The following is a 57671-nucleotide window of genomic DNA, read 5'->3' as shown; positions in this document are numbered from 1 at the left end:
TCGCCGTGGCCGACCTGCTGGTCGCCGCACCCAGCGACGCGACACACGGGCGGTACTACTACCTCCAGGTCGAGGAGTGGTCACGGGCCGACGCTGAGATCATCGGTTTCCGCCGCGAAGACTGGCGGACCGACGACGGCGGCCTGATCCGCTCGCAACAGCGCCTCCCTGGCCAGCCAGCGGCATCGTTCGACATGGCGCGCATCGGGGTGCCCGGCACGTTCGCCGGGGTGACCCCCAAGCGCGACACCGGCGACCCCGCCGAGATGGAGTCGTTCATCGAGCGGCACGGGCGCCCGTCAGGTAACCCGACCGAGCTGGCGAAGATCATCGACAACGACAACGGCGGCCAGCCGCTGGCCGACCCATGCCCGCCATCGTGCGGCCTCACCATCCGGCCCATCGTGTTCTTCGACGCGGTCACCGGCCTGTACCGCGAGACGTACCTCGACCTGCCCGCACGGACGGCGCTGCTGCGGCTCGTGGCCGTCCAACCCGGCATCACGTTCCTCGGTGAAGTCACCGACCGCGCCGGACGCAAGGCCATCGGCGTGGCCGTCACCGAAGGCGGCATCCGGTTCTGCCTGCTGTTCGACCGCAAGACCGGCTTCCTGCTGGCCTCGGAACGAGGCGTCCCGGGCTACGTGCTGGACGACTACACCCTCTACCTGACGCTCGACCGCCGCGACAGCCAGACCCCGACCAGCGGCATAACGGTTTAGCCCACACCCGAGCCGGGCCGGTACCGCCCATCCCAGAACGTCCCTGGAGGAAGACGATGACCACTCACGTCACGCCCATGACATCGCCCTCGGCGGCACCGGCCCGACCCGCGACCACTTTTGCCCGGCCCCTTCTCGACCTCATCGGCAAGATCATCCACCGGCGTACGGGTACGCCACCGCAGTACGGCCCGCCTGTCCAACCGCCGCTCGACCGCGATCCGGCGACCGTCGACAGCATCGACCAGTACGCACCCGGCGCACCGGTCTGGGCGTACATCGGCGGTACCTGGCTAAGTGCTGGCGTCGCCGACACCAGCGGCAGTTCCGCTCTGGTGATCTACCCAGCGCCCGGTTCGGCCGATGTCATGGTCGAGACGGTGCACATCAGCCACCTCCAGCTGCGCGACCGGCCAGTACGGGAAGGCGACCGGAGCGCATCGCCAGCTGCCTCCGGGGACCTTCCGACCGCCGTCCAAGCCCGGGTGACCCTCAGCCTGCACTACCCCGACGAGCTCGGACTGTGCACCGCATGCGCGGAGCGGACCCAGTTCCGGTGGGCACCCTGCCCCGACGCGAAGCAAGCCACGGCAGTGCTCGGCCTCGACCCGGCAACGCAGGTCGGAGCGCCGTGATGGCAGCCGTCCTGCAGCTGCCCACAGCGGCCCGACGCCGGATCTACCAGACGCTGGTGAGTCAGCCCGGCAGGCACTGGACCGTCCGCACGCTGACCGAGGCACTTGCCGCGCACGCCACGGTCAAGGAGACGTCCGTGCGCGACACGGTCAACTTCCTGCTGAGCCTGCGCATCGTCGCGCTCGTCCCGTACCACCGGACCATGACCGTCAGCCTGACCAGCCCCGGCGAGCGCGCCCTGATCGTCGCGCTGCGCCGCGCCCATTCGCAGACGGGGGCATGACGATGCGCATCGGCTACAGCATGTGGGGCTTCCTCGGCCCCGGCGTGATCGACACCTCCGACAACTCGCGGGCGTACCGCCGGGCGCTGCTCGACAGGTTCACGGCCGAGGGCCACCAGATCGTGCTTCTCCAGCGCAACCGAGACCTGCTGGAGGCAGGACTCGACCTGACCAGCACCTACCGGTGGGAGTCGATCTACTTTCCTGACCTCGACGCGCTGATCCTCGAATGGCGCTGGCCAACAGAGCGCAACCTTCTGCACGGCTTCACCCGCGACACGGAGGTGCACAGGCAGGCCGAGCTGCTGGACTGGTACACCCGCGAGCGCGCGACCCCCACCCTGATCTGGGATCTCCACCGGCAACTGTCCGCCGATGATCCGCTGCGCGTCCTGCCGAACGTCGCGGTCGGCGAGACGACCCCGCTGGCTACCCCGGGTGCCAGATGGCTGGCGTGCCCTGTACCCGACCAGCTGCTCGATATCGCCGATACACAGCGGCTGGCTCGGAAGGTGCGCGAACTGCCGCTGGCCTATGTGGGCAACCAGCACGGCGGCGACCTCGACGAGCACTTCGAGCGGTTCTTCTCGCCCGCGGCTGAACTCGTGCAGCACCAGGTGGCCGGCAACTGGCCCAAGGCCGAGGCGTGGCCACACGTGGAGTTCGTCGGGCCGATCGCCTTCGGGGAGGTGGAGCGGATGTACTGCCGATCGCTCGCGACCGTTCTGCTCCAACCGGAGCGGCTGTGGCGCGTCGGGCACCTGTCGTCGCGGTGGTGGGAGGCGCTGCTTGCGGGCTGCATCCCGCTCGCACCGATCGAGATGCGCGGCGCCGACGTCTACCTGCCTCGCGACCTACACGTCACTGACGGCCAGGACGTCATCGACCGGCTGGCGTGGCTGCGCAGTCTGGCTGGCACCAGAGAACACGCCGATCTGCTGACGGCCTGCTTCGCCCGGCTGGAACCGTTCCGCTGCTCGCTCGTCGCGCGCCAGGCCCTCTCGATGCTGGAGGCAGTTTCATGATCACAAAGGTGATCGGTTCGTCACCTGCCGTCGCTGCTGGCACCGCGCCGACCGGGCTCGTCCATCGGCGCTGGGCGGCGTACGCGGCCAGCATCGGCAAGCGGCGCGGGACACCGACGGCCCGCACGAAGTACGGAAGACTGGCCCCGGTGGGTTCCCCGCCGTGGCACGCCGCCGACATCGTTGCCCTCGACCTGGAGGGCAGCGGCGCACAGGACCACGACGCCGAGGCGATCCTGGAAGTCGCCGCCGTCCCGCTACTTCGCGGCCAACCTGACCTCGATCGTGCGTTCACCTCGCTGATCAACCCTGGGCGGCCGATACCGCCGCGAGCGTGGCTCGCACCCGGCTTGACGGACGAGGTCCTCGCTACGGCTCCGACGTTGGACAGCATTGCGCCCACCTTGGGCGAGCTGATCGACGGAAAGTGGGTGGTGGGGCACAACGTGCTGGTCGACTGGCGGCTGCTGAGCAGGCACCTTCCCGGACTTCGCCCGGCGGGCCTGCTCGACACCCTTCGGCTTGCGCGGACCATGGCGTTTCCCGATCGCAAGCTGTTGACGCTGGTGGACAGCTTGCGGCTGCGGGAGGCGATGCATGCCGCAGCCGGAAGAAGTCAGCCTCACCGCGCGTACTGGGACAGCGTCGCAGCGGCCTATGTCCTGCCGAAGCTGATTTACCGGTTATGGCCGAAGCGCCCGCCGACCTTCGCCAGTCTCGCGCTGATGGCCGGCGTCGCGCTCCCCACCGAGCCTATGGAGCAGCCCGGCTTGTCTAGCCACCGCCTGATTTGCCAGCAGCTGAACTGATCAACACCGATGCAGATATGCCCGATCAATTCGATGAAGGAGTGCTGAGTGGTCCAGATGGTTGATGCCGACCGTGCCGCCGAGATGCGAGACGTGCTGATCGCCGAACTGCGCACCCAGGGCAAGATCACGTCCGACGCGGTAGAGGCGGCGATTCGCCAGGTTCCCCGCGAGCGGTTCATGCCCGAGGGCACGGACTTGGCCGAGGTGTACGGCTACGACAACTCGGTCGTGACCAAGCGCGACGAACACGGCCGCGCGATGTCGTCTGTGTCGGCGGCCTACATCCAGGCGGTGATGTTGGAGCAGGCCCAGCTGCGGCCAGGCATGTCGGTGCTGGAGGTCGGCAGCGGCGGACTCAACGCGGCCTACATCGCCGAGATCGTCGGGCCGCAGGGCCGGGTGGTCAGCATCGACATCGACCCGGAGGTTATCGACCGCGCCGCGACCGCCCTGGATGCGAGTGGCTACGGAAGCCGCGTACGCGTCCTGACCGTAGACGCTGAGCACGGTGTGCCGGACGAGGACGCGTTCGACGCCATCATCGTGACGGTGGGCGCGTGGGACATCGCTCCGGCGTGGCTGCGCCAGCTGCGACCGGACGGCGTGATCGTCGTGCCGCTGATCATGAACAATGTCACGCGGGTGATCGGCTTCCGCCGCGATGGCGACCGCCTGGTCAGCACCGCTACGGAGATCGCGGGCTTCGTGCCGATGCAGGGCGACGGCGGCCACGCCGATCGGGTTTTCGAGCTGCCCGACGCCAACGGCCACAAGGTCCGGCTGGCGTTCGACTCCGGCGCACCCGACGACATGCATCAGCTCGACGGAGCGCTCGCCACTGAGCGGGCCGAGGTCTGGTCAGGCGTGACCATTCCGAATGGGGTCTCGTTCGTCGACCTGCATCTGTGGTTCGCGTGGTACCTGGATGGCTTCTGCCGCTTCACCGCCGAACCCGGCACGGTCCTGGCCGGTGAGAAGCAGTGGTTCCCGTTCGGTGTCGTAAGCGGTGGTGGGTTCGCCTACCTGGTGGTGCGGCCAGCCCTTGAGGGAACCGGCGCGGAGTTCGGCGCTCGCGGCTACGGCGACGGCGGCGAGCTGGCCGCCACGGCGATGGTGGAGCAGATCCAGGCGTGGGACCGCTACGGCCGCCGGACCGAACCGACCTTCGCCTACTGGCCGAGCGGTGGCCAGACGCAGGCCCCCACCGGCACCGACGCCATGGCCAAGACCCATGGCGTCGTCACGATCTCCTGGCCCAAGGACAGCGGATCTCCCCAACGCTGAACTCGGGCCAGGTGGCAAGGAACCCCTTTCACTTCTCACGAAGGAGAGTGATGTCGATGCCGCCGACCGCGGTCCTCGACGCCCCCGAAGCCGTCCTCACCGACGAGGACTTCGACCTGGACATGCGCGTGGTCGAAGCGACCACGCCGCTGGTGGTCATGATGTGCAGCACCAGCGACGGCTGCGGCGCCACCTGCAACACCAGCGCCTGCAACACCTCGTCCTACGACCCGAACTGATCGGGTAACGCCCACTCAAGCACTACCCGCTGCCGGAGTCCGCAAGCCGGGCTCCGGCAGCCCATCCACCCCTCAACCCCTCCCGGAGGCTTCGCCGTGCCGCCCGCGCGCACCCGATTCCGGCCGGTCGGCCCGCTGCTGGTACGCACCAGCACCGACCCCGGCATCCAGCCCGATCCGACCGCGAGCCTGGCCGTTCCGATCGTTGACGCACCAGCGGCGATCGACTGGCTGGCCAAGTCCTGGGAACAACCACACATCCGTGAGGCGATCTCCACGGCCAGCCCCGACCTCGCCCTCCGCGTAGGCCAGATCCTCGCAGCTCCGGCTGACACCGACGTTGCCGCCGCCCGCAGAGCATCCCTGGCCCTCGCGTCCTACCTGCTGCGCTGGAGACGACGAACCACGCCGTTCGGCCTGTTCGCAGCGGTCACGACGGCGGCTACCGGACCAGCTGAGGCGAAGATCGGTGATAGACACCGTGCCATCGCCCGCGTCGATGCCGACTGGCTCGCCATCGCGCTCGCCAGACTCGGACAGAGCCACGATCTGCGCCGTAGACTTTCCGTCACCGCCGACAGCGCCGCCACCGTCCGCGACGGCCGGGTCATCGTGAACGCGCGCCCGGAAGCGGGATCGCGGAAACCGGGCACACCCCGGGAAACGTCGACCACTCTTACCCCGGCCGTTCGCCTCGTTCTTCAACACGCGGCCAAGCCGATCCCGTTCAGCGACCTCCTATCTCGGGTCGCCGCAGCCGGGCCGTCCATCGCACCGGCGAGGATCGAGGCGCTGCTGCACCGCCTGATCAGCAGTGGCCATCTGATCACGAGCCTCCAGCCGCCGCTGACTGCCGTGGACGGCCTGGCTCACGTCCTCCGTGTGCTCGACGCGGCCGGCGCCGACGACATCAGCGAGATAGCGCCCACGGTCAAGCAGCTGCGCGACGTCCACATGCAGCTTGCCCGTCATAACAGTGCCGACTCGCCCGCCGACGCCGCGACGATCCGTGCCTCGGTCACCGAGACCATGGCCGGCATCGCACCCGGTACCGAGCACCAGCTCGCCATCGACCTGCACCTGGACGCGCACATCAGCGTCCCGCAGCAGGTGATAGACGAAGCGGCTCGTGCCGCCGCGGTGCTGCTGCAGATCAGCACCCAGCCCTTCGGGTCGATCTCCTGGCTGGATTACCACGCCCGATTCCGCGACCGCTACGGCCCTGGCGCGCTGGTCGCGGTGCGGGACCTGGTGGCCGACTCCGGTCTCGGATACCCGGCCGGGTTTCTCGGCGCACCACGCGCCCGTCCGTCCTGGCGCGCGGTCACCGAACGCGACGTGCACCTGATGGCGCTCATCCAGCGAGCACTGCTGGACGGCACAGACGAGATCGAGCTGACCGACGCCGACATCGACGCGCTGACCACCGGTGACCACGCCACAGTCGTGCCACCCTCGCGTGTCGAGCTGGGCTTCGCCGTCTACGCCGCCAGCTGCGAAGCGCTGGCAGCTGGCGATTTCGCGCTGCAGGTGACCGGTGCTCCCCGCACGCCGACCAGCATGGCAGGCCGGTTCGCGTACCTGCTCGATCCGACCGACCAGCAACAGGTCGCCGCCTCCTTCGCGGTCGGCACGAGCGCCGAGGCAATGACCGTCCAGATGTCGTTTCCGCCCCGCCGGATCCACAACGAGAACGTGACCCGCGTCGGCCAGCTGCTTCCAGACGTCATGACGGTTTCCGAGTACGCCGACACCGACGTGATCACGGTCGACGACCTCGCCGTCACTGCCGACGCCGAGCAGCTGTACCTCGCCCACAAACCCACCGGGCGGATGGTGATCCCCCGCGTCCTGCACGCCCTGGACCTGGTGGTCCAGACGCCGCCGCTGGCCCGATTCATCGCCGAGGTCGCCGAGGCACGCAGTGCGGTCTTCGGGCCATTGGACCTCGGCGCAGCCGCCCGTAACCTGCCGTACGTCCCGCGCATCCGCTACCGCCGCACCCTGCTGACCGCCGGACGCTGGCTACTGTCGAGCACCGACATCACCCCGACCATCACCGACAGCAGCCGCTGGACAGCGGACCTACGGACCTGGAGACGGCGCTGGCGTGTACCCGCCCGAGTCGTCTTGTGCCACGGTGAGGTACGCCAACCGTTGGACCTCGACCAACCGCTGGACCGGGAGCTGCTGCGCCACCGCCTCACGCAGGTCGAACGCCTCGAACTGCGAGAAGACGCCCCCGAAGACGGATTCGGCTGGATCGGCCGCCCCGCCGAATTCCTCACCGCCCTGACCCCGGCAACACCGCCGATACGGCGTCTACCAGTCACCGCCACGCCGGGCGGCACGTCACAACCCGGCGCGGCGGACATCGTCCACGCCCGGCTGGTCGGCACCCCAGCACGTTTCGACACCCTGCTGACCGACCACCTGCCGTCCCTAGCCGCACGCCTCACACAACACGGCGTCGACGATTGGTGGGTCACCCGTCACCGCGACACGATCCGCGTCGAAGCCGACCAACATCTCTCGCTGTTCCTGCGGCTCGATCCCACAGCCGCGTACGCGACCATCGCGGCGAAGGTGGCGGAGTTCGCCGCCGGCCTGGCCGCGGGCGGCCTTCCCGCCGAGCTGACCTTCACCGCCTACCACCGGCACACCGGCCGCTACGGCGAAGGCCCGGCCATGCTCGAAGCCGAGCGGGTCTTCGCCACTGATACCGCAGCCGCCATCGCGCAGATCCGCACCGCCGAACAACTACGCATCGAACCAGCCGGGCACATCACACCCGCGATGGCCGAGGCGACGGCACAAGCCCTTGCCGCCGTCTCCATGACCCGGCTCGCCGCCGCACTCGCTGAAGACCCGGCCACCGGATGGCGAGCGCTACTCACGTGTCTGGAGAACGTGACGCAACCCGCGAGCCGCGCACTCACCGAACTGGCCCGGCGCCTGGCCGACCCGGGCGGCGAGCACCACTTCCTTCAAAGCCTGCCCGGCGGCGAAGCCATCGCCGAAAGCTGGCAGCACCGGGATATCGCTGTTGAACGGTACCGGGCCTGTCTACTGCCGCAGCGCGATCCGCTAACGGTGCTGCGCAGTCTCCTGCACGAACACCACGTCCGGGCGGTCGGTGTCGATCCAGAGTTCGAGCGTGCGACCAACCACGCCGCTCGCGCAGCGGCCATGCTCTGCCTGGCCAAGGCGGCACGGCCATGACCGACACAATCGATGCCGCCAGCATCACCGACGACGAGGCGGGAGAGCAGTCGCTGATCACCGGCGATCTGGGCATCGCGCTGCTCGCCGTCGAGCAAGCGCTCAGCACCGGAGACTGGTCTGACGCCCGCCAGCTCATCAAACGAGCCGCGAGTGGACCTGTCGACGCCGCCGCCCACAGCAGCCTCTTCTACGGAGCCCCGGCGATCCTGCTCCTACTGGACGCCGCGACCGCCGATGGGCAGGACCGCTACGGCACCGCCCGCGCGACCTTGAGCGGCCACGTCCGGCACCTCGTCCGCGAGCGGTTGGCGGCGGCCGAGCAACGCCACCGCAGCGGCCGGCACACCAGCTTCGGCGAGTACGACCTCTTCTACGGGCTCACCGGCCTCAGCGCCCTGCTCCGACGATGCATGCCCGACAGCGACGAGTACGCAGACGTGCTGACCTACGCCATACGCCTGACCCGACAGCGCACCGACGACGGGGACACGCTGCCCGGCTGGTGGGTCGACCACGACCCCGACCCGACCCTGCCCACACCAGGCGGCCATGCCAACCTCGGTATGGCCCACGGCGCCGCCGGGCTGCTGGCCTCACTCGCCCTCGCCGCGCGCCAGGGCATCCAGTTAGACGGGCTACTGGAAGCCATCGACGACCTGGCCTCCTGGTTCGACAGCTGGCGGCAGGACGGCCCACTCGGCCCCTGGTGGCCGCAATGGATCACCCGGGACGACCTGCGCACCGCACGGCCCACCATCGGACCCGGCCGACCATCCTGGTGCTACGGAACACCCGGCATCGCCCGCGCGCTCCAGCTGGCCGCCATCGCCACTGGCAACACCGCCCGTCGCGACGTGGCCGAACACGCACTCGCCGCGCACCTGTCCACCGCCCACATCCGGCTGCTGGCAGACCCTGGCCTGTGCCATGGCATCGCCGGGCTCTACCAGACGGCATACCGCGCCGCCGCAGATGCCCGCACCAGCGCCCTGGCCGACCAGCTGCACCACATCGCCGCCGTCCTCACGCACGCCGAGCCGGGACACCAAGACCACAGCTTCCTCACCGGCACAGCGGGCTACCTGCTGGCCACGCGGACGCTTACCCACAGCCCTCGAACCAGGTGGGACACATGTCTCCTTATCGCCTGACCGATCCGGCCGTCCTGACCGCCGCCGTCGAGGCCGTCCTCGCCGGAACTCCGGCAGACACCGCCGCAGCCGACGCCGCGATCAACCTCGCCGAGGTCAAAGCCGCGATCGAGACCTACCGCACAGGCGGCCAGACCGCCCTCCACCACGCATACGACCTTGCCTGGTTCAGCGCCCGCCTCACGCCCGCCGACTGGGACCAGGCCGAGGGGGCGTTCCGGGAGCAGATCGGCCCGCGACTGGACCTACTCGACGGCGGCAACGCCGCCTGGTGGTTCCTGCGCAAGCACCCGCACTGGCGAGTTCGCATCCGCACCGCCAACCGCAGCGCGGCCAAGAACACGCTCGACGAACTCGCCGCCGCCGGCACCATCACCGCCTGGGAGCCCGGCGCGATCTACGAGCCGGAACTCGCAGCCTTCGGCGGGCACACCGCCATGGACATCGTCCACGAGTTGTTCTGCGCAGACAGTCGCAGCCTCCTGGCCTACGTCGCCCAAGATCCGCTCCCGTTGGGCCGCCGGGAGCTATCGATCCTGCTCATCCGAGCCCTGCAACAGCACGCCGGTCTGGACTGGTACGAAGCCGCCGACGTGTTCGACCGCGTAGCCCGTATGCGACCGCAACCCGCCACCTCCGATCTCACACGCACCGAGCGTCTGGCGGACAAGCTGCGCCCGCTCCTGGGACTGCCCGCCGAGGCGCACAGTGCGCTGTTCGACGCGACCGGGGCGCTCGCGTCCGCGTCTTCGTGGCACGACGCCTACGCCAAAGCCGGTAACCAACTCGCCGAAGCGGCCAACACCGCCCGGCTAGGCCGCGGCTTGCGAGCGACCATCGCTCACGCCGTGATCTTCGCCTGGAACCGGCTCGATCTGACTGCCCCCGCACAGGGCGTCCTCGCCCGCGCAGCCGCCACCGCGATCCTTCCCGGGAGCTGACATGCAACCAACCCCCTTCGCCGCAGCTGCACGCCGCTTCCCGTTGCTTGGACGTCCACGACCAGACTGCCCCGCGCTGCCCCTACGGATCAAGGAGGTCATCGACCTCGCAAACGCCGCCGTGGAGAAGTTGGACCATGGCATGGACGACGCGGCACACGCGCTCAACAAGGCCGCGCTCATCGCCAGCGACGCGGGCATGGCGGACATGGCCCGCGCCCTGTGCTGGCAGCACATCAGCGCCTACCTGACGGCCGAGCGTCCTCTGACCTTCACCGAAGCGCGCTACATGCTCGAACCCGTCATCAACCTGGCACGGCTCGACATCCGATCCGAGCAAGGCCAATCCGCGGTCACCGCCCTCAAAGCCGTCCACCGAGCCGTGACCGAACGAACGGACCTCGTCATCGACGGACGCACACTGCCCACCGCGATCCTCACCGGCGAACAGGCTGAACGCCGCAGGATGGTCGAATGGGTGTGGCTCCAACTCTTAGGCGAGGGCATCCGAGCGCTGACCATGGCGAACCGCTGGGCCGACGCAGCTGACCACGCTCTGGCGTACAGGGGCGTCGGCACCCACCTGACGGAGGGACGCCAAGCCCTCATCATCGCCCAATGCGCCGTAGGTGATCCTGCCGAAGCCAACAAGATCCTTGCAAGCAGTGTCCTGACCCAACCCTGGGAACAACAGGTGGCCTCCTGCCTGCAACTTATGTGCAGCCCACCCGACGCCACGCGCGTGAAGGATCACCTCGCCACCGCGATGCGGCGCCTCGCCACCGCGCCGCCTGCGGCCAACTACGCCTCATACCGAGCCCGTCTCGGACTCACCGTCACCATCCTCGCTCACGGCATCTGGCCCGAGGCGGCCACCGGGCTACTCCATCGCACGGCCGCGCTCGCGATCAACAGCACCGACGGCTACGCGGCACGAGACGTACTCGGCTTCCGCGAACCCATCGAGGGCATCACACACGATCAGATCACCGACTTACAGAACATCAGCCGACGCGCTGGACTGGCCGTTCTGCACTTGCCCGAGGCAGTGCTCAACAGAATCAGCCGCGCAGCCGACTCGGCTGCGAAGATCATCGAAATCGGGCTCAAGTCCGCCAGACGATGAAGCCGCATTCAGTCCGACCACAGGCGGTAGCGAAGTCGGCGGTCACGGGCTGCACGCACGGTCAGGTGAGGCCCGAAGGCCGCACCTGACCGCGTGCGAGCTGCGACCACAGTCACAGCATCTTCGCGATCACGTACGCGGCGCCCGCCGCACTGATCGCCTTCTGCCAAGCCTTGGGCAGCAAACCGAGGGCGGCCAGCGCGCCGGCCAAAGCCAGCCACTTGCCCAAGTCCCCGGAAAACGCGCCGCTAGATGTCCCTGACATCGTGAAGTCACCTCCTTCCCCGGTCCGGATCGGTCACCACGATCGGCGTAAACGCTCCTCCTCCAAACGATTGTGCTGCGCTAGATTCCATGGCGCACCCTTCCAGGACCACCAATTAGGTGTAATCTCCATAGCGTGGAGCCCATCACGCAGCCGGGGACGATCGAACAGCTGGTGTCCGACGCCGCTGCGCACGGTCACGCGGTCGGCGTACGTCTAATCCGCGACTGGACCGAACAGGGCCTGCTCGACTATCCGCTACGTCGCTCAGCTGGCAAGGGACACGGCTCGCACCCAGCCCTGTACTCCGCCAACCAGCGCAATCTGTTCCTGACCTTGCTGCACCACAGGGCCAACAACAAGATCAAGAGCCTCGCTCGTATTCCGGTAGGTATCTGGATGTACTGGGGCGACGAGTTCGTGCCCACAAGCCAGGCCCGGCGGGCCATGATCACCTGGCTGGGCGACCCGCGGGCCAGCAAGCAGCAGGCCAAGCAAAGCGCCCAAGAAATCCTCCGGCAGATCGACAACCGCGACGCGAGCATCGCCGCGAAGCGCGAGCTTCTCGACGCCCTGACGGACATCGCCTACACCGCCCGGCCGGACCACTCGCGCCTGGAACGCGCGGTACGTGGCGTCTTCGATCCAACGGGAAGCAAGATTCGCAGAGCTATCGGCCATCCCGCCGCTCCGATGATGGCGGACTCGGTGATCGACCTCATTAAGGCTCGTCTGGCGGCCGTTGCTCGCCTACGGGCCGGCAAGGTAACTGATGAGGAGCTGGTGCGAGCCCGCCATCTCCACCTGGTGACCTTCGCCGGTTACGCTCTCCAGCAGCCCGGACTCGCCGCCGCAGCACCGTCAACCGTTCCCGACATGTACGAGCCCGTCACGGCCGAAGCAGCACTGAACAGGTCATGCGGCGACCTCCTCACAACCCTGGGCATGGCCGAACTGCACCCTGAACACGCCGCACGCATCGCAGCAACACCCGCCCCCCGGATCAGCTTCATATAGAGCTATTTCATCGACACTCATCATTTGCGACCACAAATGATGAGCAAGGGAAGTCGGCGCGCCGTGAAGCGGCGAGACTACGGCAATGCGTGAAGCGGCTGATGGATGCTCGTTCGGACCTTGGTCCGCATCAGGGGTACGTCGCTAGCGCCTCCTCGCGACGCACGAGCATCGGCGTAAGGTGCTTGTCGAGGAGCGCCACGTCATTCTCGGCGAGGCCCAGCAGGGGGCGGCGCATGTATGCGCTCCAGGCGTCTGGCTTGGGGAAGGCGGCGAGCTGGTTTACAAGGGGTTGGAGCTCCAGCCCGCCCGGATGCAGCACGACGCCCTCAACGGTCAAAGGGCAACCTGACGCGAAAACTCTGCCCGCGAGCGAGACAGGCTCGTCCAACACGCGTACGGCAGCCGTTGCGGTTGCCGTAGCGATGATGCGACCGCGGTCACGGGTTGGGTTCAGCATGGCACCACGTGTGGCGTACAAGTAGAGCCGATCGCCGGCAGCGAGGGCACGTACCTCTGCCCGAGGCGTGCTGGGGAACGCCATACGCTGCTCGGCCAACACCCAGCGAATGGCGTCGCGGTGGCTCAGGATCGCGAGGTACGCAGTCACGGCAGCCACGATAGCGGAGCGAAGCCCGATGTATCGATGGCAACAGGCGATAGGAGTGGGTGGCGTTGTGAGCGGCCAGACGGCGGAGCACTTGCAACGATGCCCCACCGCCTGGCACACAAGTACTCCTACGACGTGGCGAGCTTCAACGGTGGCAGTTCGTTGACGATACGGACAGTCTCCACGCTGACGGTCACGATGCGCTTTAGCAGGTCGATGATGTAGCGCGGGTCACCCGCCTCGGCCGCCCAGTCGTTCGGGTCATTGACGATGCCGCTGGCCTTGTCGGTCTTCACCTGGTACCGCTCAACGATCCACTCAACACCAGACCGCGAGCCCAGCATGTAGTCGTGAGCCTCGGAAGGGATTCCCTTGAGGGTGATGTTGCTGTTGTAGACCACGGTGGACCTATCCACAGACTTGCCCGCCTTGCCGAACGTCATCTTCTCCACGCGGTAGAAGTCTGGGTGTGCCGCGTCCGCCCCTGGCCTAACGATCTCATCAAGCGGATACGGGTCGACCTGCTCATAGCCGACATGGAGCTCCGCCAATTTGCGTCCTGCGGCGCAGAAGGTGGCAAAGTCCTCCGCCGTTGCGACCTGGGGAATCCGCGGGAGCATCTTTTTGAGGTCGGCAGCGTATTCAAATCGATATTCTGGAGAGTGAAGCAGGCCGTATGTGTAGTAGAAGATATCGTCTTTTGTAACCAGTGCTCCGTAGGTGCTGCGATAGCCTTGCAGGATCTCATCGGAGATATTATCGATGCGCTTATATGCGTCTGTGTCTCCATTGTCGAACAGATTCGCCTGTCCCGTTGACTGCTCGTAGGTGTATCGGGGAAAGAATTGGCCTCCGCTACCTGCGCCTGTTACATGCAGGTCGGGAAGCGAGTCGATCATAAGAACAGAGAACGGTACGGCGGAGCCCATTCCGACGATGTAGAACCCCAAGTTGGAGTGATCTGAAGTCGGGAAGATCTTCGCCAACTGATAGATCATGTCGTTCAGTTGGCGATCAAAGTAGACGTATTGCTTGTTGAACGGTCTGTATGTGCTGACAGTTATCGCGTTTGTGTGGACGGGATAATAGACCCCGCGTGCCAGGTTCGCCTTGTCGGCACGGTTCCAGCTGATCTTTTTCGGATCAAGGTCGACGAACGAATCAACACCCGCCTTTGGGTCCACGACCTTTTCACGTCGGCAGAACTCGGCGTACTCCGCAACCTGATTGTTGTAGTGGCCGACCATTCGTCCGATGTTGACTTGCAGTGCGTCACGTGATGAGTTGTAGACCCATGCGTCTCGGTTGGTCTTGAGTCCGCCGGAATATGTTCGGAAGACACTTGCTTGGTCGTCAGCCTTCGCGCCCATGGGAGAGAAGGCTTCAAAATAAGCACTGCGCTGGTTGATCCAGTCGCCGTCGTCATTCGGCGTGATCGGCTGCCAGTCGATTGTGTCGATAGAGTTGCCTGCAACTACGGCGAGCTTCTGTTCCCGCGTGAGGTAATCGCCGATGTCGCGGTAGTAGATCTGTGCGCCGACGGACGCGCCTGGCTTTTTGACTAGGAGCAGTATCGCAACGGTGCTGCGGCTGCCCTGCCCGAAGATCTTGCCGCCTTCGCGCTTCGATAGGTCTCCGGCAGTGCGCTGGTTTCCACGCAAATTGAAGCAGTAGATGGCGTGGAACTCCTCGGCAAGACTCTTACGTAGGCCATCAGCCGTGTTGGAGTCGATGTAGCCGCCATTAGAGACGTAGCAGATTATGCCGCCCTGTTGCGATGCGGCGATCCGGTCCGAAGCCCAGCGGATGGCTCGGATGTACGAGTCGTACAGCGAGTTTCTGTTCGTCGCGGTTGAGCGCGCGGCATAAGTGCGAGCGATGGAGGCGTCCAGAGTTGGGTACCTCTGGTTCTGGTTACCGTCATTCTGGCTGGTCTGTCCAACCGAGTAGGGCGGGTTTCCGACGATGACCCGGATGTCCAGGCTCTTCTGATGCGCGACGCGCTCGTTGTTCTGCGGGAAGATGAACTCGTCCATGGGGTCACCGTCCTCGGCCATCTGGAAAGTGTCCGTCAGGACGATGCCGTTGAACGAAACGTACTCACCGCCCGCGATGCCATGGTAGGTGGCTTCGATGTTGATGGCCGCGATGTAGTACGCCAGTAGCAGGATTTCGTTAGCGTGAAGCTCTTGGGTGTACTTGTAAAGCAGGTCCTCAGATCGAATGATTCCGCTCTGAAGTAGCCGGACGATGAACGTGCCCGTACCGGTGAAAGGATCGAGTACATGTACTCCTCGATCGCTTATTGATGCGTTGAACTCGCGGCGCAGAACTTCCTCGGCGCTGCGGATGATGAAGTCGACAACCTCGACCGGGGTGTAGACAATACCCAGAGACTCGGCCGCACGTGGGAACGCAATCTTGAAGAACTTCTCGTACAACTCTGTGATGATCTTCTGCTTGCCTTCGGCGTTGTCGATGCCCTCGGCGCGCAAGCGGACGCTGTTGTAGAACCGATCCAGCGTTTCGGTCTCGCTGTCGAGGTTCTGTTCGTCGAGCGCGTCGAGCATCCCCTGCATCACCTTGGACACTGGGTTGTTCTCCGCGAAGGAGTAGCCGTCGAACAACGCCTCGAAAACCGGCCTCGTGATGAGGTGCTGGGCAAGCATGTCGATGGCGTCGTCACGTGTGATGCCATCGTTGAGGTTGGCGCGAAGGCCGTTGAGGAAGTCCTCGAACGTGTCGTTGACGTGGAGCGTGGGGTCTCCGAGCAGTGCCCTGATGCGCGTCGTGTGCCGTTCAGCGATGACCGATACGTCCTTGGCCCAGTCCTCCCAGTAGCGGCGGCTGCCGACCTTCTGAACGATGCGTGCGTAGATGGCGTCGCGCCATTCACCGATGTGCGGGAAGTCGAACCCCGGCTGGACGTACTGCTGCCGGTTGCGCTGTTCGCCGGGTTCGCCCTCGAAACCTCCGACGCCGATGACCTGGAGCTTGTCCGGCCGCGCCTTGTTCAGCTCGATCTGGTTGACCATCGCGTTGAAGCGCTCATCATGCGCTCGCAGCGCCTGGAGCACCTGCCAGACGACCTTGTATTTCTGGTTGTCGGCGAGGGCTTGCTCAGGCGTCATCTCGGCTGGGATGCCGATGGGCAGGATCACGTAGCCGTACTGCTTGCCCGGCGCCTTGCGCATCACCCGGCCGACGGACTGCACGACGTCGACGACAGAGTTCCGTGGGTTCAGGAACATCACCGCGTCGAGCGCTGGTACATCTACGCCTTCGGACAGGCATCGAGCGTTCGACAGCACCCGGCAGGAGTCTGCCTCGGCTGGCGCCTTCAACCAGTCGAGCTTCTGACTGCGACGCAGAACGTTGAAGGTGCCGTCTACGTGATCTGCCTGGCAGCGCAGCAGCGGCTCGTTCGAGGTCTCATCGTCGTCCAGGGCGAGCGACGTGATGTGCTGGTCGACGATGCTCGTGAACAGCTTGGCGAACTTCTTCGAGTCCTCGATCGATCGCGCGAAGGCAACCGCACGGGTCATGGGGCGGGGGTCCGTACCGAAACCGGACTCGGCCTGGCCGCGCTTGGCGAGGCCGTTCCAACAGCCCACGATCTTCGCGGCGTCATCCAGGCGAAGCTCGCTGTCCTCGTCGGCAAGCTGCTGCTGGAAGGTAGCGCTGACGGCCCGCTCGTCAACGGCGAGTACTAGCACCTTGTAGTCAGCCAGCAGGCCCTTGTCGACAGCCTCGCCGAATCCGAGCCTGTGGAACTCCGGCCCGAACATGGCCTCGTCGTCCATCGACGCCAACTCGGCAGAGCCCTCGTCAGCCTTCGACTTGCTGCCGTCGTCGTAGATGCGCGGGGTCGCTGTCATGTACAGGCGCTTCGCGCCCTTGACGAACTCCTGCTTGTGCACCTTGACGAAGTTCGACTCGTCTTCATCGACGAGCGTCACGCCCGTAGTTCGGTGTGCCTCGTCGCAGACGATCAAGTCGAACTCGGGCAGTCCGGCCCTCTGGGCCGCAGCCACGGCGGGCAGCGACTGATAGGTGGAAAAGATGACCGTGATCTTGCCGCCGTGCTGACCCTCGTTCACCTGAGCGTGCAGCTTCTGAGGGTCCGTAGTGGCAGGGAAGATGAGGTCGTAAGGCGAGATGTCCTCGCTTTCGGTACGCCGTCCCGCACGTACGTCAGAGCACACCGCGAAGGGACGAAGCGGTACCTCTGCCTCGGAGGTCCACTCCTTCAGCGTCTGCGAGAGCAGCGAAATCGAGGGCACGAGCAGCAGCACCATGCCGCCCGGTGCGACCTGGTCCTCGACGATGCGGAGTGAGGTCATGGTCTTGCCGGTGCCGCAGGCCATGATGAGCTTGCCGCGGTCGTGTGCCTGGAAGCCCTCGCGGACCTTCTCCAAGGCCGTCGTCTGGTGAGGGCGCAGAACCTTCTTCGCCCGGAGTGTCATCACCTCGGGCTGCTTCAGGCTGAACTGCGACCAGTCGATGCTCGACTCGTCGAGGTCCTGCACGCGAAGGCGGGTAACCGGGATGTGCTGGTCGGCGAGAGCGTCCTCGGCGTGAGTGCTCCACTTGTCAGTCGTGGAGACGATCATGCGTCCGGTGAACGGGGCCTTGCCCGACGCGGTGAAGAACGAGTCGATGTCGTTCTTCTGAAGCGTGTGGGAGGCGTCATAGAACTTGCACTGGATCGCGGTCAGAGCGCCGGTCTCCCGCTCCTCGGCAACGAGGTCGATCCCCGTGTCGGGCTTGCCGGCGCGGCCAGGCCAGTCTGCCCACAACCAGACGTTGCTGAAGCGGTCAGACCAGGCGGTGTCCATGCGGAGATATGCGGCGATCAGGCGCTCGAACTTGTCGCCTTTGTCGCGCTCGTCGGTCGACGTGACCTGAAGCTCGTGCAGGATGTCGTGGATACTCGTCGCCACGTGTGCCAGCTCCCCGCTCTCAACACCAATACGGCAAGAGAGTCAGCCTAGGGTAGTGCGGCGCTCACTTGGAAGCCGGACATTCGGTAGGAGGTCATCGACTTACGGGCGTCGCGGCACAGCGCTATGCCTCAGTCGGTCGAGGTCCGGCACTCGCCTTGTAAGCGGCCTTCGCCGCTTTGACGATCGTGAGGGCGGCGCCCGGCTTGGCGTGCTTGACGTTCAGCGGTGGCTCAAGGCTGTCGATCAATATCTGCTCGTGCTGCTCCGGGTCTTCGCCGCGGAACCAGGTGAGACGCAGGTTGGCGTGCATCCACGTTGTGAGACGCTGCTCATCGTCCGGCACGAGGACCACGTGGCCATCAGCCCACGTGGTCCTGTAGCCCTCGGTCGGCATCAACAAACCGGCGAGGGTACGACGCAGAGTCGACCTGCGGGATCGAGCCAGGTGCTCCCTGATGACCCTGGTACGGAGCCCACCACCCTTTCTCTCCGCGATACCGAGGTAAAGGAGGCGGACGGCAGGGTCATTGCCGTTCGTGGGGCCGGGAAGGTTGGTGAAGACCGTGGGCGCTGCCCACCATGCATACATGCCGACGGCACTCGGCACGTGGCTTGCCGCATCTGCGAGGATCAACGGTGCGGCGTTCAGGGCGGCAGTGACGGACCGGAGGGTATCCGGTTCCAACGGCGAGTTCATGCGGGCCATCTTCTCGTCAACGTGTGACACGACCCTATTCAACTACCGGCCTGTCAAGACCAACCTGCACCCCAACTCGGCGCTCTCCTCGCCGCTGGCGACTCCGGCCCCCTTCTGCCGGCCTGGCGAAGAAGTTGCGACGGGTTCTGCTTGAACCCGTCGCACCTACCGTGTGAACGTCGTCGGCGGCGGCAATGAGCCTTATAACCGCCGTAGACGCCGCCATACTGATCGGCAGTATTGGATGAGGGGGTGCCGCCCGCCTGGCGTGTCGATTCGTGCATCGGCAAGCAGTTGACGGTCGTGCTCGCGGTTGGCCTCGATCTCTGGTTCGGAGTACCGCCTAGCCCATCGGATGGACCCACTGTCGATGAAGTAGTGGGACCGGCACGGAAGCGTCCAGTTTCCAATTGACGGTCGCAGCGACACGGTACCGTCGAACGTCAGCACCCACTGCGCTCGCGATAGAGGCGTTATGACTTCGTGGCCGCACCCGCAGCAGCACAGGTGAGCTGCAGTGGAGTAGGCGCCAGAAACATAGAGCACCCCCGGTCTGAGAGTCGTCGGGAAGGTCGCGACGAACTCCGCGACCATGTTCGACACCCTGCTCACCCGGCCTCCACATTCCGAATCTCTCCTGTGAACACCTTGTACAGCGTCTCGACGGCGGCGGTGTGATCGGCGTAGTAGCCGAGATACTTCTTCCAGGCGATGACGGCCAGAATGGCGTTGAGCGCGTTGAGATCAGCCGTTTGGATATTCCGGTCATAGTCGTCTACACCGCCGCGAGCGACCGCTGGCGGTCGCGTCGGGCGAACATGGTCTTCCGGAAAGTGCGTCGTCACACGCAGCAGACCCGAGAGGTGTCCGTCGGTTTCCTCGATCCCCATTCCGACGTCGATGAATGGAACTCCTCGTCCGGACAGCCATGCCATGAGAGCAGGCAGGGACTCTGCGTCCGCTGCGGCGAGGAAAACAAACGTAGCCCCATCGAGGAGTGAGAAGTTCTCCTCGTCAAGATCCACAGGATGGGCAGTGATGCCGGTGTGCATGTGCGAGTACAGCGCAGCGAAGTACTCCGCCTTGTTCGGTCTGCGACGCAGCTCCTCGATGTCCGCGGCGCCGGGTGCACGGAAGGCGTTGTGGTTGTCGAGGAAGTCACCATCGAACAAGTCGATGGCATCGACCCACGTCTTCGCAACCTGATCGAGAATGTAACTGCCTGTGCCGCCGAGGCCGACAATCGCGATCTTGTGGCCCTGGAACTTGCTGTTGAGCTCAGCAAGACCAGCGCGAGACGAAGCGGTGTCCCGGTACACGAAGGGCAGGCCATCCTCAACCTCGTCCCATCCCGCTCCGGGGGTCGCGGTAACTGTGGGATCGATTGCTTGTGCGGGATGGGACAGGATTCGCGCGTACGAGGTGACCTTCGCGTATTGGTCTGCGTACCCGTTTGGCGGCTTGCTGGAGAGCATGTAGTCCGCCGCGAGGTTCTTGGTGATCGGGCGGACTTGCGCCGACGCCGCTGGAAGCACCCTGCCGTGTTCGTCGCACGGCTGCTCGCCGACGAACCAGATCCGGTGGTCACCGCTGTCATCGTTGATCCGATCGCCGCTGACCGTAATCGGGTACGCCAGGCACCCGTACGCCACCGCGCCGGAGGGTGTGACGTACGGGACCTTACGAACGATCAGATGTCCGCCCTGGATGGCGAGGTCGTAGCCGTCATCCAGGAGGCGGCTCGTGGACGGGTCACGAACGAGAGGTGCGGTAGACATCGAAAACCATGCCATCCTTGACGTGTACGCCGTGGCCGGCCGTCAGCGAGCCGCCGCCGTGACCGTCCGGGCCACGGGAGTACTCGATCGTCGCCGTGTCGCCGTCACCCAGCGGCTGATTGGGATACGCAAGGTCGTACGCCTGCTCGTAGGAAATTTCCTTCTCCGCCCACTCGTACGAGCGGGTATTCACGATGATCGTTACGGGCTTCTTCCCGTGGTCGTCCTGGCTCATGCCGTATCCCCAAGTCAGTCGGGCTCGAATGCGGGAGAGGTTTGTTGCACAAACTGCCCCGACATCCGAAGATTGCGTGAGTGACGCTACTTGAGAAGACTCGATGGTGTCAACGACACGATCGAGTGACGTGCTGGCCGTTTGTGACGCAAACCCATGTTTGTGTGATTGACACTCGGGGGCGTGGACCGGCAGAATTCGGCACATGGACGGCGGCGATGTCAAGGAGTTCTACGAAGATTTTGGACGGCGCGTCCGCGTGGCTCGGGAGAAGGCGGGCGTGACCCAGGGTCAGTTGGCGGCACGCATCGGCCTGACCCGGTCTTCGATTGCGAACCTGGAGGCTGGCCGCCAGAAGGTTTTACTGCACGCGATGTATGGGATTTGCGATGCACTCGACCTCGACCCGGCTGACCTCATGCCGGAGCGACGGAAATCGAAGGATGTCGACCTTGTGAAGCTCAACGAGCAAGCTAGTAGCTTTCCCGCAGATGATCGCGCCTTCGTGCTTAACGTCGTAGGTGCCGTCCGCAGGTCGGTGAGTGCCCGATGAGCCGCCTCGAAGCTGAAAACGCCGCCAGCCAGTTGCTAAACAAGTACGGCATCGACCGGTTGCCGGTCCCCGTCGAGGAAATCGCTATGTGGGAGGGTGCGCAGGTCGTCCGGCAACGCTTCGAAGGCGAACAGTCCGGCTTCATGTACCGAGAAGGTCGCGAGCGCATCATCGGCATCAACACCAGTTCGGGTCGCAGACGGCAACGATTTACCATCGCCCACGAGATCGGTCACATGACTCTCCACCTGCAGGACCCTCTCGTGGTGGACCGGGAGGTTAACTGGCGAGATGAGAACTCTAGCCTTGCCGTCGACCCCAAGGAGATTGACGCGAACGCCTTCGCTGCGGCGCTGTTGATGCCCCAAGACCTAGTCGTCCGCGAGGTTAGGTTGGCCGCTCAGCGTTCCGACCTATCAGGCCGCGACCGAATCATCTCTTACCTGGCCCAGATATTCGACGTCAGCACCTCGGCCATGAGCTACAGGTTGATCAACCTCGGTATCTACTCCTGACGCCGCCTCAACTATCCGGCGGGCAGCGCCCGGCAAGACAAGGCTGAACACAACGCAGAGGCCGGTTAGTCCACAACAAAAGACTGGCCTGCCAGTGCCGGGTGACACGGGCAGGCCCATACGTTTGATGTAGTGAATCGTCTACTACGGCAGTCACGTTTGACGGCTGAGCTGCTGTAACTCGCGTCGGCGGTAGTGACTGGTCCGTGCGAGGGCTTGGTGTCGGCGTCGCCAGTAGGACCAGCGCAGCAGGTGGGCGATGTCGGGTGGCGTGTGGTGCAGCGCGTTGATCAGGCGCCGAGTCTCGGCGACGGTCAGGGCGACCATCTCGGTCGTGGTGGTGCTGGCCAGGGCCAGGGTGGTGAGGGTCAGGACCGCCAAGGCCAGCATCGCCAAGATCGTGAACCGGTGCCATGAGGTCCAGTTGCGGCATTGGTACTGGTCCAGACCGACCTGCCCCTTCGCGATCTGGAACGTTTCCTCCACCGTCCACCTGCTGCCCGCGACCCGGACCAGGGTCCCCAGCGGCGCCGGTCGCGGGGTCCAGCAGCGGTAGAACGCGAGGTCGCCGTCGCTGTTGCGGCGGATGAGCAGGCTGTGCAGGCCGGGTCCGTCGTCGTGGATACCGACCCAGGCCCAGTCGTAGAAGCGCTCACCTTTGGAGCCGGGTCCGCAACTGCGCCGCTGCCACGCCAGCTCCGACAGCCACGACTCGGTCACGTCGACACGCTCCTTGACCACCGTGGTGACCTGGGCGTAGTGGTTGCGGGCCACGGCCAGGACGTAGCCGATGCCCAGTTCACGCAGCCGTTGCCGCAGTGCCGGGTCGCGGCCGTAGGCCTCATCGGCGGTGACGAAACCGACCCGCACGCCCGCGGCGACCGCCGCGTCGATCATCTGCACGGCCAGGGCCGGCTTGGTCGCGAACTCCAGGCTTGGCGGGATGCCGGCCTGCCTGCAGCGGTCGGCGTCGACGGTCCACGACTTCGGCACATAAAGCCTGCGGTCGACCAGCGCCCGGCCACGTGGCGAGGCATAGGCAAGGAACACCGCTACCTGGCTGTTTTCGATCCGCCCGGCGGTTCCGCAGTATTGGCGCTGCACCCCGACCGAGCAAACGCCCTTCTTCAAGAAGCCGGTCTCGTCGACCACCAGGACCGCGTCCGGGTGCGCCAACCCGTCGACGACCAGGCTGCGCAGATCAGCGGCCACAACCTCGGCGTCCCACACCGCCTCACGCAGCAGCCGCTGCATCCGCGAAGGACGCGCATGTCCGGCCGCCTCGGCCAGCTGCCAGCAGTTCTTCCTGTCCAGCGCCGTCAACAGCGCCCGTACGAAGTCCCTGGCCACCAGCCGCGGCTCGACCCGCGTGAACCGGCCCGCGATCCGGGCCATCACCTCGTCGAACACCCGTGATGCGGCAGGCCCTACGCTGTGCGCAGCGGCCACCGTCTTGCTTATTGACTTGTCCACAACATTCGATGATCAGGCGGTGGCCGCCCTCACGCATCCGGGCAGCTCAGAGCACGAACCGGCACTGCCGTACTACGACTCCCGCCTGCGGACGGCGGCAACAGTCACGGCAGGCCCCTGAGCGGTGTGAATGCGGTTCGGGTTGTGCCACATCGGGTCCACTGGTTCGAGTTCGCCCGATATCTTCGATACGGGCGAACTCGAACGATTACATGCAGGGCCGTGTCGTCGCTGCCACCGGAGGTCCCGCGTACCTGTACCTCGCCGTTGTACACCACGACCCTGGACGCAACCGTGGTGCGGGCGGGACGACCGGTGTCGCCGTCGGGGCTGTCTGGCAGGATGCGTCTGGTCCGTTCGTGGTCGAGTTGGAGTGGCATCGGTGAAGGCAGACGCGCTCAGTCCTCGTCAGTTGTTCGACGGCAAGATGCACTACGAGATCCCGCCCTTCCAGCGGCCATATGTCTGGAACGAAGAAGATCAGTGGGCGCCTCTGTGGGCCGACATCGTTCGCGTTGCCGAGAGTCATGTGATCGCCGATGGCGCTGAGCCGGCCGTGCCGCACCACTTCCTCGGGGCAGTCGTCTACGAGTCGAAGCCTCCAGTCGTCGGGGATGTCACTCGACACATGGTGATTGACGGGCAGCAGCGCATGACCACGGTCCAGCTCGTGATCGATGCGGTCCAGGCGGTAATCGCCGAGCGTGGGCACGACCTACTTGCAGAGGATCTCGAAGAGCTCATTCTCAACCGTTCGACAGCCTTTCGGGGCAAGCCTGAGCGTTTCAAGCTGTGGCCATCCAAGCATGATCGGGCTGCATTCGCTCAGGCGATGGATCCGGCGCTCGATTGGGTGGGGGAGCACCGAATCATCTCTGCGCACGAGTACTTCTCAAATGAGGCTCGCGCTTGGCTCACCGGGACACCCGACGATGACGGTAACACCCCACCGGGAACTGAGCAGGCACGTGCGGCGGCGCTCTCGTCGACGTTGCGGGACGGGCTCTATATCGTCGCGATCAACCTGACGGGCCACGACGACTCTCAACTGATCTTCGAGACGCTTAACGATCGCGGGACACCGCTTCTCAAGGCTGATCTGATCAAGAATTGGGTTTTCCAACAGGGTGCGAAGGCTGGCGCCGACGTCGAGGAATGGTCAGAGACGCACTGGGTCGACTTCGACGATGACTGGTGGCGCGCCGAGATTGTCCAGGGGCGTCACCAGCGCTCCCGTATCGACATCTTCGTGCAGTACTGGCTCACCATGCGATTGAGCGAAGAGGTGAAGACCGAGCAGGTCTTCCGCGTCTTCACTGAGCACGCGGCGCCATACATGTCCAATCGGGCAGGCGCGAGCCAGCTCCTGAGCGAGTTCCGTAGGGACGCGGATACCTATCGCGCCTTAGCGAATCTCCCGGAGGACACGGCCCAGGGGTCGTTCTACTCCCGCGTCATCGAGACGATGGGACTCGCCGCGACCAGCCCGCTGCTGCTGTGGCTGCTTTCGGACAATCACAAGGTGCCGGAAAAGCAGGTGGAGACCGCCCTCGGGGCATTGGAGAGCTGGGTCATGCGCCGCACGCTGCTGCGGATGACCATGAAGGACGTCAACAAGACCATGGTCTCCATCCTCAAGCTTCTCGATCGAACTCCGATCGACTCGGCTGGCGATGCTGTCCGGGACTTCCTCGCTGCTCAACGTGCAGACGCGCGCCTATGGCCTACGGACGACATGATGAAGGCGGAGCTTCCCTCGCTCAAGCTTTATGGACACATCCGTCAAACTCGTCTCCGCGTCGTGTTGGAGGCGATCGAAAGAAATCTCCGGACCGAATTCCACGAGAACGTCACGCTTCCGGCCAAGCTTGAGATCGAACATGTCATGCCGCAGTCATGGCGAACCCACTGGAACCCAGAGCCACGGCTCACGCCCGAGCAGGCGGCTGACCGTGACCGACGCATCCAGACGCTTGGCAACCTCACCCTGGTCGCAAAGAGCCTCAACGGTGCCCTGTCGAATCGGCCGTGGACTGACCCAGAGGCGGCCGGGATGACTCCCGGCGGTGAGGTTGGCCTGGGCAAGCGTAGTCTACTTGAGAAATACAGCCTGCTGGTGCTGTCCAGGCAGCTGATCAGGGACCATCCCGACGCTTGGACCGATGATGATATCGAAGCACGGGCAGCCAACCTGACTGATCACATCTGCGAAGTATGGGCCGGTCCACCCGCCGACGTAGTGCGACAGGAAACGATCGGGCAACCCAGCTATTCCGTACCTGCACAACAGCAGTGGAGTGAGGCCGCACCAACGAACGCGTCCCGCGACTCTGTCTGACTCTGCTCAGGTAGTTCCCGTAGGCAGATGATCACCGGATAGATCGAGCAGAACCCGGTGAGCTTCAGCGTGCACGGTATGGGCGCTGGACGGCTACCGAGCTGAGCTGAGGAGGACGGGCGATGGATGACCGAACGCGCAAACTTCTCGACGCCGCGGTGCGCGAGCAGCTTGACGCCCATGGGCGTGTTCTGTCGCCGTGGCGGGCGTACCCGTAGATCGAGCGGTTCAGCATCGGCTGGCGGATGGGCGACGGCGAGTGGCACCTGATGGTCTGGTGGCACTGGTGGGAGTCCGGCGGCATGGACGAGGCCGAAAGGACTGCCTACTTTCAGGCTGACGAGCCGCCGCACGAATGGCTGGATTGGGCCGCGCACCAGATTTGGCCGGACATGGACCTCGGCGATGCGGGCGTGCGCTACCTCGCCGAACACGGGATCGGTACACGTCCGCTGCTGTTCCGCGACGTGGACGGAACGCTCCTGCCGTTCGCCGGCGCCGCGCGGCAGGTGGGCGACGAAGCCAACCCGTTGCTTGCCGGGCTCGACCCCGAATACGGCCGCCGCCTGGCCGTGTTGCCGTGTGACCTGGTTTGGGCCACGACCTGGATGGCCGAAGCGAACGAAGTGCTCGCGCCCCGGCTCGGCCTGCCTCGTCTGCCCATCGTCGACTGGCCGGACGATCATGACGACGGTCGGCTGCCCTGGAAGACACGCCACCTTGTCGAGTGGGCCGCGGGGCGCCGGTTTGTGTGGGTCGATGATGAGATCACCGACGCCGACCGGAAGTGGGTGGCAACGAACTCCAGCGTTCCGGCCCTCCTGCATCGCGTGGATCCGCGCTGCGGCCTCACTGTCGCGGACTACCGGGCAATGGGTGAAGGAAGAAGGTTCTGCAGCGTAACCCCTACAGGGTGACCAAATGGACACCGCGGACTGCGGGTGGGTACGCTCTACACAGAGTCGAAAACGGGAGTGAAAAGGGAGAAACAGCCACAACTTGATATGGGTTGGCAAGGCGGCGCCCCAGGAGGTGCTCCACCGTGAAGGTGTCGAGACCCGGAACGCCGCCGTGAACAGCCGCTAGATCAACTGGATCGACGTCGACAGCGTCGGACCTGGTTGGGTTTTGGTTTGTGTTGCCCCCGATACAAACCCTTTACCAACATGCAGGTCAGCGCTTCGAGGTGCGTATGTGTCGCTGGCCGAGTTGAACCTCCACGCCGAGCGGTGACAACTCGGGCATCGGGTCGGCTCGGTGTTCCCATGAAGGTGGTGACGGCATGGGTACTCCGATGATGGGTCGATGCGCGACGCGACAGGGTTTCGTGACTCCGGCCGCACGGACCAAATCGCGCGCAGGCTCCGCGTCGCCCTCAGTAACGGATGGCCGGCAGCGAGGGTTGGGGTGGGTCGCAAAACACGTGGCCGGAACAGTGTGAATAGCCAGTCGGAGTTGCGTGTGGGACCAGCGAGGGTGCGTCCTGCTGATGACGACGATCACTGCTGCGTTGTCACGCTCACCGTTCTGCTTCGGCTTGGCCTTGTTGGGCTTGGCCGATGGGTGTGCCTTGGTCGCTTTCGCCGACGGCCCGTTGCCGGGTCGGGTGGTCGGCTGGTTGCCCTTCGACGCGAGCAGTGTCGTGCAGTACGTGACCAGATCCTGGCCAGCCGCAGCGGCGCGCAGGGCCGCGTACTTCGGGCTGTCGATTGCCTTTGGTCTGTCCTTGTCCGCAGTGGCCAGAAAGGACCGGCACATTCCGTGTAGGTTCGGCGCGGGCGAGGGGGAGAGCGACGGACTGGGCAGCAGCGAGGCCGGCGGCGAGGCGCTAGCGCCGGGGCTGGAGCCGGAGGCGGACGTGCCGCCTGGACGGGAGGCAACCGGCGCGGTCCGGTCCGGTGTAGCTGGAAACGGGCTGGGCAGCACGCCCGAGTGCGCCGCGAAGGCGACACCGCCGACGGTGAGCGCAGCGACGACCGCCCCGACCTTGAGCGCGAGGGCACGCCCCAGTCTCCTGCGGGTCCGCGCAACATGCCGGGGGTACGCGGCGCGGAAGGCCGTCATCACCGTGGACGCCCCGGCCAACTCCTCTGGTCGCCCCGGTGCGGCCGCGAGCGCCAGCAGATCGCCGACCGGTCCATGGCCGGGGACCTGTGTCCGAGCGCCGTCGAGCATCCCTTCGCACGCATCGGGGTCGAACGCGTCGGTCGTATGGAACTCGCTCATGTCACCTCGTTGGGCGTCGGGTCTGTGCCGGGCGTCAGCCCGCCCTGCACCGGGTGGTGCGCGCGAGCACGTCGGCAAGACGGCGCAGGCCCCGGTGGGCGGCCATGCGCACCGCTCCGGGCCGCTTGCCGAGTACGTCGGCGGCCGCTTTCGTGTCCAGTCCCATCACCGCCCGCAGCAGTACCGCCTCGGCTTGGTCGGTGGGTAGCGAGGCGATGAGCGCCAGCGCGCTGTCGGTGGTCATCAGCTGCTCGGCGTCACTTTCAGTGGTTTCGCGCGCGGGCAGGTGCGCCATGGCCTCGGCCGGGACGGGCACCGACGGGCGGCGCTGGTGGTGCCGCAGGTGGTCCATGGCCCGGTGCCGGGCCACGGTGGCCGCCCAGCGTCGGAACCCGTCAGCGTCACCACGAAAGGTGTGCAGGTCGCGGACGATCTGCAGCCAGCTCTCCGAGGCGACGTCCTCGGCGTCCGGGCCGACCAGGACCCGCAGGTAACGCAGCAGCGACGGCTGAACCGCCAGGTAGATCCGATTGAACGCAGCCTCGTCTCCGCGCTGAGCCGCATTCACCGCCGCCGTGAGGTCGGCGATGTTCGGGCGCAGCTCGGCCACCGGCAACTCCCCTCGCGCGTCACTGAGCGTTTCATTGTGCTCACGATGCGCCCAGCTATGAGAACCGGCCCACTGGACGGGGCAGCCCGGCCACGCCGCCAAAAACCGGCTCATGTTCACGTCCAGCGCAATCCCCGCCCTCGGAGCTCCACTTCAGGCGGGGGCGATTGGAACCCTCAGCCTCCGCTGAGCATGACCCGCTTCGACGGACATCCTGTCCGTCAAAGCGAGGCAACCTCATGCTGATCTGGCGCTCGCCGGGCCATCGCGTGACCTAGCTGTCTTCGCGAGCCATCGCCGCCGGAATCCGCCGCGTGAACCAGGTACAGGCTGAGCGCCGTGCCCGACCGTGCCCGATCGCGCCCGATACCGCGGTCACCGAGGGCCGATCGGGGATACGGCTGGATCGGCCTGGCCGCCCCGCTAGCTGGGATTTCGCCAGGCCGACACCCTGCTTTCAGCGGCGATCGAGAATTCCTAAACCACCAGCCGGAGGGTCACCGCGATCATCAGCTACTTCTCGGACGGGGAGACTTGGCACCGGTCGGAGCTGCTAGGCCGACGGGGTTAACTCACAGCCCAGGCGCATTGGCAGGTAGCGAAGTGAGTCGGCTAACGAGCGCGTGAAGCGCCTCGATCACGATCCTGCGGTCGTATGTCAAAACGGCATCGTAGATCTGCGATTCGCCGTCGCACGTACGCGTAGGTTCGGCACGATGCGCAAGCATTGCGGCTGCGAAGTGGCTGCCCACCGCGATGAGGACGCGTTCGTCTAGCAGCGGGTCGGTATCCGGCAGCGGCACGACGTGGACTCCGGCTCCCAGAGGAGCTGGTGACTCCTGACCGAACACAGCAACGGCAACGCCGCGCTTCGCGATATGGCTGTAGGTCATCCAGGTCTGTTCATCGAAGGGCGTGGTCTTGGGGACCACGGCGAACAGCATGCGGACGGCATCGGTGTGCTGGGCCATCTCCTCCAGCAGGCCGCACAACGGCACGAGCATGTGCTGGCTCATGGGTAGCGTCCGGACGCGATCGCGTATCGCCGCGAACGGGGTGGAGGCACAGCCCGGGTATGGGGTGACGCGGGGCAGCGGGTCAGCGGACAGTTCGACCGCCGTCGGCAGCCGGCCGGGCCGTCCGAACAACCAGCCCTGGCCGAGAGTCGCGCCGATGGCGCGGGCCGCTTCCAAGTGCTCCGGGGTCTCAATGCCCTCGCAGAGCACTGCGGCTCCAGTCGCCTGAGCTTCCATTTTCACTGAGTTGATCACGAGCGTACGAGCCCACGATGGTTTGTCGCCCTGCGTGACACTCCGGTCCAGCTTGATCACGTCTGGTGCCAGCATGGAGATCATATTTAGGCTGAAGGGGTCGACGCCGACATCGTCGATCGCGATGCGGCCTCCCCGCTGCCGGAATGTGGTCACCGAACGCAGGATGGACGCAGGATTGCCGCCCCGGCGTTCGGTGATCTCCAGGACGAGGTCCAGCTCTTGCAGCGCTCGTTCATAAGTGGGCAACAGGTCGACCGGGCAAGGAGTGCCGAGCGTATCCGGGTCCACGTTCAGGAACAGCGGAGCGTGGCGCATACCTCTGTCGAGAGCCTCAGCGCAGGCCGTGACGCCGCAGATCCAGTCGAGTTCCGCGGTCACGCCGCGATGTGCGGCCTCGGCGAAGAGCGCTGCCGGGGTCTGGTACTGGCTGCCGTCGGGACCGCGCGCCAGCGCCTCGAATCCCACGGGCCGCCCGTCCCTGAGCGAGACAATGGGCTGGAAGACAGGACAAACAGCGCGGGCAGCGAGCAAGGCGTCGAAAGGGTCACGAGCCGAAGTCGCAGTCTGCATCCCGGCCCCCGAGCGATCACGCCAAGACACGCGAACATGAGTCGACTTACTGATCGTACGCGGCAGAGGTGAATAGCGACGTCAGCTGACGTATAGCAGTGCAGGGCCGCAATCGAGCCGACCGTAGCGCGGGATCCGGACCGCAACACGGCGTCTGATCTCGCATGACGCCTCCCGCGACCGCGTCGCCAATAACTCGGGACGAAGAGGCGGCAAAGGGAAGATTCCCGTCAATCGTGAGTTGACGGGAATCTTCCCTTCGCTGGGATGCCGGATCGGCGTGCATCGCGCCCCAGGTGAGCGTCGAAGGACGCAGCGTGGTAACGCGCCAGCGCATCTGACAGGGCGGATTCAGGCTGGATGTCGACCGCCGGCCGGTCAGGTCCAGCCACGGGAACCGCTCGTCAAGCCCGGTCGGTGCTGTCATCAGGATGCGGTGTACCTCGGCGAGCGTGCGGCCCATCACGGCCTGGTCGTCTGATGCGGTAGTCAGCGGGTGGCCGTCAACCCAGCGCAGCAGCGCCAGCGAGCACGGCCGCTGCCTGGCCGCGTGGCTGGCGATCGGGTCTGAGTCACGAGTTGGACGGCTGGAGCGAACAAGATGGCACCGCGGCTCGGCCTGCTGGGTTCTTCCACGGCGGCCTCACCGACGCAGACCATCGCGCCATCGCATAACGCTGGAGAAGGAAGATTCCGCAGCGTAACCCCTATGGGGTGACCAGATGGATACCGCGGACCGTGATGGGTGCGCTCTACACAGAGTCGAAAACGGGAGCGGAGGGGGAAAAGGGCCACAACTTCATAGGGGTTGGCAAGGCGGCGCCCCAAGAGCTGCTCCACCGTAAAGGTGTCGAGACCCGGAACGCCGCCGCGATCAGCCGCTAGATCAACTGGAGCGACGTCGACAGCGTCGGACCCGGTTGGGTTTTGGTTCGTGTTGCCCCTCGGACACACATTAAGTACATGATCCACTTGGGCTGGCCTCCGCTTTGATCAAGCGGGGGCCTGGTTCGTATGTGAGGCGTAGTCGGAGTTTTCGGTATAGCTCCCCCTTGTCTGCCGGGTGGGCTGCGTTAAGGATTGCCGCGACGCCCGACATGGCTTCGACCAGGGGCCGGATCTCGTCGGCGAATCCCGTCAACGAGCGGCTCCGGTCAACGCGTCGGCCAGGGCGCGGGCAGCCTCGGCGGTGATACCCAGGGCGATCGGGACCTGGCGCGCGCTTCGGCGCGAGGAACAGACGGGTATCGGGTTGTCCGGACCGGCCGACCAAGTGTTCTGCTGGTCCTCTTCTCGGCCGACCAACTTGTCCGCGAACCCTGGTGCGGACTCTTCCGAGATCCCGCACTGGATCAGGGCGTGGGTCACCACCTCGGTCACCTCACTGGGCGTAGCGGCGTCGCCGAGCATGGGCAGCAGGAGAAGCAGCCGCTGCGCCGGATCGCTCAGCCCGGGTTCGGTGTCGCAGTCCGGGGAGTACGCCGCGATCGTGGTCAGTTCCTGCCAGGACAGGCCGGGACCGGAGTGGCTGGGGCCGATGTTTCCGAGGTATCCCAAACGCCCCCAGTCCGAGTGCCGGACGATGAATTCGACGTTGTTCTCGTCCTCGTAGCTGGCGTAAATGACCAGGATCGTGTGTCCACCGCCGAACGGGATCTGGAACACGGGCCACGGCAAGGCGGCGTCGCTGAGCCGCTCGACCATGGAGTCGTAGGCCGCTGCCGTGACGCCGTAGTCCTGCGGAGCGTCATCCGGGTCGCCCATGGTCAGCAGCAGGTGGGCAAGCCAGAAGGCCGGCCCGAAAGCAAGGTCGTCGCCCTGGACCAGATCGTCGTTCGGGTACTCCGGTATGAGCAGCGGCTGATGCACGAACGAAGGATATGGGACGTTCACGGTTAGCTGGTGAGCCGCGGTGACTCGCGTCGGCGGCGGTAGTGGCTGGTCCGCGCGAGGGCATGGTGTCGGCGTCTCCAGCAGGACCAGAGCAGTAGGCGGGCGAGGTCGGTTGGTCGGTAGGTGCAGCCTGATGTGCTGCCTCTCCGGTCCGCGGTCACGACGGTTCATCACCTCAGCTGGTGGGGCGCTGGGATCGTTCGCGGGTGACGTCGGTCCAGGGGCTCCACGCGAACCATCGCGGGATGGCCGAGGTGATCCTGGGTGGCCCGGCGACGTCGATCCGGCCGTCGGCGGTGGCCTCGGCCCAGGTGCGGTAGCCCTGGAACACGTCGGCGAGGTCGGCGGTGGTCGAGGTGACGATGGCATCGCTGTCGAAGCCCGGATGCTGGTGGCAGACCGACACCTCGCCCCGGTCGAGCACCAGCCAGATCGTCTGCGGTGCCGGCGCGGTGTGCCGGAATTCCAGCACCGTACGAGCCGTCGGCAGCCCCTCCGGCCGGACCCGGCGGTGCATCCACCACATGAGCGTGGTCGGCGGCACATCGTGCGGGCGGATCTCCTCGAACAGCCATTCGATCGCCCACCGCGCCATCGCGTCGATGACCCGTTCCAGGTCCTTGCCGGCCGCTGTGAGGCGGTACTCGCTGCCACGCCCGGTCGGCGCGGGCCAGGTCTCGACGACTCCGTGCTTCTCAAGGTGCCGCAGTCGCTGGACGAGCAGCGAGCGGGAGATGCCGGGCATCGCCCGCGCGATGTCGTTGAACCGGGTGTTGCCGAGCACCATCTCCCGGAGGATCAGGGGTGTCCAGCGGTCCGCGACGACCTCCGCAGCTAGCTGGACCGGGCAGTAGTCACCGTAGTCAGGCATGGACATATCGTCGCAGCGCCCCGGCGCGGCTTGTAGTCCTGAATCTGTACCAGCCAGGTCGCGATTGTGGACTAGTGGCGGGCCTACGCCGCCACCGACGCTGGGTGCATGACGACAACGACCGAGCCGATGGCTCAGCAGACCACCGATCTCACCGAGCGGGCCGCGGCGGTCGGCGCCACACTCGCCGAACACGCCGCCCGGCACGACGCCGAGGGCAGCTTCGTGACCGAGGCGTATGACGTGCTCCGCTCCGCCGGCCTGCTCAAGGCGGGGGTGCCCGTAGAGCTCGGCGGCGACGGCGCCACCATCGCCGAGCTGACCGCGCTGCAGCGCGAGCTCGCCCAGCACTGCGGTTCGGCGGCGCTGGCCAGCTCGATGCACCAGCACGTCGTCGCGTTCACCTCGTGGCGGTATCGCCGCAATCTGCCCGGCGCCGAGGCCACCCTGCGCCGGGTGGCGGAGGAGGGCATCATGCTCGTCTCGACCGGCGGCGGCGACTACACCCACCCGCGCGGCGAGGCGGTCAGGGTCGACGGGGGCTACCGGGTCACCGGCCACAAGCGCTTCGCCAGCCAGTCGAACCATGGCACGGTGATGGCGACCATGTTCACCTGCGACGACCCCGAGCGGGGCCGGCGGGTGCTGAACGTCGCGATCCCGCTGGCGTCACCGGGCGTCACCGTCGCAGACAACTGGGACACCCTCGGCATGCGCGGCACCGCCAGCAACGACATCCTGCTCACGGACGTGTTCGTCCCGGATGAGCGGGTGCTCGCCAATCGCCCGTACGGCGTGGTCGATCCTCCCCTGCAGGTGATCTCGCAGATCGCGTTCCCGATCATCTCGGGCGTCTACCTCGGGGTGGCCGAGGCGGCGTACCGGGCCGCGCTCGCCGGTGCCGCCCAGAAGGCCGAGAACGTGCTCGTGCAGCGCCAGGTCGGTCTGATGCGGCACAAGCTGCGGGTCGCCTCGTGGGCGCTCGACGGTGCCCTGGCGGCGGTCGGTGACGATCCCAGCCCGTCCCCCGAGGTCTACCTCGCGGTGATGTCGGCCAAGAACGAGGTCGCCGAGGCGGGCGTCGCGGTCTGCGATCTCGCCATGGACGTCGCCGGCGGGTCCGCCTTCTTCAAGGGCTCGGTGATCGAACGGTGCTACCGCGACATCCGCGCGGCGAAGTTCCATCCGCTGACTGCCGAGGACGCCCTGGTCGAGACCGGCCGGCACGCGCTTGGCAGCAAGGGCCTGCTCGCCTGACGACAGCAGCCTCTCCAAGCCTGAGCAGCATGTCCGACCCGCGATTCTGGCCCATCCAGGTCGCGGCCGGCCCGGCGACTCCGCCAAGCTGTCGGAAGACTGTCCATGCCGGAGCCCATGGTTGCGGTCGCCGAGTCCGGCCGAGGATCGTGTCAAGCCGGCCGGGCCGCCTGAGGTGCCCATTTGACGCAAGGTCGGCCGGGCGGCGTCATGACCATGTTGGCTCCCGCCCGGCCTGGTGATCACGCAAGCAGCAGCTCACCAGCCATCGTGATCATTTACTTCGGGTTCATGCGGCCCCTCGGACACGGCAACGACACGGCCTTCATTCCGCTCACGCCCTGCGCGCGAGCCTCCGGGAGGGGCATCCGTGACGAAACCGCGACCCACAGAAGCTTGGGCGCCCCGTGCAGCCGAACAAGGCGAGCTGCACGGGGCGTCTTCGTTGCCGTTCAACCACGACTCGGCCGAATGCACGTGCACTCTGCTGAATCCGACGGCGGCTGACGATAGAAGCGATTCACCGGACACGTTCGGCGAGCCTCAGCTCAGTCAAGTAGCGCTTGACGACTTGGCCCCCGTAGTCGACGTCTATGAGCCGCGCGATGGAGTTCAGCAAGGCGCTCTGCTGCGCGTCCGGCAAGGCCCGGTGGCCGGAGTAGGTCAGCAGCAGATCCAGGTAGTCCGCTGTCGAGTACGGCAACTCCCACTCGTATCGGTAGAAGCTCGCAGGCCCGAACCGTTCCGACGAGGTCAGCTCCCGATCGTCTTCCGGAATGTCTTCAGCACCTTCAAGACGCAGCCCCGGTGGGGTCGACGGGTCGAAGCGCTCGTAAAGCTTCTGAATCTCGGCGAAGAACGCCTCGGTCCAGGTGCCACCGGCGATGTGGTGGGTTCCCACGGTCGCCAGCAGACCACCGAGACGCAAGGCGTCGGCAGACTTCGACACCCGCACGGCCGGATCGATCCAGTGAAACGCCGTCGCGGAGAAGACCACGTCGAACGGTTCCGCAGGCAAGGGCCACTCCTCGAACGCTGCCGTCACGACCTCCACCGAGTCGGAGCCGGCAAGGTTTCTTCGAGCCACGGCAGCCATGTCTGCGCCCAATTCGACGGCCACGATCCGGCAGCCACGTTCCGCCAACGGCACGGTCGCCTGCCCAGTGCCACAGCCGATCTCCAACACCCTTGCACCGGGCGCGACGCCGGCCGCAGCGAGATCATCGAACATCTGTGCCGGGTACCGGGGCCGTGCACGGTCATACCGTTCAGCGTCCTCGTTGAAGGTTTCTCGCAGCCTCACGTAGTCATTGCTCTCGCTCACCCCGAGAGAGTACGGGTGCCGCTCCTGTGTGACCGCTAACGCTAACGCTGACGTAGAGATATGCAGTGCTTGAGCGATTGGAACAGGGCCGCGCTTATCCGCTCGGGCGCGGGAACGCCATGCTCGCCATGATGAGGGCACCTCACTTGACGGCCGCAGGGATCTGCGAGCTTCGTGGGGTAGTCGTTGAGCTGGTCGATGCTATCGGCACCAGGCGCTCTTTACGCGTTGTGGGTGAAGAACCGGTCGCCGTCGAACAGATGCAGTTCCCGAACAGGCTCGCCCGTGAGGCTGTAGGCCTTCGCGCGTACCGGCACTATGGCCACGTCGGAGTCGATCGGGTCATCTGGCGGTTTTCGCTGTCCATTGTCGACCGTCGTTAGGCTGAGCGGCATGCCATGGTGGAGATTGCCTCTGTCGGCAGAGCCGTACCGGTACGCGCTTTTTGTCGTGCTGTCCGTTCCTCTCGCCGTGTGGGCGGTAGTGGACGGCGGCGAAGCGCAGCGCCTGGTCGCGACCGCCCTGTTGCGCCGGGAGCCGCGGCGGTCCAGGCTATCCGGGCTCGCCGCGGTGCCAATCGATCTGGTCACGCTGGCCGTGACCGGGTACTGCTGGATCGGCGTGGTGGTGAATCTCGCGTACCCGACAAGATCATTGTTCGGCATGAGCGGCGAGTACCGCGACTCGTGGGGCGGTCCGACGCTCGCCGGCGCCTGGGCGGTACACGCGCTCGCCGGCATTGTCTTCCTGCTGCTCGTGCCGTGGATCCTGCGCGCGTACGTGGCAGTGTGGCGCCGGGTGATGGGTGCCTGATGCCGGTCGGGTACCTGCTCACGGTGACACTCGTGTCGTGGGGCGTCACGTGTGCGCTGACCCGGTGGCGTCGACCCGGTCCGGTTTGCGCGATACCGGCCCTGCTCGTCAACGAGTTGCCCTTCATCGTCGGGTATGTCCTGGTCGCTTCGACGGTGCTTGCCCTCATCGAAGGTGACCTGGACTCGGTGGCCGGGGCAGTCGGTGCCGGTGTCGCGCTGCTCGCGCTCGCCGGGCTGGGGGTGATCGTGGGCCGGGCGACCCGCGCGCACGCGGCGCTGCACCTGGACGGGCGGCCGCACCGGCCGTGGGTACGGATCCTGGCCGCACCCTTCGTCCAGGGCGCAGGGAATCTGGTCCGGGTGCCCGACCGCAGCTACGGCGACGGCCCGTCCCCAACGGCACAGGCAGCCAGATCGCGCCGTACGCTGGACGTGTACCACCGGCGCGACCGGCCGTCCGGCGTGCCGGTCCTGCTGCACCTGCACGGCGGCGGCTTCCACTCCGGAGACAAACGGCGCGAGGCGCGGCCGCTGATCCGCTACCTCACGGCAACGTGCGGCATCGTCTGCGTCAGCGCGAACTACCGGCTGCAGCCGCAGGCGACCCTCGCCGAACAGGTGGCCGACGCCCACGCGGCCATCGCCTGGGTACGCGAGCACGCCGCCGAGTACGGCGGCAATCCCGAGGCGCTGTTCATCGCGGGCAGCTCGGCCGGCGCGTACCTGGCGATACGGGCGGTCGGTGAGCGCACAGACGCCATTGCGGGGCTCATCGGCCGCTACGGATACTACGGCGACCTCACGCTACGCGACGGTCCGCCGCTGCTGGTCATCCATGGCCAGAACGACCTCGTGGTACCGGCGTCGCACGCGCGCGCGTTTGCCGAACGGTCACGCGCAGCATCGCGCGCTCCAGTCCGTTACGCCGAGCTGCCCGGCGCACACCACGACTTCGACCTGTTCGAGTCAATCCGCTCAGCCGCGGTCAACCAGGCCGTCGCGGCGTTCATCGCAGATTCGACGAGGACCTCGCCGTCTCCGCCGGGCTGAACCCGTCCGGCCTCACCACGGATGAAGCGGAATAGGACTGCCTTCACGCAGATAGGACAACGCCCACCGCGCCTCCTGCCGTAGGAGTGGGGTGAGGCGCGGCTCGGCCAGGAATGCCTCGTACAAGGTCGTGCCTCGGCTGGGATCCGCGTCGGCGACACAGCGGATCGCCGCACTGCGCACCACGAGATCCTCATCGGCGAGGGCCTGCTCGACCGCCTCCTGGCTCGCCTGGCCGGTGTGCTTGGCCAGTGCCCTGACGGCGTTGACGCGGTGCAGGTAGTCCGGGTGCCGAGCCTGCTCGCAGAGGATGTGCGTAGCGCGCGGGTCGTCGATGTGGCCCAGGATCACGATTTCCGTGGTGCCGACGCGGCTCGGCAGGTGGGCGAGGAACTCCTCGGGCGCGACCGAGGCGGCGATGTGCAGGGCGGCCGACCAGCCGTCGCCCAGCTCCCGGCCGGTGGCTTTAGTGACCAGGTTCGCCCTGGCCCTGCCGTAGTAGAGGTCGAATACGCGTTTCGCCCCGGTGGGCCCGGCAGCGATCAGGGCTTCGTCGGCCCCGGGTTCCCAGTCGAGAACCTTGGCGATCACGGCATCGAGACCATCGTCCATCGGCTCATGATGCCATTGATCTTGCCGACCGCGGGCCTGCTGGCGGTGGCCAGGTTCTCGTGCATGGTGGGGAGGTCGCACACTGGCGTAGCCGACTCCAATCCTGTCCTACGTAGGCGGCGCCGTCACGTCCTTCGCGGTGTCGATGGGACTCGGTGGCATGGGGCTTGATCGGCTTCGCGGACTGTGTAGTAAGGCAGCTCGCCCCGAAGCGCGGCCGCGGGGCTGAAGTCGAACGCGTGCGGACGTGCGCCGGTCAGGCAGATCCACCTCTCCGCCGTCGTTGTGCCGTGGGTCAGCGGTGGCGGGGGACGATCTCGACGATCGTGGCCGTTCGGAGCGCTCCGGCTGCTCTGCCGCACACCGATGAACACCGACGTTGAAAAGGTGTTGTCCTGCCGGGCCCTGCCGACTCATACCGGCATGAGACCCATAGCCACGCTCGCCGCAGCTCTGCTGCTGGCCGCCGCTCCCGCCACCGCCGCCCATGCCGTGCCACCGCCGCAGGTGGCCGGCTTCGCCTACGCCGACCAGCCCGGCAACCCCCTCTATGTCGTTGCGACCGGCAACGAGTACAACTCCACCGGCGGAGCGATCCAGGTCAGCCGACCGGTCGTCGGCACGTACCGGGTGCGGTTCTACGGAATGGCGGCGCCTGGCGGGACCGCCCACGTCACCGCGCACGGCAGCAACAGCCTGTGCGTGGTCGCGTCCTGGTCGCCGGCGGCGGTTGACCTGGACATCAACGTCCGCTGCTACAACAACGCCGGGGTGCTGATCGACAGCAGATTCGTCGTCAACTTCACCAACCGCAAGCCGGTCGGCGTTCACGTCGGATACCTGTGGAACGACAACGCGGTGCCACCGGCGATCGGGCACACCCCGGCGCCTGCGTACTCGTACGACTCGGCGGGGCTGCCGATCACCGTCTTCCGCAGCGCCGTCGGCCGCTACCAGGTGGAACTGGGCGCCTTCCAGACCGACAGCCCGGGGCCGTGGGCGGCCGGCTACCTGCACGTCACACCGTATGGTGCGGCTGCCCGGCACTGCCAGGCGCTCGATCCCGCACTGGTCGTCGACCCGTCGGTGATCGAGGTGCGCTGCTTCGACGACACCGGCGCGGCGGTCGACACCCGGTTCGTGCTCACCTACGCCCGGCAGGCCGCGATGCTCGGCGGCTCCGGCGCCCGGACCACCGCCACCGTCGACCTGTCCGGTGTCGTGCCGGTGATGCGCGGCTGGACCAACAGCTACGGCGGCGCCCCGACCGCGACGATGATCATTCCCGGCGTGTACGAGATCGTGTTCCCCGGCGCCGGGCACCTCACGGGACACGCGGTGGCCGGCATCATGGGCACTCCACCGGCGTACTGCACGATCCAGTCCTGGTGGCAGAGCGCTGGCGACGAGCATCTGCTCGTCAACTGCTTCGACGGAAACACCGGCGTGGCGAACCCGGCCGTGCTGCTCAACGTCGCCTACATCGCCTAACCCGCAAACTGCTGACTGCCGCACGTCCCGAGGGCGCGCGGCAGGTCAGTGCGACTCGCGGCTGGCCGCCGGCCGCGGTCGCCCCGAGCGGGAAGCCGAGGTACGCACCGTGCCGGGGGCCTGCGGCACGTGGTCGACATGGAGCCGCTCCCGGCTGCAGACAGGGCTGACGAAGCCGGCGATCATGGCGGGGCTCGGGATCTGTGACCTCGCGCCGTCGTTCAGCCGGGCGGCGACCCGCGATGGCCGTCCCCGCTCGGCCATCGTGATCATGTAAGTAGCAGGTCACCCGCCATCAGGATCATGTACTGAGGGACACGAGACCGATTACGGGCGAGATGCAATCCGATCACCGTGATGGGTTGCTCGCTGTCGCGGGATACTGGCCGGTCGGGTCGGTCCTGGGCGACAGGGCCAGTACGGTCTGGTTGCGGCCTGCCTGCTTGGCGGCGTACAGGGCGCTGTCCGCTCGGGCGACCAGCTCATCCGAGGTTTCACGGCCGTTCCAGGTCGCTATGCCGGCGGAGAAGGTCTGGCCGAGGGGTGTGGTGTCGCGCAGCCGGTCGACCACCTGCCCTGCTCGGGCACCGTCGGCGTCGGGTAGCAGGACGAGGAACTCCTCGCCGCCGTACCGGGCGAGGTAGTCCACCTCGCGCAGCCGCCGCTGCCATGCAGCGCTGGAGGCGGTGAGCAGCCTGTCCCCGGCGGGGTGTCCGTGGGTGTCGTTGAAGAGCTTGAAGTGGTCCATGTCGAGCATGGCCACCGACAGAGGGACGCTGTCGCGGCGGGCCCGTTCGATGGCCCGGGGCAGCTCGATGGTCCAGGCTCGGCGGTTGGGCAGGCCGGTCAGTTCGTCGGTGTGCGACATCTCCCGGATCGTCGTCGCCTGCTGTTCCAGCCGCCGTATCAGCTGCGACATCCGTGTCGCCACCAGCAGGACCATGGCGATGCAGCCGACGGCGATGGCGAGGCCGTTGGTCACCCGACCCTGGGCGACCTGGAAGATCAACAGGGCGGGAGCGATCAGTGCCGCGCCGGTGAACAGGCAGATCGTGGCGATCTTCAGGTGGGCGGCCGGGGGCCGGTCGTGTTCGCCGATCTGGCGGGCTGACGGGTGCAGCGCGGCGGCACCGATCAGGGTGTACGCGAGCATGGAGGTCACCTGGATGAGGCGGCGGGTGGTGTCGTCGGGTGACTGCCCGAGCACGTGGAGGACGGCCCAGGCGATGTCGGCACACAGAAAGGCCGCCAGTGATCCGCTCATCAGCCACAGAGCGCGAGGACGCGGTCGGCGGGCGCCTAGGTGCAGCCTGATCAGCATCGCGGCGAGCATGAGGTCGCCGACGGGATAGGCGATGCTCACCAGGTGTCCGGGAATGCTCAAGGTGGGGTCCCCGGCGCTCGGCGCGATGACGAATATCCATGCGGGCAGGCTGAGTCCCGCGACGACCATGGTCGCGTCGACCAGTGCTCCCCAGTCCCGCCGGGCCTCACGCTTACGGATCAACAGGGCGAGCCCGAGTGCGAAGGCGGGGTAGAGGGTGAGGTAGAATGCGTCCGCCAGCGACGGCACCGAGGGCAGGCCCGTCGGATGGACCAGAGTGGCGTCGACGGCCTCGACGAGGAGTCCGGTGCTGTTGGCGAAGATCCCCACCGCGAAGCAGTACCAGGCTGCCCGGTCGCCGGTGTTGCGCCGGGCGCCGACCAGGATGGCCGTGGTCGCCGAGTAGCCGACGGCTATCTGCCACAGCACGGCCACCAGGCCGTCGGGTGCAGCGACGAAGAACCCTACTAGCGCTGCGAGCATGGTGGCTAGGTAGAGCACCAGGGTCAGCTGCGACATCAGGTTCCTCCATGCCGACCGTCGCTGGAACTGTTCCTGCGCTGAAATCCCCTTACGCCTGTCGCACCTCAGAATTTTATGCCGGTTTTGTCCGGTGCGGCGGTGCCAGGGCCGAACCGGAGACGCAATAACAGGTCCTGTCGGCCCTGCCGCGTCCGCTTCGCGTCGAGCTCCCAGGTGGGCCGGTGACGAGGCCGCCGATCAGCGCTGCGGGAGCAGGGGCGCCGCGACCGGCGGCCAGAAGGGGCGGTCGACCAGTCGGGATGTCGCATCAGCGCCTTCGTCGATGCTGCCACGTGGGAATGCTCCGGCGTGGCGATCGAGGCCGGGGAGGTGGCTGATTTGAGGATTAATCATAATAATTGCGGCCATGATACTTCCGGGGGTGCTCGGTCGCGCGGGCCGGCGCTTGCTGGCCGCGGGTGCCGTGCTTGCCGTGGCGACAGGCGCCCTCGCGGGCTGTGGCAAATCCGACAAAGCAGCGGAAACACCACCCGTTCGGCTCGGCGCCCTGCTTCCGCTGAGCGGGTACTTCGCCCCGACCGGCCAGCCGATGGCCGACGCGTACAACATGGCGATCAAGGAGGCCAACGAGGCGGGCGGAGTGCTGGGACGCCGGGTGGAGATCGTCTTCAGCGATGATGCCTGCGACCCGGGTGCGGCGGTGGTCGGCGCCAACCAGCTCGTCAGCGAGGACATCACGGTCTCGGTGGGCGGTGGGTGCAGCGTGGCGGCCGTACCGAGTCTCAAGATCTTCCGGGCGGCGGGGATACCGATGATCATCCCGGGTGCCAATTCCACGGATCTGCTCGCGCCGGGGTACGACAGTGTCTTCCTGCTTGCCGGAACCACGAGGCTGGAGGCGAAACAGGCCGTCGAGGCGATGGGCAGACTCGGTGTCCGGCGCGTGGCCGTCGTGGATGACGGCACGAGCTTCTCCGACACCCTGGCGTCGGAGACGACCGCGTTCGTCAAGGAGATGGACAACGGGACGACGCTCACCGGGCGGCAGCGGGTCAGCCAGGGCGCGACGAGCTATCCCAGGGTCGTCGCGACCGTGCTCCAGCAGCGGGCGGACATGGTCTTCTACACCGGCTACTACTCCGAGGCCGCCGCGTTGATCCGGGACCTGCGCGCCGCCCACTACACCGGCAAGATCATGCTCGCCGACGCGGGAACGGACCCGGCCCTGCTCGAGCAGATCACCCCGGCCGAGGCGGAGGGGCTCCTCGGTCTTTCGCTGCCCGTGGCCAAGTTCATGCCGCAGGCGGCGACGTGGGCCGCGAGGTATCGCGCAGCCTACGGCAGGGAGCCGGGACCGTTCACCATGCAGGCGTACGACGCCGCCCGGCTCGCGATCAACGCGATCGGCCGCGCCGGCACCCTGGACCGGGAGGCCGTCCGGAAGGCGATCGCCGACACCAAGCCGGGCGACATCCGGCTCCTGTCCGGACCATCCGAATTCCAACGGGACGGTACGCAGGTGAACCCGACCTTCCTGGTGCTGCGGGCCCAACACGGAGCGTTTGTCCTGTCGGACTTGTAGAGCTCAACCGAGGTGGCGTCGGCTGGCGGCGACGCGGCGGATCGGGTCGAGGTGACGGTGTTTTGTGTGGCCAGGCCTGCTTTGTTTGATCTTCTGTCGGGTGCGGGGTCGGCTGGTGCTGCTCACCTGAACCACCGGTCACGGCCGGGCCGGCGGGGTGTGGCCCGCCGACCCAGACTCTGCCTAGGCGGCCACGGGGATGCCGTGGTCGCTGGCGCTCCAGGCCGGCCCGGTGCCGTTGCCGCTCAGCCACAGCTCCCACAGCGTGCCCGTGGTACCGCGGCCGTACACCCGCAGCGCGCCGACCGAGACGATGGCGGCTGGGTCGCCGGTGAACACCGCGCCGTACGGGTTGCCCGTCACCCAGGCACAGGCCGAGCAGGCCAGGCTGTCCTCGCGGAGGGCGTTGCCGGCGAACCGGGAGTACACGCGCAGCGTGCCCGACGCGAGCACCGCGGCCGGCTTGCCGGTCATCGAGCCGCCGGCGTGTTCGGCTGCGGACCAGGGGCCGGCCACACTGCTCAGCCACAGCTCCCTGAGCGTGCCGGTGGTGCTGCGGCCGAACACCCGGAGCGAGCCGAGCGCAACGATCGCGGTCACGTCGCTGGTGAAGTATGCGGCGGCCGGCGAGCCGATGCTCCACGGCCCCGCAGTGCTCGGCAGCACGTCCTCGCGGAGCAGGTTGTTCGTGTACCGGCTGTACACCCGCAGTTTGCCCCAGCCGTCGACCACCGCCGACGGGTTGCCGATGATGGCCGCGCCGCCGTGGCCGGCGTAGTGCCAGGCGTTGTCCGAGCCGATCCAGGCCTCCACCAGTGCCCCGGCGGAAGTGCGGCCGAACACCCGCGGCGTGCCGTAGTGGATCGCGGCGAAGTCGCTGGCGAACACCAGGCCGGGAATCGGCGTGCCGACGGTCCAGCTTCCGCTGGCGCCCAGGCTGTCCTCCCGCATCTGGCCGTTCTCGTACCGGGAGTAGACCCGCAGCCCGGTCGGGGTCACCACCGCGGTCGGCTCGCCGATGATGTCTGCGCCGCCGTGGTCGGCGGTGTGCCAGCCGTCGCCGTCCAGCCAGCGTTCCATCAGCCGGCCGGTGGGGCTGCGGAAGAAGACCCGGAGCGCGCCGTAGGTGACGGGGTCGGCGTCGGCCATGGTCTGTGGGGGCGTCATCTTCTGGCCGATGTGGACCGGGGCTGGCGCGGCATCGGCCGGACCCGCGAACCCGATCGCGCACACCGCGGTGGCGAGTCCGGCGGCGAGCCGGCCGAGCGCCGACGTTCGAGTGTTCATTGTCCCTCCGTATCGTGATGGCGACTGTTGCCTTCCTCAGCATCCGGCGAGCCGTCACGGTGGGATCACTCTTCTTTCAGGGTCGGCCCACCGGGGGGCAAGTGATGCTGACTGGTCGACTTACCGTGGTGCTGGCGGCGGCCGGCTATGGCAAGACGACGGCGGTCCGGTCCTGGCTCGGCGATGCCGAGCACACCTGGCTGGGTCCATCGACATTGGACGGTCCGTCATCGACGGCGCCGGTTGTCGTGATCGATGATCTGCACCTCGCGGCTGAGCTGCCCGCGCTGCGCCCGCCACCGACTGCCCGGCTGGTGCTGCTGACCCGCCAGCCGCCCACGCCGGCGATCCTGCGGTGGGCCGGTGACGTTCCGGTCGAGGTCGGGCCGGGCAGGCTCGCCCTGTCAAAGCAGCGCACGATCCGGCTGCTCCACCAGCGGCACGGCATCGCCGAGCCGGAAGCCACGCACGTGCACCAGCTGACGGCCGGCTGGCCGGCCCTGGTGCTGCTGGCCGGTGCGGCGCTGGCCGACAGCCGCGTCGGACCCGATCAGCTGGCCATGCCGGGCAACCCCATCGCGGAGTACGTCGGCACCGAGGTGCTGGCTCCCTTGTCGGCGGTCGCCCGGCGCCTGGTGACGGACTGCGCCCGGATCGAGGCGATCTCCCCCGCGATGGCCCGCGAGCTGGGCCACCGTGACGCCGGGCGGACCCTGGCCTGGCTGGCGCGGCTCGGCCTGGTCGTTCCGGCCGCACCGGACCATCAGTGGTACCGGCTGGTGCCGCTGCTGGCCGCGGTGGTCCGCGCCCAGTACCCGGCCCGGCCGCGGGTGCTCCGGGCGGCCGCCGACTGGCATGTCCGGCACGGCCGGTCCGCCGAAGCCCTGCGCCTGCATCTGGCCGCCGAGGACCCCGACAGCTGCGCGGCGCTGCTCAGCGGGTCCGGCAGTGCGTTGCTCGCAGGCGGGGCGGCCGTGGACGTCGCCGCCGCGATCCGGTCCCTGCCCGCCGGCCACCGCGACGAACGGCTCACCCTGCTGCTCGGCGAGGCGCTGGCGATCACCGGTGACACCGCTGCCGCCGTGGACACGTACGCGACGCTCGACGACGGCTGCGAGGAGCTGCCGGCAGGGCTCGCGTGGCGATACGGCGCCGCACTGTACTACGCGGGCACCTCTGGCGACGCCCTGGCCGTCCTCCGCCGCGGCCGGCTCACCGGCGCCGATTCGGCCGACGAGGCGCAACTGCTGGCCTGGACCGCGGCGGCACACTGGCTGGCCGGCGACGCCGCCGCGAGCCGGGCGGCCGCGCACCGCGCGCATGGGACGGCTGAGGCGACCGGGGACCCCCGGGCCCGTTCGGCGGCGTACGTGGCGCTGGCTCTGGTGGCCAACCTCGACGGTGACCAGGCCGCCCTGCACACCCACTACGAGCGGGCCCTCGCTCTGGCCGAGACCGCCGGTGACGTGGTGCAGGCGATCCGGATCCGGACGAACCTGGCCGTCGCGCTGGAACGCGAGGCCCGGTACGCCGATGCGCTCGCGGTGCTGACCCCGGCCGTGACCGCCGCCGACCGGATCGGGCACACCGCCATCCTGGCCCTCGGGCTCGGCAACCAGGCCAGCCTGCTGTCCCAGCTCGGCAGGCTGGACGAGGCGGTCGCGACGTATGAGCGCTGTGTGGCCGCGTACCAGAAGATCGGTTCCAGAAAGGTCTCCTACCCGCTGTCTGGGCTCGGCATCCTGTATCGGCTGCGGGGCCGGACCAGCCAGGCGCTGGCCGCCTTCGAGGAGGCCGCCCGCACCGCGGCCGAGGACGAGAACCGGCTGGGCCTGATCCCGGCCCTGGCCGGCCTGGCCCGCACCCTCGCCGCCGAAGACCCCGCCCGGGCGACCGGACACGCCGCCCGGGCGCTGGAGCTCGCAACCGGCCCGCTGCTCTGTCCGGCGCAGCTCGCGCACGGCTGGGTGGCACTCGCCGCCGGCGATCTCGCCACCGCCGTCGACTGGGCCCAGAACGCGGCCGCGGCCGCCCGGGCACACCGCGACGCAGGCGGCCTCGCCGAGGCCCTGGAACTGCGCGGCGCGGCCAGCACCGACCCCCGCGAGGCCCGCCAGGCGTACTGCGAGGCGCTGGCCATCCACAGTGACGCCGGCGCCGAGGTCTACGCGGACCTGGTCCGGGTCGCGCTCGGCCGGCTGCCCGGCGCGGCGGCCGACGAGCAGTCGCAGGCCCGCCTCGCCGCCGGCCGGCTCACCGAACTGCACGTGGTGGTGCCGGATGCGGACGGTCCGGTCGTGCAGATCCAGGTGATGGGCCAGTTCCGGGTGCTGGTCGACGGTGAGCCGGTGCCGGCCGCGAGCTGGCAGTCCCGCAAGGCCCGCGACCTGCTCCGGATCCTGATCACCCGCCGCGGCCGCCCGACGTCCCGGGAGGAGCTCACCGAACTGCTCTGGGAACCCACCCCGGACGAGGCTGACAAGGTCGGCCACCGGCTGGCCGCACTGCTGTCCATCCTCCGCGGCGTGCTCGACCCGGGCCGGCGGGCCGCCACCGACCACTTCATCACCGCCGACGCCACCAACCTCGCACTCAACCTCGACCGGCTGGTGATCGACGTGGAGGCCTTCCTCGACGACGCCCGGCACGGCCTGCGCCTGCACGCCCGCGGGGCATCCGACCAGGCCGCCCCACTGCTCCGGGCCGCCGAGGCCGGCTACGCCGAAGTGTTCGCCGGGGACCCTTACGACACCTGGTTGCACGCGCTGCGGGAGGAGGCCCGCGCGGTGTACCTGCACGTGACCCGGGTCCTCGCCGAGCTGAGCCGCCGGGCGGGGGACTGCGATGACGCGGTGCGCTACCTGCTCCGGATTCTCAGCCACGACCCCTACGACGAGCAGTCCCACCGCGACCTGGTGACCGTGCACCTGGACGCGGGCCGGTACGGCGAGGCCCGCCGGGGGTACGACCGGTACGCGGCGGCGATGGCCGAGCTGGGCCTGCCGGCGCCGACCGCTTCGGCGCGCTGGGGGGCGGTGCTGGCCCGCAACAGCATCGTGGCGGTGTCGGGACACAGTCTTACGGAGTGAACACCTAGCAGATAGGCACGGGCGCTGCCCGTCGATCTCTGCCTGGAGAACCACGGGGTACGAGGTCGCGCCGCCACGGAATTCGTGACGGCGCGACCTCGTACCAGCTGGTGCTTGGCTACCTCAGGCGGCCGTTCTTGCCGATGCGGACGGCGTCATCGTCCAGCCGGCCGACGCCGGCCAGTGACGTGCCGCCGTTGGCCTTGACCCCGGCGTTGGTCGGCGGTGTGCCGCCCAGCCTGATGATCATGGCATCGGTGTCGCGGACGAGTACCGCCCGGACTTCGGCCTCGGGCACCAGCGAGGCGTTCAACGCGAGCGCGCGGAACTCCTTGAGCTGGTTGATGGCCTTGGTGTCGTTGCCGTTCGCCTCGGACTGGCGGGCCGCTGTGAGCTTGGCCGTCAGCTTCTTGTGCGCGTTGGCCGACAGCCGGCTGGTCGCCTTGAACCGGTCCAGCAGGTTCTGCATGTCCCGGAACGAGGTCGTCACGTAGAACCGCACTGTCGAGACCGTCTTGTTGCCGGCCTTGTCCGTGGCGGTGACCGTCAGCTCGTGCAGGCCGAGCCGCAGCTCGTACATGGCCTGCAGGGTGCCGGTCGCGTACGGCGCGCCGTTGAGCGTCCCGACGACCGACGCGATGCCGGAGGTCGGGTCGACGGCCTGGAAGGTGACCCGGACGTCCTGGCTGTCGCCGTAGAGCTGGCCGTCGGCCAGCCCTGCCACGATGACGGTCGGGTGGTCGCCGTCGACCTTCAGGATGGCGGACTTCAGGGTCTCCACGTTGCCTGCCCCGTCGGCGGCCCGGTAGAGCAGCTCGTGCTGCCCGTCGCCGCCGATGTTGACCGGCTCGGTGTAGGGCGTCCACGGCCCGCCGTCCAGTGACCACTCCAGCTTGGCCACGCCGGCTCCGGCGTCGGTGGCGGCGAGCACCACCGGGACCTGCCCGGCGTGCCAGCCGTCGTCGTTGGCCGGTGCGAACGTCGCCGTGGTGATCGGCGCCGTGGTGTCGACCTTCACCTCGACGGTCTTGGCCTGTTCGACGTTGCCCGCGGTGTCGGTGGAGCGGTAGCGCAGCCGGTGCGTTCCCGTCCCGCTGATCAGCAGCGGCTCGGTGTAGGCGGTCCAGGTCGTGGCGTCGTCGAGCTGGTACTGGGTGCTGGCGACGCCGCTGCCGGCTGCCTCGTCGGCGGCGGTCAGGGTGACCGTCGGCGACTCGGTGTACCAGCCGGCGGTGGCCGCGCCGGTTACCGCTGCCGTGGTGACCGGCGCGGTGGTGTCACCGGCGCCGGGTGTGGTCATCCGGAAGTAGTCGAAGCTTGCCGGCTTCGACGCGGTCTGGTTGCCGCCGAGGGTGAACAGCCCGACCTTGGGTGTGTCACCTACGGCCGTGTTGGTCAGCGGCTCCAGCGCCGTCCAGGTGGTGCCGTCCGCCGAGTAGGAAGCCGTGTAGACGCTGCCCACCCGAGCCAGTCGCAGGTGCCATACCGCGTCGGTGAGGTTGGTGATTCCAGGTTGCGGGTTCTGCACCACGCTCGCGATCTCGCTGCGGAACTCGATCCGCCGGCTGACCGGGGAGCCTGCCGTGTTGTCGACGATGTAGTCCAGCTTCAGGTAGTTGTCGTCGTCGAGGTAGACCAGCAGGCCTGCCTGCTGGTACTGCTCGTTGAGCTGGCTGCCGTCCACCTTCGTCTCCAGCGTCCAGTCACCGGACGGCGCGTTCTGCAGGATGAAGTTGGTGGGCCCGGTGTTGCTGGCTGTATAGATGTCCCCGTTGGGGACGTCGATCTGCAGCTTGCCGCCGGCGAGCCGGTACTTGGTGGCGTCCTCGCGGACTACCGCGTCCCACCTGCACCGGTCCAGGGCTGACCCGGTGAATTCGTCGGACGGGTCGATCGGCCCGGCCGGAGCGTCCGGGGTGACCTGGAACCAGTCGAACGCCGCGTCGACGACCGGCGCGGTGGTGCCGCCGTTGAGGGCGAACACGCCCACCTTCGGGTTGACGATGCCGGCCAGCTCGGCCGGCTGCCCGACGGGCGCGAACGTCACGCCGTCAGCTGACCAGGCCGCCGTCAGGTTCACGCCGTCACTGATCAACCGCAGGTAGGCCGTGCTGGCGAGATCTGCGGGGGCGTTGACCGCGTCGGCGGAGCCGTTGCGCGGCGACCCGGCGGTCTCCCGGATGAACTCGAACTTCCTGGAGCCTCCGTACAGCAGGTCCAGCTTGGCGTAGTTGTCGTCGTCGCCGTACACGATCAGGCCGGCCTGCTGGTAGTCGGCCGCCACGGTGACGGACACCTTGGTGGTTGCCTGCCAGGCATCGTCGGGCGCCGGCTGCAGGATCAGGTTGGTCGCGTCGTTGCGGCTGCCGTAGAGGTCACCGGCCGCGGTGGGCAGCCGCAGCGTGCCACCGGCGACCGAGTAGAGCTGGTTCTCCCGGACCACTGCCGACCAGCGGCCCTTGTCCAGCGCCGTGCCGTCGAAGTTGTCCGACCGGGCGCCGAGGCAGGCGTTGTTCGGCGCTTCGACCCTGACGACCACGTTGGCGTACGATTTCGCGCCGCGCGTATCGGTCACGGTCAGCGTCGCCGTGTACGTGCCGGGGGTGGTGTAGGTGTGCGTGGCGTCGGCGGTGCCGGCGGTGCCGCCGTCGCCGAACTCCCACTGGTAGGTCAGCGGGTTGTCGCCCTCGGCGTCGGTCGCCGAGCCGGTGAAGGTGACCAGCACCGGCGCGGTGCCGGTGGTGGGCGTCGCCGACGCGGTAACCACCGGCGGCGCGTTGTCGGTCACGCCGCGTCCCAGGAAGTCGACCCAGTTGACGTTGAACAGCGAACCCGTGCCGGTGTCGCCGGCCGGGTTCTTCGCCACCAGAAACAGCGGCCCGGTGACCGTGCTGGGGCTGCCGAGCGTCGCGGTGACGTCGGTGAAGGTCTGCCAGCCGCCGGTGCCCGGGACTGTCGCGGTGGCGAGCACCGGCCCGTCCGCCGCGCCGGCCCGTACCTCGATGCGTCCGCCGGCGGTGTTCGACGCCACCCGGAACCGCAGCGCGTCGATACCGGTCAGGTTCACCGGGGCGTACGACCAGAAGTCGCCGTCCTCGATGAAGCCGATGTTCTGGAAGCCGCCGGCGGTGTCCGTCGTCGTCTCCAGCTGCACGCCCGGGTCGCCGCCGCCGACGCCGTCGGGGGCCCGTCCGGTGGCGGTGAAGTACTCGGCCTGCTTGCGTTTGGGCTGCAGCTGTTCGATGGCCCTGCCGGTCAGCGGGTTGGCGCCGCCGACCCCACCGGCATCGGTGTAGGTGGCCTCGAACACGGCGAACACGTTGGCGTCGGCGCCGTGGCCGGAGGCCAGCGACGTCTGCACGGTGCCGGTGCATCCGGTGTACGACTGCAGGGGGTGCGCGTGCTGGTCGTGACCCAGGTAGTACTGCAGGGTCACCTTCGAGCAGTCGATCGTGCCGTCCTCCGGGTCGGTCACCGCGACGGTGTACTTGACCTGGTCGCCCCACTCGAAGAAGCCGCCGTCGGGCGGGAACGAGATGGTGACGGTGGGCGCGGTGTTGCCGACCGTGACGGTCACGTTCGCGACGGCCGTGCGGTCGGCGGTGTTGGTGACGGTCAGCTGCGCGGTGTAGTTGCCGGCAGCGGGGTAGGTGTGTGACGGGTTGGCCGCGGTGGAGGTGGCGCCGTCACCGAACGTCCACGCGTAGCTAAGCGCCCCGCCGTTCGGGTCGCGCGATCCGGCGCTGGAGAACTGCACCGTGAGCGGCGCCGGTCCGGAGTCCGGTGTGCCGGTCGCGACCGCGATGGGGGCCCGCTCGCCGGCTATGTAGTCGATGCGGTAGATCCCGGAGTCGCCGTTGTTGCCGCCGAATCCGGTGCCCCACTCGATCAGGTAGAGCGCGCCGTCCGGGCCGAACTCGAAGTCCATCGGCCGCAGGAAGGTCATGCCGCTGAGCATGTTGTTGATGTCGACCAGTGACTTGCCGTCGGCGGCGACCTGGAACGCGTACATCTTGTTCTGGTTCCACTCGCCGACCATCGCCTTGCCGTCGTAGTACGCCGGCCATTTGCGCTGGGAGTCCAGGTCGGGGTCGTAGCGGTAGACCGGCCCGCCCATCGGCGCGCCGCCGCCGCCGATCTCGGGGAACAGCGGGTTGCCGCTGTAGTCGTAGTCGACGGTGGCGCTGACCGCCGGCGGGAGGTTGGTCAGACCGGTGTTGTTGGGCGAGTTGTTGACCGGCGCCGCGCAGTCGAACTTCGGGCCGGACGGTCCGCTGGGGAAGGTGTAGTCGTTGTAGGCGTAGTTAGCCCCGTGGCAGTACGGCCAGCCGTAGTTGCCGGGCCGGACGATGTTCCATTCGACGGTGCCTTCCGGGCCGCGGTTCGGGTTCGCCGCGCCCGCGTCCGGGCCGTAGTCGGCCACGTAGAGCGTGTTCGTCTTCGCGTCGATGCCGATCCGGAACGGATTGCGGAAGCCCATCGCGAAGATCTCCGGCCTGGTCATCGCCGTGCCCTGCGGGAAGAGGTTCCCGCTCGGGATGGTGTACGTGCCGTCGGCCTCCGGGTGGATGCGCAGGATCTTGCCGCGCAGGTCGTTGGTGTTGCCGGAGGTGCGCTGGGCGTCGTAGTTCTGGCGCCCGGCCCGCTCGTCGATCGGGGTGAACGAGTCGGACTCGAACGGGTTGGTGTTGTCGCCGGTGGCCAGGTACAGGTTGCCGGCGCTGTCGAACACCATCGAACCGCCGGCGTGGCAGCAGGTGGCGCGCTGGGTCGTCACTTCCAGCACAACCTTCTCGCTGGCCAGGTCGATGCTGTCGCCGCTGACCGTGAACCGGGAGATCCGGTTGCGCGTCATGCCGTCGTTGGGCGCCCAGTACAGGTAGACCCAGTTGGTGGTGGCGAAGTTCGGGTCCAGCCGGATTCCGATCAGGCCGTCCTCGTTGCCGGTGAAGACGTCCAGGTCGACGGCGGTCACCGTGGTGCCGGTGGAGGGCTTGATGATCTGCACCCGGCCGTCGCGCTCGATGTAGAAGACCCGGCCGTCCGGCGCGATGTCCAGCTCCATCGGGTTCTGTGTGTTGCTGTCGAGCGTCACCTTCTCGTACCCGCTGGTCAGCGACGCGCTGCAGTCGGAGTCGAGCGCGCCGGCCGCCGTCTGGATGCCGCCGAGCAGGTGGGCCAGGAATGAGGGCTCGGTGTACGACGCGATGGTGTGCCCGATACCGGTGTACCAGGACCGGCCGCCGTCATAGTCGTGGCACCACGCGATCGGGTGGTCGGCGCCCATCGCACCGGTGCCCGGCGAGTAGGACCGCTCGTCCAGGCTGGCCAGCACATGCACCTTGCTGCGCGGGTTCGCCTGGAAGTTGTACCACTCGTCGAGCCGCGACCACTGCGCTGGTAGAGAAGCCGTGGAGGGGTGCGACGGGTCCTCGACCTTGATGGTCGCCTGCTGGTTGTTCGGGTGCGCCGAGAAGTAGGCGCCGACCAGGTTGCCGTACCAGGCCCAGCCGTACTCGGTGTCCGAGGCGGAATGCACACCGGCAAAACCGCCACCAGCGCGGATGTAGCGCTCGAAGGCCGCCTGCTGGGCGGCGTCGAGCACGTCACCGGTGGTCGACAGCCAGATCACCGCCGCGTACTGCGCGAGGTTGGCGTCGGTGAACGCGCTGGCGTCCTCCGTCGCGGTAACCGTGAACCCGTTGTCGGCGCCGAGCTGCTGGATTGCTGCGATACCGGCGGGAATGGAATCATGCCGGAACCCGGCGGTCTTGGAGAAGACCAGCACCGAGAACGGAGCAAGGGCCGCATTGGCCTGATGGGTGGTTGCCGGGGCGGCCTGCGCGGGCGACTGCCCGACGGCAAGCGCGAGCGCGGTCATAGCGAGCGCGAGCACCGATCCGAGGAGAGATCGTGCTCTGATTTTCGGATGGGTGCGGCTACGACGTCGTGAGGACACGAAGAGTCTCCAATGTCTGGACAGCACTGCGGGCCCCTCCGCGGCTCGCCGAAGACCAGCTGAGAGGTAATAGTTCACGCACTGAACAAACTAGCGTCGCCATCGAAGTTATGGTCAGATTGATGCTGACCAATTGCGTAACGTTTCGATAACGTGCCTGGTACAACAGAGTCCTGCCTGAACAATCCGTTTAGGACCCGAGTAAGCCGGGCACGACCACTCACCATCGAGTCGCCCGACGGTCAAACTCCGAAGATGATCTCTTCCAGTACGGCTTCGGCCAGCGATAGTGCGCTCGGCGGCGTCACGGGCTCTCGGCGCAGCTCCGCCTCGTCTGACCGGTAAGAGTCCTACGGCTTGGGGGAAGCACTCGACAGCTGTTGGGTCCCCGGTGACGGCCAAGCCGTCACCGTCGCTGATCGCTAAGAGTGTTATTCACTCGATCGTCATCGATGGCAAGTACGGGCCTCCTTGATCAAGCTGTAATCTGTCGGTAATGGACGCGACGGCCGTCCGCGGGTAGATCACCTGGCTTGTGACAACACAGGCGATCTTCGCGGACAGGCCGTCGCGGGTAGCCACTATGGCGGGCCTGACCAGCGATCAAGTAGACCGGCTCGTGCTCGACGTCTACGCCCACGCCGGCCTGGACCCAAACCGCCGCCGGGCTGTCAGCCCCTACCGCACGGTGCTGGTGGTCTGCTCTACCTGCGCCAGAACCTGTCCCAGGCACTACTTGCCGAGCTGTTCGGCTGCTCGCGGCCGACGGTGTCCCGTCTGATCACCCGGCTCACGCCCGTCATCACCACGGTGCTCACCCCCAACGCCGAGCGGGCCGCCGACCGGGATCTTCGCTCCACCGTCCGCGTCGACGGGTTCGTCGCCCCGACCGGCGATCGACGCAAGGACACGTACACCTCAGGCATGTACTCCGGAAAGCGCCATCGGTGCGGGTTCAACATCCAGGTCGTCGGCTCCATCCACGGCCGGCTCGTGCTCACCGGCGCACCGCAGCCGGGCGCGATGCACGACGCGAAGGCCTGGCGTCAGTCCGGACTCGCCGCGATCTTCAAGGGCAGGCTGCATGCCGACGGCGGACCCGGGGGCTTCGCCGACACCGCTTACACCGGCACCGGCCTGTGCGTACCCGTTCGTAGGCAGAAAGGCCAGACCCTGACCGAATCGGCACGCGACTACAACCGCGCGATCGCCTCGCGCCGCGCCAGCGTCGAGCGCGTCATCGCGCATCTGAGGAACTGGCGGCTCCTGGCCACCGGATACCGCGGTCTACTCGATAAGTTCCCGCCGTTCCTTGATGCCGTCACGAAGCTCGAAATCTACCGGACCTCATGATCATAAATCCAAGGCGCCCATTCCCCGCGCCGCACTAGGGTGGCCGGATGGACCTGGTGGATGTCGCTGCGGAGACAACGTATCGGCTGCGGTAGGAGGTGCTCGGTTGGGCCGTGCCGACAACGCGCATAGACAGCGATGGCGCCGGCCATCTAGCGCTCGTCAGGGGGATATCGTCACGGCGGTGGTGTCCCATGTCAGGTGGCCGTGCCCCGACGAACCGGGGGTTCCCGCGCGCTACTTCTGGGCGATGGCCGTCGACACGGCACACCAGCACCGAGGGCACGGGCGGCGGCTGCTCACCGCGGTCGCGGCTCTGGCCCGCGCCTCCGGTGAGCTCGTGATGTGGGCCGACGCCCGCGAGTCTGCCGTTGGCTTCTATGTCGCCTGCGGTGCGCGCGTTTCGGGCGAGCCCTATGTCGACGACGGCAGTGGCCTGATCGTTCGACACGTGGTGTTCACGATCTCATGAAAATCGATTTAATAACGCTCTAAATCTTTGTCTTCCATTGCCCGCATCTGCTGACTTGTCATGGAGTTCTCGTTGTCGTCGCGCCGGACGCGGGAGGCGCGGGTTGATCGACGCGGAGTCGAGGTGCATCAGTCGAGCCGGCGCAGGCCTTAGACCTTGTCGATGCCGATGTGCGCGGCCAGGTCGTTCTGGCGCGGGTTCCAGACTGAGCTCCCGTGGTCCACTAGGAGCTGGCTCGGGCGTAGCCTCAGCCGCGGGCTCCGGTACAGGTCGAGCTTATTTTTGGGTTCTGCCTCTTCCCGCGCCACAGGATGTTGCCGGCCCAGTTGAATCTTCACGCCAGCCGATAACGACTTGGAGATGGCCCGTTAGATTCCGCCCAGCACCGAACCCGTGTTGCGTCTCAACCTAGAGCCCAACACTGTTAGCGAGATGATTGCATCCACGACTTGGCGCTTGGTCGCAACGGCTTGATGAGCACCCCGGGGAGTGGCCCGAAACCCGACCGAACCGGCGGCTATCGCACTGACCCCTCTCATGTAGCCAGGCTAGCGCCGATCGGCCCGGGGCAGTGCTGGTACGGCAGCGGCATATAGCGCTTATGCGCTGGTAGCGGGTTCTGAGCGCCGCTTGTAGTGGCTTCGTTTGGCCCCGGCTTGGTGTCGTCGTCGCCATCGTGACCAGGCGAGTACGGCGGCCAGGGTGGCGGCGGTCGGTATCGCGGCGTTGATCAGGCGTTGTGTCTCGGCGAGGGTCAGGTCGATCACGTCGGGGCTGCTGGCGGCGGGTCGCTGCGTGATGGTGATGACGGTCAGCACGGCCAGGGCGATCATGGCCAGGAGCGTGAATCGGTGCCAGGCGACCCAGCCTCGGCATTGGTACTGGTCGAGCCCGACCTGGCCTTTGGCGGTCTGGAACGCCTCCTCGATCGACCACCTGCTGCCCGCGACGGTGACCAGTCGCACCAGCGGCACCGGTTCGGGAGTCCAGCACAGGTAGAAGGCCAACTGTCCGTCGCTACCGCGGCGGACGAGCAGACTGTGGCGTCCTTCGGCCTGGTCGTGGATGTGCACCCACGCCCAGTCGTAGAACCTGGGGCCTTTCGATCCGGGCCCGGCCGAGCGGGTCTGCCATGCCTGTTCGGGCAGCAGCGCGGCTACCCGGTCGACGCGTTCACGCTGCACCGGTGTCGTGTTGACCTGGATGTTGCAGGCCACAGCCAGGACGTAGGACATGCGCCGTTCGCGCAGGCCGGCACGCAGCGCGGGGTCCAGGCCGTAGGCCTCGTCCGCGGTGAACCACCTGGCCGGGACCCCGGCGGTGATCGCGGCGTCGACCATCGCGAGAGCCAGCTCGGGCTTGGTCGCGAACAGCACCTCATCAGGGACCCCGGCTACCGCGCAGCGGCGTTCGTCGTCCGACCAGCTGCGCGGCAGGTACAGCCGCCGGTCCAGCAGTGCCCGCCCGAGTGGGGACACGTAGGCCAGGAACACCCCGATCTGAGAGTTCTCCACCCGTCCGGCGGTGCCAGAGTACTGCCGCTGGACGCCGACCGAGTGCACGCCCTTCTTCAGGCAGCCGGTCTCGTCGGCGACGAGGATCCCGTCGCGGTGGCCAAGGTGCTCGACCACGAAGGTGCGCAGGTCGCTGGCGACGGCGTCGGTGTCCCACACCGCGGTACGCAGAAGGCGCTGCATCCGGTCGGGTCCAGGGTGGCCGGCTTGCTCGGCCAGCCACCATCCGTTCTTGCGCTCGATCGGCGCGAGCAGCCCCAGCAGCAGCTCCCGCATGGTCCGTCGGGGCTCTGCGCGAGCGAAGCGTGCGCCGATGCGGGCCAGCACGTCCTCGAACACCTGCCACCACGCGGCAGGGTTTACGCTATGGCCAGCGGCCACCACGAAGCTATTCAGTTTGTCCACAACAGACGATGATCTCGCGGTGGCTGCGCCTGCGAGCCCGGGGTCACCTACCCCGGCTTACCCAGGCCATGCCGCCCGTTGGACGGTGGCCAGCAGAAGCAGGCATCCTTGCCCGGTGGACCCGATCATCCTTGACCATCGTTTCGTACCTTGGCAGTTCGGTGTCGGGCATTCGCAGCTGCTGCTTCGCGCTCCTGCCCGCAGCGGCGACACCGAGCACCTTTCCGTCCTGTTCGTGGGCGTCAGGGCCGTCAAGCTGCGCGGGTCATACCAGCCCTTGGAGTTACGGCCAGCTGACCCGACCAGTCGCGAACGAATCCTCGACTTTGCAGAGGTGCC

General features: G+C 67.2%; 43 protein-coding genes (1 of these 43 running past the window's edge). 25 read left to right on the top strand and 18 right to left on the bottom strand.

Annotated elements, in window-relative coordinates:
- The 12 genes from Cba03nite_RS11035 to Cba03nite_RS10980 form a co-directional block, all read left to right on the top strand.
- A protein-coding gene (locus Cba03nite_RS11035) for a hypothetical protein (protein ID WP_203744894.1) crosses the window boundary here: on the top strand, positions 1-722 show its 3' portion. The gene continues 211 nt to the left of window position 1, outside the view; 722 of the gene's 933 nt are visible here — the last part of the coding sequence; its start codon lies beyond the left edge, outside the window; the stop codon is at positions 720-722.
- 56 nt (positions 723-778) lie between these two features.
- Entirely contained in the window at positions 779-1357 is a 579-nt protein-coding gene (locus tag Cba03nite_RS11030) for a hypothetical protein (RefSeq protein WP_203744892.1), read from the top strand.
- Positions 1357-1641, top strand: a complete 285-nt coding sequence (locus Cba03nite_RS11025) for a hypothetical protein (protein ID WP_203744890.1) — start codon at positions 1357-1359, stop codon at positions 1639-1641. Before Cba03nite_RS11030 ends, Cba03nite_RS11025 begins: the two co-directional genes overlap by 1 nt.
- On the top strand, positions 1638-2666 hold the full coding sequence (locus Cba03nite_RS11020; RefSeq protein ID WP_239125640.1) for a hypothetical protein: 1029 nt from the start codon (positions 1638-1640) through the stop codon (positions 2664-2666). The genes Cba03nite_RS11025 and Cba03nite_RS11020 overlap by 4 nt, the downstream gene beginning before the upstream one ends.
- The gene (locus Cba03nite_RS11015) at positions 2663-3475 is read left to right on the top strand and encodes a 3'-5' exonuclease (RefSeq protein WP_203744888.1); all 813 of its coding nucleotides are present in this window, start codon (positions 2663-2665) and stop codon (positions 3473-3475) included. The genes Cba03nite_RS11020 and Cba03nite_RS11015 overlap by 4 nt, the downstream gene beginning before the upstream one ends.
- A gap of 57 nt (positions 3476-3532) precedes the next feature.
- Complete coding sequence (gene fxlM, locus Cba03nite_RS11010; RefSeq protein WP_203745400.1) at positions 3533-4762, top strand: methyltransferase, FxLD system; 1230 nt, start codon at positions 3533-3535, stop codon at positions 4760-4762.
- Between the two features lie 50 nt (positions 4763-4812).
- Complete coding sequence (locus Cba03nite_RS11005) at positions 4813-5001, top strand: FxLD family lanthipeptide (RefSeq protein WP_203744886.1); 189 nt, start codon at positions 4813-4815, stop codon at positions 4999-5001.
- A gap of 96 nt (positions 5002-5097) precedes the next feature.
- Positions 5098-8223: a lantibiotic dehydratase gene (locus Cba03nite_RS11000; protein ID WP_203744884.1), complete on the top strand. Its 3126-nt coding sequence runs from the start codon at positions 5098-5100 to the stop codon at positions 8221-8223.
- Positions 8220-9377, top strand: coding sequence for a lanthionine synthetase C family protein (locus Cba03nite_RS10995; protein WP_203744882.1), 1158 nt, complete (start codon positions 8220-8222; stop codon positions 9375-9377). The genes Cba03nite_RS11000 and Cba03nite_RS10995 overlap by 4 nt, the downstream gene beginning before the upstream one ends.
- Complete coding sequence (locus Cba03nite_RS10990; RefSeq protein ID WP_203744880.1) at positions 9359-10318, top strand: thiopeptide-type bacteriocin biosynthesis protein; 960 nt, start codon at positions 9359-9361, stop codon at positions 10316-10318. Before Cba03nite_RS10995 ends, Cba03nite_RS10990 begins: the two co-directional genes overlap by 19 nt.
- 1 nt (position 10319) lies before the next feature.
- Positions 10320-11444 carry a hypothetical protein gene (locus Cba03nite_RS10985; protein WP_203744878.1) on the top strand — a complete coding sequence of 375 codons (1125 nt, stop codon included), beginning with the start codon at positions 10320-10322 and terminating at the stop codon, positions 11442-11444.
- A gap of 400 nt (positions 11445-11844) precedes the next feature.
- The gene (locus Cba03nite_RS10980) at positions 11845-12726 is read left to right on the top strand and encodes a hypothetical protein (RefSeq protein WP_203744876.1); all 882 of its coding nucleotides are present in this window, start codon (positions 11845-11847) and stop codon (positions 12724-12726) included.
- Between the two features lie 130 nt (positions 12727-12856).
- Here the strand turns inward: Cba03nite_RS10980 and Cba03nite_RS10975 are convergent, their stop codons facing one another.
- The 6 genes from Cba03nite_RS10975 to Cba03nite_RS10955 form a co-directional block, all read right to left on the bottom strand.
- Positions 12857-13336, bottom strand: coding sequence for a hypothetical protein (locus Cba03nite_RS10975; RefSeq protein WP_203744874.1), 480 nt, complete (start codon positions 13334-13336; stop codon positions 12857-12859).
- 128 nt (positions 13337-13464) lie between these two features.
- Positions 13465-18279: a DEAD/DEAH box helicase gene (locus Cba03nite_RS10970; RefSeq protein ID WP_203744872.1), complete on the bottom strand. Its 4815-nt coding sequence runs from the start codon at positions 18277-18279 to the stop codon at positions 13465-13467.
- Between the two features lie 124 nt (positions 18280-18403).
- Positions 18404-19009 carry a GIY-YIG nuclease family protein gene (locus tag Cba03nite_RS10965; RefSeq protein WP_203744870.1) on the bottom strand — a complete coding sequence of 202 codons (606 nt, stop codon included), beginning with the start codon at positions 19007-19009 and terminating at the stop codon, positions 18404-18406.
- Positions 19010-19180: 171 nt separating this feature from the next.
- Positions 19181-19573: a ubiquitination-like system serine protease family protein gene (locus Cba03nite_RS40615; RefSeq protein ID WP_373315739.1), complete on the bottom strand. Its 393-nt coding sequence runs from the start codon at positions 19571-19573 to the stop codon at positions 19181-19183.
- A 14-nt stretch (positions 19574-19587) separates the two neighbouring features.
- Positions 19588-20757, bottom strand: a complete 1170-nt coding sequence (locus Cba03nite_RS10960; RefSeq protein ID WP_203744868.1) for a ThiF family adenylyltransferase — start codon at positions 20755-20757, stop codon at positions 19588-19590.
- Positions 20732-20992 (bottom strand): multiubiquitin domain-containing protein, encoded by a 261-nt coding sequence (locus Cba03nite_RS10955; RefSeq protein ID WP_203744866.1) that lies wholly within the window; start codon positions 20990-20992, stop codon positions 20732-20734. Before Cba03nite_RS10955 ends, Cba03nite_RS10960 begins: the two co-directional genes overlap by 26 nt.
- Before the next feature lie 205 nt (positions 20993-21197).
- Here Cba03nite_RS10955 and Cba03nite_RS10950 point away from each other — a divergent pair, with 205 nt between their 5' ends.
- Together Cba03nite_RS10950 and Cba03nite_RS10945 are read left to right on the top strand one after the other, a co-directional pair.
- Positions 21198-21545, top strand: a complete 348-nt coding sequence (locus tag Cba03nite_RS10950; RefSeq protein ID WP_203744864.1) for a helix-turn-helix domain-containing protein — start codon at positions 21198-21200, stop codon at positions 21543-21545.
- Entirely contained in the window at positions 21542-22060 is a 519-nt protein-coding gene (locus Cba03nite_RS10945; RefSeq protein WP_203744862.1) for an ImmA/IrrE family metallo-endopeptidase, read from the top strand. Before Cba03nite_RS10950 ends, Cba03nite_RS10945 begins: the two co-directional genes overlap by 4 nt.
- Positions 22061-22213: 153 nt before the next feature.
- Here Cba03nite_RS10945 and Cba03nite_RS10940 read toward each other — a convergent pair whose 3' ends face one another.
- The gene (locus Cba03nite_RS10940) at positions 22214-23455 is read right to left on the bottom strand and encodes an IS701 family transposase (RefSeq protein ID WP_203745398.1); all 1242 of its coding nucleotides are present in this window, start codon (positions 23453-23455) and stop codon (positions 22214-22216) included.
- A gap of 460 nt (positions 23456-23915) precedes the next feature.
- Here Cba03nite_RS10940 and Cba03nite_RS10935 point away from each other — a divergent pair, with 460 nt between their 5' ends.
- Both Cba03nite_RS10935 and Cba03nite_RS10930 read left to right on the top strand, forming a co-directional pair.
- Entirely contained in the window at positions 23916-25871 is a 1956-nt protein-coding gene (locus Cba03nite_RS10935) for a DUF262 domain-containing protein (protein ID WP_203744859.1), read from the top strand.
- 392 nt (positions 25872-26263) lie between these two features.
- Positions 26264-26788: an HAD domain-containing protein gene (locus Cba03nite_RS10930; RefSeq protein WP_203745396.1), complete on the top strand. Its 525-nt coding sequence runs from the start codon at positions 26264-26266 to the stop codon at positions 26786-26788.
- Positions 26789-27044: 256 nt separating this feature from the next.
- Here Cba03nite_RS10930 and Cba03nite_RS10925 read toward each other — a convergent pair whose 3' ends face one another.
- The 5 genes from Cba03nite_RS10925 to Cba03nite_RS10905 all read right to left on the bottom strand — a co-directional run bounded on the left by Cba03nite_RS10925 (position 27045) and on the right by Cba03nite_RS10905 (position 33315).
- Positions 27045-28097: a hypothetical protein gene (locus tag Cba03nite_RS10925; protein WP_203744857.1), complete on the bottom strand. Its 1053-nt coding sequence runs from the start codon at positions 28095-28097 to the stop codon at positions 27045-27047.
- 34 nt (positions 28098-28131) lie between these two features.
- Positions 28132-28707 (bottom strand): RNA polymerase sigma factor, encoded by a 576-nt coding sequence (locus tag Cba03nite_RS10920; RefSeq protein ID WP_239125639.1) that lies wholly within the window; start codon positions 28705-28707, stop codon positions 28132-28134.
- 572 nt (positions 28708-29279) lie between these two features.
- Positions 29280-30551, bottom strand: a complete 1272-nt coding sequence (locus Cba03nite_RS10915) for an EAL domain-containing protein (protein WP_203744855.1) — start codon at positions 30549-30551, stop codon at positions 29280-29282.
- Between the two features lie 1137 nt (positions 30552-31688).
- The gene (locus tag Cba03nite_RS10910) at positions 31689-32420 is read right to left on the bottom strand and encodes a hypothetical protein (protein WP_203744853.1); all 732 of its coding nucleotides are present in this window, start codon (positions 32418-32420) and stop codon (positions 31689-31691) included.
- A gap of 199 nt (positions 32421-32619) precedes the next feature.
- Positions 32620-33315 (bottom strand): winged helix-turn-helix transcriptional regulator, encoded by a 696-nt coding sequence (locus Cba03nite_RS10905; RefSeq protein ID WP_203744851.1) that lies wholly within the window; start codon positions 33313-33315, stop codon positions 32620-32622.
- Positions 33316-33423: 108 nt separating this feature from the next.
- Here Cba03nite_RS10905 and Cba03nite_RS10900 point away from each other — a divergent pair, with 108 nt between their 5' ends.
- The gene (locus Cba03nite_RS10900) at positions 33424-34572 is read left to right on the top strand and encodes an acyl-CoA dehydrogenase family protein (RefSeq protein ID WP_203744850.1); all 1149 of its coding nucleotides are present in this window, start codon (positions 33424-33426) and stop codon (positions 34570-34572) included.
- Positions 34573-35092: 520 nt separating this feature from the next.
- Here the strand turns inward: Cba03nite_RS10900 and Cba03nite_RS10895 are convergent.
- A complete protein-coding gene (locus Cba03nite_RS10895; RefSeq protein WP_203744849.1) occupies positions 35093-35896 on the bottom strand; it encodes a class I SAM-dependent methyltransferase in 804 nt (267 codons plus the stop codon).
- A 393-nt stretch (positions 35897-36289) separates the two neighbouring features.
- On the opposite strand from Cba03nite_RS10895, the gene Cba03nite_RS10890 reads away from it, so the two are divergent.
- Positions 36290-36709, top strand: coding sequence for a hypothetical protein (locus Cba03nite_RS10890; RefSeq protein ID WP_203744848.1), 420 nt, complete (start codon positions 36290-36292; stop codon positions 36707-36709).
- Positions 36709-37761, top strand: coding sequence for an alpha/beta hydrolase (locus Cba03nite_RS10885; protein ID WP_203744847.1), 1053 nt, complete (start codon positions 36709-36711; stop codon positions 37759-37761). The genes Cba03nite_RS10890 and Cba03nite_RS10885 overlap by 1 nt, the downstream gene beginning before the upstream one ends.
- Before the next feature lie 12 nt (positions 37762-37773).
- Here Cba03nite_RS10885 and Cba03nite_RS10880 read toward each other — a convergent pair whose 3' ends face one another.
- Positions 37774-38373 carry a HEAT repeat domain-containing protein gene (locus Cba03nite_RS10880; RefSeq protein WP_203744846.1) on the bottom strand — a complete coding sequence of 200 codons (600 nt, stop codon included), beginning with the start codon at positions 38371-38373 and terminating at the stop codon, positions 37774-37776.
- Between the two features lie 423 nt (positions 38374-38796).
- Between Cba03nite_RS10880 and Cba03nite_RS10875 the strand changes: the two genes are divergently transcribed.
- The gene (locus tag Cba03nite_RS10875; protein ID WP_203744845.1) at positions 38797-39864 is read left to right on the top strand and encodes a hypothetical protein; all 1068 of its coding nucleotides are present in this window, start codon (positions 38797-38799) and stop codon (positions 39862-39864) included.
- Positions 39865-40213: 349 nt separating this feature from the next.
- Here Cba03nite_RS10875 and Cba03nite_RS10870 read toward each other — a convergent pair whose 3' ends face one another.
- Entirely contained in the window at positions 40214-41707 is a 1494-nt protein-coding gene (locus tag Cba03nite_RS10870) for a GGDEF domain-containing protein (protein WP_239125638.1), read from the bottom strand.
- A gap of 385 nt (positions 41708-42092) precedes the next feature.
- Here Cba03nite_RS10870 and Cba03nite_RS10865 point away from each other — a divergent pair, with 385 nt between their 5' ends.
- The gene (locus tag Cba03nite_RS10865) at positions 42093-43253 is read left to right on the top strand and encodes a branched-chain amino acid ABC transporter substrate-binding protein (protein ID WP_203744843.1); all 1161 of its coding nucleotides are present in this window, start codon (positions 42093-42095) and stop codon (positions 43251-43253) included.
- 183 nt (positions 43254-43436) lie between these two features.
- Here the strand turns inward: Cba03nite_RS10865 and Cba03nite_RS10860 are convergent, their stop codons facing one another.
- Positions 43437-44540: a DUF8189 domain-containing protein gene (locus Cba03nite_RS10860; protein ID WP_203744841.1), complete on the bottom strand. Its 1104-nt coding sequence runs from the start codon at positions 44538-44540 to the stop codon at positions 43437-43439.
- Positions 44541-44788: 248 nt separating this feature from the next.
- Here Cba03nite_RS10860 and Cba03nite_RS10855 point away from each other — a divergent pair, with 248 nt between their 5' ends.
- Positions 44789-47629, top strand: coding sequence for an AfsR/SARP family transcriptional regulator (locus Cba03nite_RS10855; RefSeq protein WP_203744839.1), 2841 nt, complete (start codon positions 44789-44791; stop codon positions 47627-47629).
- A 118-nt stretch (positions 47630-47747) separates the two neighbouring features.
- Here Cba03nite_RS10855 and Cba03nite_RS40280 read toward each other — a convergent pair whose 3' ends face one another.
- On the bottom strand, positions 47748-53510 hold the full coding sequence (locus Cba03nite_RS40280) for a ThuA domain-containing protein (protein WP_203745390.1): 5763 nt from the start codon (positions 53508-53510) through the stop codon (positions 47748-47750).
- A 606-nt stretch (positions 53511-54116) separates the two neighbouring features.
- Here Cba03nite_RS40280 and Cba03nite_RS10845 point away from each other — a divergent pair.
- Together Cba03nite_RS10845 and Cba03nite_RS40275 are read left to right on the top strand one after the other, a co-directional pair.
- Positions 54117-54941 (top strand): transposase family protein, encoded by an 825-nt coding sequence (locus Cba03nite_RS10845; protein WP_308442752.1) that lies wholly within the window; start codon positions 54117-54119, stop codon positions 54939-54941.
- Entirely contained in the window at positions 54904-55413 is a 510-nt protein-coding gene (locus Cba03nite_RS40275) for a GNAT family N-acetyltransferase (RefSeq protein WP_275411572.1), read from the top strand. Before Cba03nite_RS10845 ends, Cba03nite_RS40275 begins: the two co-directional genes overlap by 38 nt.
- 599 nt (positions 55414-56012) lie before the next feature.
- Here Cba03nite_RS40275 and Cba03nite_RS10835 read toward each other — a convergent pair.
- Positions 56013-57266 (bottom strand): IS701 family transposase, encoded by a 1254-nt coding sequence (locus tag Cba03nite_RS10835; protein ID WP_203745389.1) that lies wholly within the window; start codon positions 57264-57266, stop codon positions 56013-56015.
- A gap of 181 nt (positions 57267-57447) precedes the next feature.
- Between Cba03nite_RS10835 and Cba03nite_RS10830 the strand changes: the two genes are divergently transcribed.
- Positions 57448-57671, top strand: a 224-nt coding sequence (locus Cba03nite_RS10830; protein WP_203744833.1) for a hypothetical protein, incomplete at its 3' end; no start/stop codon positions are given.

The organism is Catellatospora bangladeshensis, from assembly GCF_016862575.1.
Lineage (GTDB): Bacteria > Actinomycetota > Actinomycetes > Mycobacteriales > Micromonosporaceae > Catellatospora > Catellatospora bangladeshensis.
Note: the sequence above shows the minus strand (reverse complement) of the source record. Positions and strands in the feature narration are given on the sequence as shown.

Excerpts from the sequence above, each read along its gene's own strand:
- Cba03nite_RS11030 (WP_203744892.1), top strand. The coding sequence starts at position 779 with ATGACCACTCACGTCACGCCCATGACATCGCCCTCGGCGGCACCGGCC.
- Cba03nite_RS11025 (WP_203744890.1), top strand. The coding sequence starts at position 1,357 with ATGGCAGCCGTCCTGCAGCTGCCCACAGCGGCCCGACGCCGGATCTAC.
- Cba03nite_RS11020 (WP_239125640.1), top strand. The coding sequence starts at position 1,638 with ATGACGATGCGCATCGGCTACAGCATGTGGGGCTTCCTCGGCCCCGGC.
- Cba03nite_RS11015 (WP_203744888.1), top strand. The coding sequence starts at position 2,663 with ATGATCACAAAGGTGATCGGTTCGTCACCTGCCGTCGCTGCTGGCACC.
- fxlM (WP_203745400.1), top strand. The coding sequence starts at position 3,533 with ATGGTTGATGCCGACCGTGCCGCCGAGATGCGAGACGTGCTGATCGCC.
- Cba03nite_RS11005 (WP_203744886.1), top strand. The coding sequence starts at position 4,813 with ATGTCGATGCCGCCGACCGCGGTCCTCGACGCCCCCGAAGCCGTCCTC.
- Cba03nite_RS10995 (WP_203744882.1), top strand. The coding sequence starts at position 8,220 with ATGACCGACACAATCGATGCCGCCAGCATCACCGACGACGAGGCGGGA.
- Cba03nite_RS10990 (WP_203744880.1), top strand. The coding sequence starts at position 9,359 with ATGTCTCCTTATCGCCTGACCGATCCGGCCGTCCTGACCGCCGCCGTC.
- Cba03nite_RS10985 (WP_203744878.1), top strand. The coding sequence starts at position 10,320 with ATGCAACCAACCCCCTTCGCCGCAGCTGCACGCCGCTTCCCGTTGCTT.
- Cba03nite_RS40615 (WP_373315739.1), bottom strand. The coding sequence starts at position 19,573 with ATGGTCGCGGAGTTCGTCGCGACCTTCCCGACGACTCTCAGACCGGGG.
- Cba03nite_RS10960 (WP_203744868.1), bottom strand. The coding sequence starts at position 20,757 with ATGTCTACCGCACCTCTCGTTCGTGACCCGTCCACGAGCCGCCTCCTG.
- Cba03nite_RS10955 (WP_203744866.1), bottom strand. The coding sequence starts at position 20,992 with ATGAGCCAGGACGACCACGGGAAGAAGCCCGTAACGATCATCGTGAAT.
- Cba03nite_RS10950 (WP_203744864.1), top strand. The coding sequence starts at position 21,198 with ATGGACGGCGGCGATGTCAAGGAGTTCTACGAAGATTTTGGACGGCGC.
- Cba03nite_RS10945 (WP_203744862.1), top strand. The coding sequence starts at position 21,542 with ATGAGCCGCCTCGAAGCTGAAAACGCCGCCAGCCAGTTGCTAAACAAG.
- Cba03nite_RS10940 (WP_203745398.1), bottom strand. The coding sequence starts at position 23,455 with ATGGCCCGGATCGCGGGCCGGTTCACGCGGGTCGAGCCGCGGCTGGTG.
- Cba03nite_RS10930 (WP_203745396.1), top strand. The coding sequence starts at position 26,264 with ATGGACCTCGGCGATGCGGGCGTGCGCTACCTCGCCGAACACGGGATC.
- Cba03nite_RS10925 (WP_203744857.1), bottom strand. The coding sequence starts at position 28,097 with ATGAGCGAGTTCCATACGACCGACGCGTTCGACCCCGATGCGTGCGAA.
- Cba03nite_RS10915 (WP_203744855.1), bottom strand. The coding sequence starts at position 30,551 with ATGCAGACTGCGACTTCGGCTCGTGACCCTTTCGACGCCTTGCTCGCT.
- Cba03nite_RS10905 (WP_203744851.1), bottom strand. The coding sequence starts at position 33,315 with ATGCCTGACTACGGTGACTACTGCCCGGTCCAGCTAGCTGCGGAGGTC.
- Cba03nite_RS10900 (WP_203744850.1), top strand. The coding sequence starts at position 33,424 with ATGACGACAACGACCGAGCCGATGGCTCAGCAGACCACCGATCTCACC.
- Cba03nite_RS10890 (WP_203744848.1), top strand. The coding sequence starts at position 36,290 with ATGCCATGGTGGAGATTGCCTCTGTCGGCAGAGCCGTACCGGTACGCG.
- Cba03nite_RS10885 (WP_203744847.1), top strand. The coding sequence starts at position 36,709 with ATGCCGGTCGGGTACCTGCTCACGGTGACACTCGTGTCGTGGGGCGTC.
- Cba03nite_RS10880 (WP_203744846.1), bottom strand. The coding sequence starts at position 38,373 with ATGGACGATGGTCTCGATGCCGTGATCGCCAAGGTTCTCGACTGGGAA.
- Cba03nite_RS10875 (WP_203744845.1), top strand. The coding sequence starts at position 38,797 with ATGAGACCCATAGCCACGCTCGCCGCAGCTCTGCTGCTGGCCGCCGCT.
- Cba03nite_RS10870 (WP_239125638.1), bottom strand. The coding sequence starts at position 41,707 with ATGTCGCAGCTGACCCTGGTGCTCTACCTAGCCACCATGCTCGCAGCG.
- Cba03nite_RS10860 (WP_203744841.1), bottom strand. The coding sequence starts at position 44,540 with ATGAACACTCGAACGTCGGCGCTCGGCCGGCTCGCCGCCGGACTCGCC.
- Cba03nite_RS40280 (WP_203745390.1), bottom strand. The coding sequence starts at position 53,510 with ATGACCGCGCTCGCGCTTGCCGTCGGGCAGTCGCCCGCGCAGGCCGCC.
- Cba03nite_RS40275 (WP_275411572.1), top strand. The coding sequence starts at position 54,904 with ATGCCGTCACGAAGCTCGAAATCTACCGGACCTCATGATCATAAATCC.